This window comes from Anaeromicropila populeti (assembly GCF_900112775.1).
Lineage (GTDB): Bacteria > Bacillota > Clostridia > Lachnospirales > Lachnospiraceae > Anaeromicropila_A > Anaeromicropila_A populeti.
Window position 1 is genome coordinate 296,178 of the sequence record NZ_FOYZ01000003.1, and the last position, 57,671, is coordinate 353,848.

Sequence of the window (57,671 nt, forward strand, 5' to 3'; positions counted from 1 at the left end):
TTGACAGCTTTACTGCTGCCACAATAGCTTCATCCTGAATCGTAACCTGATGATGTACTTCATAGCTTTCTCGTAATCCCTTCAGAATCAATACAGATTCTTCTTCAGAAGGTTCCTCTACCGTAACTGGCTGAAATCTTCGCTCAAGAGCTGGATCCTTTTCAATATACTTTCGATACTCTTCTATAGTAGTCGCACCAATAATCTGAAGTTCTCCCCTTGCTAAAGAAGGTTTTAATATATTAGAAGCATCAATTGCACCTTCCGCTCCACCTGCTCCTATAATCGTATGAATTTCATCAATAAATAACAAGACATTGCCATCGCTCATTACTTCTTGGATTACTTTTTTAATTCTTTCTTCAAATTCACCACGATACTTGGAGCCAGCCACCATTCCAGACAAATCAAGAGTCAGTACACGCTTATCCTTAATGGTATCTGGAATATTTCCTTCTGTAATCTTCTGTGCAAGACCTTCTGCAATTGCCGTCTTACCTACACCTGGTTCACCAATTAAGCATGGATTGTTTTTTGTCCTTCTGCTCAATATCTGAATAACTCTCTGGATTTCACTTTCACGCCCAATGACAGGATCTAATTTTCCTTCTCGTGCATACATGGTTAAATCTCTGCTGTACTGATCAAGGGTCGGAGTTGTACTTTTCCCTTTCGTTTTGTTTTTACTTGCAGAAAATTCATTTTTTGCCGCCCCTACTTCTTGTCCAACTGCGGTTAACAAATCAACAAATAATTTTTGCAGATTGATTCCTAGCGTATTTAATAAGCGGACTGCAATGCAGTCCCCTTCTTTCAGTAAAGCAAGCAATAAATGCTCTGTACCCACTAGATCACTTTTTAATCTTGACGCCTCCCGATAGCTTTGGCCAACAATTCTTTTCACCCTTGGAGTAATATTATCAGCTGAAACCATACCTATTGAAGCATTGGGAGAAATAAATTCTTCAATTAATTTTATTAAACGTGTTTCTTCTACACCGTTTTCATCCAATACCTTTGCTGCAACTCCTGGTGCCTTCACAAGGCCAATTAAAAGATGTTCCGTCCCAATATAATCATGAGAAAGCTCCTGGGCTACTTCTGATGCTTTATTCATTGCAATTTTTGCATTATCTGTAAACTTATCAAACATATTTAACCCTCCTAGTTACCAATTTTTATCTCGACTTAAGTTCTGGCAGATTTTTATTAATATACTCTGCTCGAAGCCTTTCCCTTTGAACACTTCCAATGTTTTTTCCAAATCCATATTGTAAGCCATAAGGCTGAATATTCATCATCATCTGATAAATACTTCTATCCCCTTCCAGTGAAATAATTCCTGTGTCTGCTCCGAACTTTACCTGTGACAGTAATGTCATTGCATCCTTTGTATTAATCTGTCTTGTATATTTTAATACACCATACGAACGATACACCTGATCTTCAATCTCATTATAATTCTTATTCAAAACGTATTCCCTGCGAAGTCTTTCCTGTTTAATCACCTGCATTACAATGTTATTTAAACTCTGAATAATATCGCTTTCATGGGTGCCAAGTGTCTTTTGATTGGAAATCTGAAAAATGTCGGCCTGGCTCTTACTCCCCTCCCCGTACAAACCGCGAAGAGTCACTCCATATTTACTCACTTCACTTGCTAACTTAGTAATCTTACCAGCACCACTTAATGCTGGTAAAAATATCATATAGGATGCTCGCAGTCCTGTTCCTACATTGGTAGGACAAGACGTAAGATATCCATATTTTTCATCAAAAGCAATTTCAAATTTCTCCTGTATCCGATCGTCTATTTCATTTGCCCTTGAAAAAGCCGTCTTCATATTCATACCACCAGTAAATGTCTGAATCCGAAGATGATCCTCCTCATTTATCATAATACCAGCCGATTCATCTTCTGATAGAATCAGACCATTACATTGCTTTTTGTTTACAATCTGCGGACTGAGAATATGACGTTCTACCATGGCAAGTTTATCAATTTCACCAAGTTCATTTAGTTTGCAGGTAAAATAGTTTCCTGACACATCCTTGTAATGTTCCATTCCAGCTTTTACTTCTTCAAACAGCTCATTCGCTCCCTGTTCCGTAAGCCTGACACCAAAAGGATACTTCTTCAGATTTCTAGCCAGACGCACACGGCTTGAAATTACAATATCATCATGTTCACCCTTTTGTTCAAACCATTTAAGCATTACTTGGTTCCTCCTTTTGGCCTGGAGTATGATTTACAACTTCTTCTGCTTCTTTCTTCCTTAATTCTCGTATTAAATCCCTAAGCCTTGCTGCTTCTTCAAACTCTTCCTTTTCAACTGCATCTTGAAGCTTTAAGGACATCTTGTCAATTTCTGTAATTTCACTAATCACCTTTTCTGTTTTACTCATAAAATTCTTTGGAATTTTCCCTATATGCTTATCGCTTCCTTGAATCTGCAACAAACTCTTATCAAATATTTTGCCAAAAGCTTCATAACAGTTGGCACAGCCAAATTTTCCATTTGTCAGAAACTCCTCGTAAGTCATTCCACATTCTTTACATTTTACCGATTCCTGGAGTTTTTTATGCTCTTCCTTATAAACATTGTCTAACAAACCGGATAAGAGATTTCCTAAATTAACTTCTTTGCTCACACCAACTGCTTCTAAGTGAAAGGATGCATACTCAGCAGCACATTCTTCACATAAATACTGTTCCTTTTTTACCCCATTCACTATTTCCGTACAATATATCCTTGCTTCTCGTTTATGGCATTTATCACATAACATAGCAGAACCTCCTTCCCCTGCATGAAATGACAGCTACAAACTGCTGCTATTCTGTTCCACCTTTTCTTTCCTGGCATGAATATTGTTCAAACACCTTATCTACCAATTCATAGACTTCATTTTTTGAAATATTCCGACATACTGCCTTTGCAAGTATCACCTGCATCTCTGACATCAATTCTGTTAATGCATTGTACTTGTCAACTTCAACTGCAATGACTGCCCCTTTTCTGCGATCCAGCTTCAAATAACCTTCCTGCCTCAATATACCATATGCTTTATTCACTGTGTGCATATTAATTCCTATATTATCTGCCAGTTCCCGTACAGAAGGAAGGTTATCCCCCTCTCTGATTTGAGCAGTCGCAATGCCAATAATAATCTGATTACAAAGCTGAATATAAATAGCTTCTTCGCTATTAAAATCTATTGTTACAAGCAATGTCTCCACCTCTGCTTTCGTTACATCTGTTATATTAATAGTATAACAAGAATGCAATTCTGTCAAGTACCAGACGACTTGTAATATTATACATGTTAGTGTATTATTCTTCCTCTTTATAAGTATGCATACTCTTAATAACAAGTGTAATCGTCAGAATAATACAAATAACACCCAGTACCGCTAAAGCAAATACCATCGCTGTCATCCTTTTCTGATACTCACTTTTGGTAATAGAATCCAAACTGTCAGATTCCTGGTTTTCACCAGTTCCGTCGTTTTGTGAATAGCGCTGAATTGTTTTTTCAATCCGATCCATCTGGTAAAATCTTTTTTCTCCAAAATCATTTTCTAAGAATAGCAAAAAGAACTCACTTTCCATATCATTTTTTAGTAAAAATGCCTCTATTTCAATTTCATTGATTGTTACAGATGACTGAACATATCCTGCTGGGATTTCTGTAGAATCATCCAGCTCTGCTAATTTATATTTACTTTGGTTCTGAAGATAAACCGTTCCGTCTAGTTCATATACGACTCCCGATTCATCCTGAGGCAGCTCCACATCCCCCTCTTCACCATTCTCCTCTTCTACGGATAATCTTCTGACTTCAATCTGGTAATCCTGCTTATCTCCCGACGGTGCTGTTACAATAACGTGGACAAAGTTTACTCCTTCTTTTAACTCCTGATTCCCCTGAATTTCTACAACAGCATCCTGGTCTTCTGGTATGGCGGATAGAAATAATCGTTCGCTGGCATTTGGAATTTCAACCTGATATTTGAAACGATCCTTTTGAAATTCTGGCGTTAATGTTCCTGGACTTACTTCTAAGCTGGAAAGTGATGAATTGTCACTTAATTTTTCTGAACTAACAACCGATATGGTAAGGCGGCTTCTTGAAACTGACATTTCATCACCATCTGCATTGTAAACACCAGGTGTATCACTGACTGCAATTTCACAATTGCCTACTTTTATTGCCTTAAACTGAATGGAATACTTCTTGGACTCACTTTGTATGTCAGAGTTCAAATCGGATATTTTAAGCAGTCCGCTTCCTCCACTAACATGGCTTCCTCCTGTTGTAAACTCCAAAATCTCTGGATCATATGATACATATGCTTCAAAATCTCCAATGATGTCACTGGAATCCAAGGAAACAACCACTGATAAGTCGTCACCCTTCTGTACTTCTCTGTTGGCAATAGAAAAAGTAATGGTAGCACTGGATGCCATAACGATTCTACCAGACATCCCTACCCCTGTAACTATAATAAACAGAATACAAGTAACAAAAAACAGATTCTTCCTATTATTATATGAATTATTTTTCTTCTGACACTTCATTTTATCACACCTTTTCTTCCTTATAACGTAAGTCTGGCTGATTTACTTGTTTCACGCATTTTTAATAACATATATCTCATAGGTTCGCTGCTGCCCATTTTCTGCTGTCACAACAACAGGAATGGTATTAACACCTATATTAACTGGATATTCTACATTTCCTACAACCGTTGCTTTACTGCTTACTGCTGATGCCTCTATTGTAACACTTGTAACGCTGCTGTCAACTATAACAGTATAGGAAGTATTTACAGCATCTGACACCTGAAAAGTTGGTGTCATGGTCTGACCTATAACAGAAAGCTTCTTCAGCCAGTTATTCGGATTTAAACCACCTGATGGAACTGGGCATGGTGCAGCAGGCATATTATAGTAAACTGGTATATAAAATACCACAGGAATATCCGTAAAGTTTTTATACGCTGTATAAGTTTTTTGAGCCTCAGCCCTTGCTGCTTCTACATTTGCCATATATTGATGCGAAAATGTACTATAATTTGACAAATTAAATTTTTGCAAATAAACTGTGTCCTGACCTTTATTAATGTAATTATTTCCGATAAACTTTGCTCCTCCTACAATAGAGCGATAAGGACTTGTCCATGGAATCAAAAATAAATCTTTATTTGCTTGCGAATAACTTCCTCCTGTTTTAGCAAAGGATAATCCATTGGCAATGGCTCCACCAGCAACAGTGCTGTGAGTCGCTCCTATATTGTAAAAATTGTAGTACCCTTCATATCCTGCAAACTGTCCTGTTGCAGAAGCACTCAGTCCTGTCGAAGTGGCAACCTCCTGCTTTACCCTTGTTGCCAGATGAAATGGATTCACATTGGAGTACTTTGCCGCTGCAATAAATGTGTCACCATACGTAGTACTTGTCTCAGTTTGTGCCTCATCCAGATACGTATAACTTTTATTCCCCATCACCGTATTGGACAAAATACTTTCCACTCCTGACTTTGTCTGATACTGTTCATTATATGCTAAATGCTCAAATTGAAAAATTCCATCTGTTGTAAGAAAATTTCGAGGATCCATGTAATAAGCAAGACCTTCTTTTGACACAGTAACCCACGTAGAACCATCAAATGGAATAAACGAATCGGTTGACCAGTTATAGGCTCCTGCTTCAATCGATTTCCAGGCAATGGACTTAGCATTGGTAATTAAATTTTTACCAACCACACTTTCTTTCTCTATAACAGTGTTCCAGTCATATCCTGTATGATATGCCTTAAACTGCCATAGTGGGTATTGCTGGTGCAACAGACGCAATTTTGCTTTATAGTCCTCTGGAAACCCTTCACTCATCAGTGCTGCTTCAAACTCTGCGTCCGTCAACGCTGTTGGTACTGGTGTTACTGTTGGCACTGGTGTTATTTCTGGAGTAGGTTCTGGGGTTATCTCTGGTGTTTCTGTTATTTCTGGGGTTGACGTTACCTCAGGAATTTCTGTTATCTCTGGGGTTGGGGTTGCCTCTGGCAATGGGGTAACTGCTGTCTTAGTTGTTAATTGAATAAACTCTCCTGAAACATAACCTTTAAGAGAGGCTGATTCATAGGAAAACTTCACCTGATACCATAAAACAGTATCTACTTTCTTTTCACTTACAATTGTTACCAGTGTCCCTTTTGTTAACTGTACCTTTTGCTCTTTATACTCTAAAATAGGATATGTAGTTCCGGCACCTGTTCTTACATTCAGCCTGGACGCCGCAACTGACCCTGTTTTTGTTGTCTCTGGTATTACAAAGGAAACGGAATCGGCAAGAATATATCCTTTATAAGTTTTTTTCTTATACACAAAGGATATGTAAAACCATTTCTTCTTACTAACAGTGGATTCCTTCAGTACCGTTACCGCTGTACCTTTTTTAAGTGAAACCACCTTCCCGCTTACTTTTTTATAAGTACTTCCTCCAGCCTTTGTTACGATTTTCTGACTTGTCTTTGCACTTACAGCTGCACTTGCCGAAGTTTTTAAGGTCAGCTTCACGTAATTGCTAAGCACATAACCACGATAGCTTTTTTTCAAGTATTTAAATGAAATGTAGTACCACTTTTCACCTGATACCACTTTTTCCTTTAGTACTGTTACCGCTTGGTTTTTACTTAGCTGCACTTTTTTCTCATTAATTATCATCTGAGAGGCTGTACGCCCTGGCTTTGTCCTGACATTCACCTTACTTGCTGTTGACTTGCCAGCTAACTTTAATGTACTTGCCGCATAGGAATCAATCCTTCCTAAATTGTGAACTGAAACAAACAGCACTATAGTTAGCGCAATACAGCTGACGCAAAATAATATTCTATGCTTATTACTTTTCATTCTCATCACTCCTATGTGTTTTTTCTACAGCAGTAGTGTTTTCATCTACAATATTAGTACAAATATATCCCATATATATGGCAGTATTATGTCAGTCCTCAGAAGCTCATCGACAAAAAGCACCTATGAGAAGTTTCCTTCTCACCAGTGCTTTTCTTCTATGCTTCCTACTGGATGCATTCTTATCTACTTGTATTTTACTTACGCTTCATCAATTGCTTTTCCAATATCATTTCTCATATATTTATTAGAAAATTCAATCCAATCCGTTGCCTGATATGCCTTCTTTCTTGCATCTTTTAAATCTTGTCCCAGCGCAGTCACACCTAAAACACGGCCTCCATTTGTCACAATGCCTTCTTCCGCAGCTTTTGTACCTGCATGAAACACAAAGTATTCTTCCTTATCTGAAAAATGTTCAAGCCCTGTAATTACCTTACCCTTTTCATATGCCTCTGGGTATCCTTCTGATGCTAAAACAACACAGACAGCCGCGTTATTGTCAAATTCCAGTTCTAGTTCATTTAACTTTCCATCTACACAGGCTTCCATCACTTCGATAATATCATTTTTCATACGAGGCAGAACAACCTGAGTCTCAGGATCACCAAAACGGGCATTATACTCCAGTACCTTTGGCCCCTGTTCCGTAAGAATCAGACCAACAAACAAAATTCCAGTAAATGCTCTTCCCTCTGCCTTCATGGCGTCCATAGATGCCTGATAAACGTATTTTTCACAAAAACTCTTTACTTCCTCTGTGTAAAAAGGACTTGGTGAAAAAGTTCCCATACCACCTGTGTTTAAGCCCTGGTCTCCGTCTTTTGCTCTTTTATGATCCTGAGCGCTGGTCATTGGCTTCACAGTCGATCCGTCACAGAAACAAAGAACAGACACTTCTCTTCCTGCTAAAAATTCTTCTACGACAATTTTATCACCAGCAGACCCAAATTGCTTGTCCAACATCAAGGTTTTCACACCTTCTATTGCCTCTTCCTTGGTGTTGCAAATCAGAACACCCTTTCCCAAAGCAAGTCCATCTGCCTTTAAAACAATTGGAAAGCTGCTTGTTTCCAGATATTCCACCGCTTTTTCAGCAGACTGAAACGTTTCGTATTGGGCAGTTGGAATATTATATTTTTTCATCAAATCTTTAGAAAATGCCTTAGATCCTTCTATGATTGCTGCATTTTTCCGTGGTCCAAATACCCGCAGCCCCTTTGCTTCAAAAGCATCTACAATACCTGCCACTAATGGATCATCTGGTCCGATAATGGTAAAGTCAATTTTTTCTTTTTCAGCAAATGCTGTCATTTTATCAAATTCCATTACAGAAATGTCAACGCACTCTGCAAGCTCTGCAATTCCTGCATTACCTGGAGCACAATAAATTTTCTCAACTTTTTTGCTTTTTGCAACACTTGCAGCAATGGCATGTTCTCTGCCTCCGCCACCTACAATTAAAACTTTCATCCTGCATCCTCCTACCTTGTAAAGCTATTTTTCCCTAACCAGATGTCCACTTATCACAAGCTTGTCATTTGCAATCAGGTCAATGGCTCTAGGAAGTATTTTCCACTCCGCTTCTTCCATTACCCTTTTTTGTAAAATCTCAGCCGTATCTCCTGCTTTTACCTCTACTGCTTTCTGTAAAATGATTGGTCCTGTATCCGTACCTTCATCAACAAAATGAACGGTTGCACCTGTTACTTTATTACCACGTTCCAGAACTGCTTCGTGTACTTTCAACCCATAAAATCCTGCTCCACAAAAGGATGGAATCAGACTAGGATGAATATTAATAATACGGTTCCTGTAATGCTTCACCACAATCTCTGGCATTATCACTAAATAACCTGCCAATACAATTAAATCAATCTGATAGGATAGTAAGGTATCTAAAAGCTTTTTCCCAAAGTCCTCACGGTCTGAAAAATCCTTTGGTGATATGCAGTGAGCTGGAATTTCTTTATTCGCAGCACGTTCTAACGCATATGCATTCTGCTTATTACTAATTACTACTTCTATCGATGCATTCGTAATACTTCCATTTTCCATGCTGTCTATTATTGCTTGTAAATTCGTTCCTCCACCAGAAACTAAAACTGCTGTCTTAAGCATGCCTTAAGCCTCCTCGATTGTAATTCCTTTTTCGCCTGAAATGATTTCACCTATAATATAAGGAGTTTCACCTGCTGCCTTAATGGTAGCCATTGCAGCATCTACATCTAACGGATCTACCACTACCATCATGCCAATACCCATATTAAAGGTGTTATACATAACATGCTCTGCTACATCTCCATCCTCTTGAAGCATTTTAAAAATTGGAGGTACTGGATAACTTTTTTTACGGAGTACTGCATGAAAACCATCTGACAGCATTCTAGGTACGTTCTCATAAAATCCGCCGCCTGTAATATGACTGCAAGCCTTTACTTTAATGTTGGCAGCTTTAAGATCACTTAATGCTTTTACATAAATTTTCGTAGGAGTCAGCAACGTCTCTCCCAATGTACTTCCAAGTGATTCCACGTAAGTGTTTAGATATTGTTCTTTTATATTAAAAATCTTGCGAACTAAAGAGTATCCGTTACTATGGATTCCAGAAGATGCCATTCCAATAATAACATCATTTTTTCTTAAGTCTTTTCCATTAATTAAATCTTTTTCATCAACAATTCCTACAGCAAAGCCTGCAAGATCGTATTCATCTACTGGATAAAAGCCTGGCATTTCCGCAGTTTCTCCACCTATAAGTGCCGCATTTGCCTGTTTACAGCCTTCTGCTACGCCACTTACGATTTTGGCAATTTTTTCTGGCTCATTTTTTCCACATGCGATATAATCTAAGAAAAATAATGGTTCTCCGCCTGCACAGGCAATATCATTTACGCACATAGCAACACAATCTATTCCAATGGTATCATGTCTGTCTAATTCAAACGCAACCTTTAACTTTGTTCCAACGCCGTCTGTTCCAGAAACCAAGGTTGGCTTTTCCATATTTTTAAAGCTTTCTAAAGAAAATGCTCCCGAAAAACCACCAATATGGGTAAGCACCTCTTTTCGCATCGTACCTTTTATATGTTCTTTCATAAGTTCAACTGATTTATATCCTGCTTCAATATCTACACCAGCATTTTTGTAATCCATTTCCTTTTCCTCCTAAAATCAGATTCACGCTTATTATTTTATTGTATCATACTTGTCTCAATGGTATTGTATCATACTTCAAAAGATTTGTCCTTTTTTTGAAGTTATTTATTTCTTATGGTATCTATTAGAACCATTAATAAATACCATAAGCTTTATAAGTAAGAGTTGATACAGCTGTATTCTTTACTTTATCGAAATGCAAATTCTTTTCTTATATTTGTCATAAAAAACAGATACGGTTAGTGCCAATGTCACTGTACCTAGTACGGTTTCTGCCATTACCAGGCCTCTCACCATGGATTCATTGGGAAGTATGTCGCCATATCCTAATGTGGTTATGGTCACTGCACTAAAATACAAAAAATCAATGACAGGATACTTAAAATTTTCATTTGTCTCATAGTCGTAAATAATATCAATTGCTTTATCAAAATAGTTCACGGCACATGCTACTATAATTTTGCAAAAACCAATTTCCAGATAACCTGCCTTTTCCCATGTCTCTTTTTCAATCCCCAGTTCATCTCCCTTTACGTATACTAGAAAATCCTGCTGCTTCATTACTTCAGTCATTTCAGACACGTTTTCCTCTGACGGTGCCAGTTCAACAAGGCTTAGTTTTAACTTGGTATATTCAGCAGTTCCCATAATGCGGTTTCTGGTTTCTATGATTTCGATCTGACAATAATTATATTTTTCCTGCTTCCACTTTGTTATATAATAGTTTGCCCAGTCAGCACCAAGATTTTCAAGCTTTCCATCAATAAAATTAAAGGTTATATTCATCGGTCCTGAATCCTCAAACTTTAACATGGTAAAGTTTTCATTGTAATGGCGAAACAGTTCTTTTGTAATGTGATTTTCCATAGAAATCCCCAGTTTTCTTTGAAATGCCTCATTTTTGGAATGTAGCAAAATATCTTCTTGAAAAATGAATGCTTCTCCACCTGTGGTATTTGCCCGAATCCAATAAAACAATCCAAATATGAGCCAGATAAAGATATAAAGACAAATACACAGTTTCTCTGCATTTCTTTTTATAAACCGAAGCAGCCCCCTCATTTACTTCCCCCACTTTTCATAGTTCAGATAAAAGTGTGTTCTACACACTCTGCAATTTTTAAGTACTGAAAAAGACAGCCCTAAGGCTGCCCTTGTCATATTACTATTGTATTTACATTTGTTTTAAATATTCTTCATAACCAAGTGTATTTAACTTTTCTGCCTTCTTTACAACGCCTTCTTTTAGGCCCTGGCAGTATGTTTTCACTTTTTCACGCAATTCTTTGTTACCAATAGACAGCATTTGTGCTGCTAATATTCCTGCATTTGCCGCTCCGTCAATGGCTACGGTTGCAACTGGAATTCCAGAAGGCATCTGTACGATTGAGTACAGAGAATCTACTCCGCCTAAAGTTTTTGTATGAATTGGAACGCCGATTACTGGAAGCTTAAATAATGCAGCACACATTCCTGGTAAATGTGCAGCTCCGCCTGCTCCTGCAATAATCACCTCAACGCCTCTTGCTTCAGCACCTGTTGCATATTCTACAAAAATATCTGGCATTCTGTGGGCACTGATTACGGTCATCTCATATTCTATTCCAAATCCTTCAAGTATTTCTGCTGCTTTTTTCATAATTGGAAGGTCTGAATCGCTTCCCATTAAAATTCCTACTTTTGACATTTCAAATCTCCTTCTGTTTCTTATTTTCCTTAGGTTTTACTGCAACTGAATTGAATTAAATGTACTTAACAGCTGTTCCAAATGCCATAATTTCTGCTGCACCTGCTGCTACTGCACTGGAACTGTAGCGTACTGCCACAATAGCATCTGCTCCCACTGCTTCTGCCTGTTTTATCATTCTTTGTGTAGCAAGTTTTCTGGCATTGTCCATCATTTCATTATAGGATGTCAGCTCACCACCCACTAATGTTTTAAAGCTATTCATAATGTCTTTTCCTGCATGAACGGTCTGAATGGAAGAGCCTATTACAACCCCTAACATTTCAAGGTTTTTCCCAGTTATTGTTTCTGTCGTAACTAATACCATATTAAATCCTCCTTGACACTATTTTTTTGCTATTATACCATATGTTTCTTGTTTGTAAAACCTATAAAATGATTTTTTCGGCTTTCCTTTCAGTTTTCCACCAAGTGAAAGGGATTATACATGGGTATATTTCTAAATTCGCTTACTCAATTATTCTCATTTCACTTTAGTCTGTATTATGTCTATACATTCGTCAACATATTCTTTTAATAAATTCAAGTCTCTACAATTTTTCTGTAGAACTGGGTTTTCCCACTGATAATCTTTTATAATACTTACTCTAAAAAACCCTTCTTCATCAAATTCAGGATACCAACCAATATCTATTAGATAATTACTTTCATAAATCACCTGAATTAAGTCTTCTTTTAGCAAATCAGTTTGTTCTTTTAAAGGTATTACTTCATTTATATTAAAGTCAATATATTTTCTATTCACACCTTTCCCAAAATCAATATCTTGAAACAAATAATCTCACCATCCTAAGGCATCTACCACCACTTCAAGTGGTGGTTTGATATTAGCCCTATAAGGGCTGTTTACTTGCGCGCCTAAAAGGCGAGTATCACAAGCACTATTACCGTCTGCCTCTAAAAGAGGCTATTTTCTTGTTTCTTCTGCTTTTGCTTCTTCTTGCTGTTCTTGTATATATTTTTTAATTGCATCTTCAGTGACATTTCCTACTGTAGAAACATAGTATCCTCTTGCCCAAAATGATTTCGTCCATTTGGTTGTTAACTCTGGATGTTTATCAAATATCATTAATGCTGATTTTCCCTTCAAATAACCTACGAAGTCAGAAACACTTTCCTTAGGGGGAATACTTACGCATAAATGTACATGGTCTGAACACACTGCTCCTTCTATTATTTCAATATTCTTATACTCACAAAATCTTTTTATTATTTCCCTTATATCTGCTCTTACTTGCCCAAACAGTACTTTTCTCCTGTATTTCGGAATGAATACTATATGATACTGGCATTTCCATCTAGTGTGTGATAAACTTGAACTGTTCATTAAACCGCCTCCTGTTCTTTTTGATAATGGCTTGCGATACCTTTATCATAATACCACAGGAGGCTTTCTAATGTCCGTAGTTACGCCACCGCTTACTCTATTCGCCCCAGCATAGCTGGGGGATTAGCGTTTTCATTTACCATGCACTTTTTACTACGAAGCAGTGTCTAAGACAAGGTTTATAGGAATTTTCTCAGTATGCAAGACAACTGCACATTTACTTAAGAGTTTCCGAACCCACTCTATATACATAAATATATTCAATTGGTGCCGTCAACTCATCCCATTCTTCATCATAGTCAACATCCTCAAGTTCAAAACACATTCCCTTATCATTCTCTATTTCATAAGTATTATGTTCTTCATTATAATCACCAAATTTCTCCTTTACTTCTTTCAACGTTGATCCTATTCCAATTACATTCTTATATTTTCCTTGAAAGTCCTTGGATACTCCAATTTGATATAATTTTCCATCATTAGTAAACCAAAACTTTGCATTTTCAACTATTATAATTGAAATGAACTCAAATATTTCTTCCTCATATTCTATGCCTATGAGATGTATAAGTTCTTCTTTTGTTATACCAAGACTAATATTTGATATACCAATCCCTGGTATAATCTCACCATTCTTTAACTTCATCATTGCACCTGTTTCCCTCCAGACCTAATAATTATTTGTATCTTTCCTGATTCTACGCCTCTGCTTGAATTCCATGTTGCTTCAAATATTTCAGCAGTATTCTTATTTTTTTCAATAAATTCTCTAGCACCATAATTAGCCTCAGAACCTCCCTTTGCTGCCATCATTTTGTCCCAGTCACACTTTATTTTACCGGTTCCCTTAAATACAACGGATCCTTCATTTGCTATTTCAATAACTCCAGATTCTATCTCTAATATTGTAATTTCCATAGCAGCTACAGTTAGCCAACCGCCTGAACAGACTGTTAATTCATCACCTATGACTCTGCCTAATAATAATTAAATCTTCATCCATTCTTTAAATAAATAATGATTTGCTAGACCGTTACACAAAACTGAACTATAAGATAAGAAATTCTTGTATAAGTTGTTAAAAATTAAAGAAACTTCTTCCTTTCTCATCTTAATATTGTTTGGTTTAGGTATCCAATTAGTTCTACTTATGCATACTAGCCTTACACATTCTACATCATTGACAAATACTATTTCTCTTTCAATTCCCTGTTCATAAAAATCCAATTTAAAGTTGAAATCTTTATTATTAATTCTTCTTATTATTTCAGGTAATTGCTCAATTATGATTGGGAGGTCAAAACGACAATCAACAGTCCACTTATCATCTCCAAATCCCGAAACACAAAATAAGATTTGTTCTGTATTACCCATTATTTTGCATATATCCATTATTACCGACCTCCCATCATCTAGCTCATCATCATAATCTCCAATTCCACAATTATCAATTTTGATAGTATTCAATGGTATTATAGTCTTTATTTCCATATTAAACATGTTTACATTCTCCTTTATAATTAATATCCAATCAATTCTATAGAATTGGAAATGCAGTCTTTATGCCTGTTGCAGATGGTACAACTATCGCCTTAGTAGCAGGTACTATATTACCTGTTGGAGTTATTACCTGTCCCAAGCCCTTTGGTATTGAAACTGTTATTGGTTCCGTTATATTTCCTAGAAATTCAAGAAACTCCGCAGCCCTTTGATTATTGAGCCATTGACCTTGATTATTTCCTGTACTTCTAGATCGATCTATTAAGCTTTTTGTATTTTTTGCTCCAGATCCATGCGTGCTAAAAGTATGACCAAATTGTTTAACACTCTTCCAATTAATCGTACTAGTTCCCTTGGACTTATCCTTAGAACCTCCCTTGGCTGCCATCATTTTGTCCCAGTCACACTTTATTTGACCAGTTCCCTTAAATACAACGGCACCTCCATTTGCTATTTCAATAACACCCGATTCTGTCTCTACTATTGTAATTCCCATAGCAGCTACCGTTAGCCAACCGCCTGAGCAAACTGTTAAAGCATCACCAACTTCAATTGCAGTACATATCTTTTTGTATCCTTTGTAACACTCTTTCGCACCCCATACTATACTTATCGCATCACCAATGACTCTCCCCAAATAATAATCATACTGACTTTCATAAGGATAATTTGAAAGATCAATATCATTGCATAATGAAATAATTTCCATTGTCAGATCAAATGCCAAACCCAAGTCTAATGTCTCATCTAGACATAAAGTTAATCCAACTACAGTATCCAATGTTGAATATCCACTCTTATCAATATACCTCAGTGAATTATTTTCACAATACAGATATCGGTTAAATGTTGTTGGATGTTCCTCAATTCCCTTAAAAACATCCTGGCTGATAAACTTAGCCGTTTCGGAATCATAATATCTTGCTTGGACGTAGTACATGTGGGATGCTACATCGTATTGATAGCCTGCGTAACCGTAAATATTTTTCTGAAAGCTGTTTTCATCACCTTCCGTCACTGGTTTTCCATAGATATCATAATCATAGCTCTCTAATACTGTTTCGTCCTCTCCTGTCAGATTCATTGTACTTCCCAGTTCGTTTTGGAGATAATAGGACTTTACAGCGGAACTGTCTTCCAAATAACTGCCAATGGAATAATCCCAATCCATTGTTTCATTTTCTGTACAATCAACACTAATTGTTCCTAATCCATGTACATAACGGCTTGTCACATTATGTTCACCGTACACCAGCATGACCAAATCAGCAGAACTTGTGCTATCATTTACATATTCATATTCCTTGCTATAGTTTACACCATCAAAAATGGCATTACAAGAATTCTTTAGTGCTTTTTCCTCATCAGAATCTTCCTCATCAATAAGAAATGAATCTGGCTGTTCTGCTTCAGGGAGTTGAATATACATTGCAATTCTTTTGTTATTTCCATCGTACGAATACTCTGTTTCCATACCAAATTGATTTACTGAGGACGACATTCTGTTTTGGCCATTAAAAGTAAATGCAGCAACAGATGAACCATCTTGATAAATCTCAGCAATATTTCCTCGGTTATCATACTCCATTGTAATTGGCTCATTCGCATATTCTTCACGAATATCTGCTGTCTGTCCACTTAATAATATCAGTTGATTCTCCTGGTTATACTCATACTCTAATGAATTCTCAAAGGTTTGCTCATCGTTCCAGTTTTCTTGACGAATACAGTTTTGTAATGTATCGTAGAAATATCTCACAATTCCAGTAGAAGAAACAGCACAAGTTAATTGATTTAATCCATCATATGTATAGCTGGTAACATCAACGGTTGTACTGTCACTCTCGTTTCGAGCAATACTCATTTTATTACCTACATTGTCTAGTGTAAATGCAGATTGATTTAATAATTGGTTGTTATTTGTATAATCCACCAATCCTGTTAAATAGGATAACTTGTTATACGAATACTCCGTCCTGATTCCATTCGGTAATACCTTTTTAATTAAATTTCCAATATTGTCATACTCATAGGTAGTTTCTGCATTATCTGCATCTACTACTGATATAAGTCGATTTCTATTGTCATAGCTATAATTTACCACGCTGCCATCTGGGTAAGTAATCATTTTTTTCTTACCATCTGCTGTCCATTCATAATCAGTTGTCCTATATTGATAATCGGTTACACTTGTAATTCTGTTTAAGCTATCTAGTTCATAACTTGTGATTCCATTCCAGTCTGTCATGGAGGTTATTTGATTCAACTCATTGTACTCATATTGAACTGACTTACCATCACTATATTGCACTGATACCAAATTATCCGCTTCATCATATGAATAATTTATTATATTTCCATCTTCATCTGTTGCAGCTATCAAATTACTATTTCCATCATAGCAATAAAATTTAATTTTTCCTGTAGGACTTTTTTCTTCAACTAAAAGACCTCTGTTATCGTAATTATATTCTGTAATTAATTCTTCTTGTGTAGAAGCATATTTACTTTGGTCATCTGCAAACATCTGGGTAATTGTATTATCAGTAATTGCTTTGAATTGTTGAATCTGCTTAATATTTCCAATTTCATCATACTGATACATCGTTTTATTACCTAGTGGATCAATTACTTTTGATAACTGGTTATTGAAATTGAATTCATAACATGTTATATTCCCATTTTCATCAGTAAATTCACTTACCTTCCCACAAGGAGCATATTTTAAATGTTGCTCACCCTGTTCTGCATTTACTGTCTGAATAAGTCTGTTTCGATTATCATACTCACTGGTAATTATATTTCCATTTCCATCTTGTATGCTAAGCATATTACTATTGCCATCGTAAGTTGCCTCTTCTGTTGTTCCATCTGGATGTATTACTTCTATTATATTTCCTTGAATATTATACTTGTACTGCGTTACATTTCCATTTACATCTGTTTCCTTAATTTTGTTTCCTAACAAATCGTACTCATAGGACTCCACATTATCAGCTTCATCTTTATAGCTTATTAATTGCCCACAAGAATCAAACGTATATTCTTTGGTTGCACCTAGAGGATTTATTTCTTTTATCAGTTTTCCATTATTGTCATATTCATAAGTTGTCGTATTTCCTCTTTCATCTGTTGTTGAAGCCAATTGATTTATGTCATTATAAGTATATGTTTTTCTTATTCTTTTATAAACAACTCTACCATGGAAACGTCAGGTAATACAGCCCCTGACATTCCCATGGTATTTTATTAGACAACATTCTATTAAAAGTAACTTTTTTCTAAATTAAAAATATTTTACATGCACCAACCTAATTTGTCAACAATTTCTCCTACATTTGTCTCTCTTATCCTTTTTCGTAATGGCAATATTCTAGACGGTGAAACAGATAATTCATCAATTCCGATTGACAGGAAAAATTCCGTCATCTCCAGGTCTGCTCCCAGCTCTCCGCAGATTCCAATCCAGATTCCTGCCTTATGAGCATTATCAGCAGTCATTTTAATCATTCTTAGAATGGCTGGATGATGTGGGTCATAAAAATCATCCAGTTTGGGATTTTGCCGATCAATTGCCTCCGTATACTGTGTCAAATCATTTGTTCCAACACTAAAGAAATCCACTTCCTTCGCAAGACAGTCACTAATCATCACCGCTGCCGGAGTCTCAATCATAATGCCCTGTTCCATCTCTTTATCAAAAGGAATGTTCTGGCTGGTCAACTCCTCCTTTACTTCTGCCACAATCTCTTTAATCTGCTTTATTTCATTAAGAGATATAATCATAGGATACATTACAGCGATTTTCCCATAGACACCTGCTCGGAAAATTGCTCTCAGCTGTGTTTTAAAAATGTCCTTCTGCGTAAGACAGATACGGATAGCACGATAGCCCAATGCTGGATTTTCCTCCTGATCCATGTTAAAATATGCAGCCTGCTTATCTGCACCGATATCCAGTGTTCTAATGATAACACGCTTTCCTGCCATCATTTCTGCTGCCATTTTGTATACAGCAAATTGTTCTTCCTCTGTTGGATAGGTGTCCTTTTCCAAATATAAGAATTCACTTCTGAACAAACCAATTCCACCGGCATCATTTTTTAGAACACTACCAATATCACCTACATTTCCAATATTGGCATATACAAGAACCTTCTGTCCATCTAACGTAATATTTTCTTTTCCCTTTAACTCCTCAAGCAGCTTCTGTTTTTCCTGTAAATCCTTTAACTTGCTCTCCATGACAGCTAACAGTTCACTTTCTGGCTCAATAAATATTTTTCCTTCAAATCCATCTACCGCTGCAAGCTTTCCATTCAGTTCCTTATCCAGTGTAATGTTTGTACAAACTATCGCAGGAATGTTCATAGTTTTTGCCAAAATAGCTGTGTGGGAATTTACGGAGCCATTCACTAAAATAAAAGCAAGTACTTTTTCCTTATCAAGCTGAACTGTCTCACTAGGAGCAAGATCATCTGCCAGAATAATCACTGGTTCATCCGATACTCCTGCCATTGTACTGTCCTTCCCTAATAAGATAGAAATAACACGTTCTGAAATATCCTTCACATCAGCAGAGCGTGCCTGCATATATTCATCATCCATAGAAGCAAACATTTTTGCAAAATTATCGCAGGTTTCAGCCACCGCATATTCTGCATTTACCTCTTGTTTCCTAATAATACTTTCGACAGATTCCACATAATCTGTATCCTCCAGCATCATTTGATGAATTTCAAAAATGGCAGCATTTGCTTCTCCAACTTCATTTACAGCTTTTTCATATAAATCTTGAAGCTGCTTTTTTGCTTCTGCCTGTGCATGGTAAAACCTGTCCATCTCCGCATCTGCATCCTGGATTCTAATTCGTTTTACCTGATGCTCCCCCTTTTGGTAGACACTGATTTTTCCAATTGCAATTCCACCAAAGGCACTTTTCCCAACAGCCGTTTTCACAACAATTCCTCCTGTCCTATACTTTTTCCTATTTATTCCTCAACTGGTTTCTTCAATAATCCAAGCATAACAGCCCCTACTACTGTACCAATTACTAATGCCAGCAAATATAATAACGCATTACCTACTACTGGGAATACAAAGATACCACCATGAGGTGCCATCAGTGTACAGCCAAATGCCATTGAAAGCGCTCCTGCTATCGCAGAACCTACAATACAGGATGGTAATACTCTAAGAGGATCTGCTGCTGCAAATGGAATAGCACCTTCTGAAATAAATGCCAGTCCCATTACAAAGTTTGTTGGTCCAGATTTTCTTTCTTCTCTTGTGAACTTGTTTTTAAATAATAATGTTGCCAGAGCAATAATACAAGGAGGCACCATACCACCAACCATAACGGCTGCCATAATTGCGTAATTTCCTGCTGCAATAGAAGCTGTACCAAAGACATAGGCTGCCTTGTTTACTGGTCCACCTAAATCCACAGACATCATTCCACCTAACACCATACCCAAAATAATTTTGCTTGTATTGTTCATTCCTAATAAACCGTTGTTCATCAAAGTGTTTAATGCTCCTACTGGAGGCTCAACAATAAATACCATAACAGTTCCTACTATTAAGATACCAAATAACGGATATAACAATACTGGTTTTAAACCATCTAATGCTTCTGGAAGACCTTCAAATATTTTTCTCAATAATACAATTGTATATCCAGCCAAAAAGCCAGCAACTAAGGCTCCTAAAAACCCAGAACTTCCACTAGCGGCAATAGAACCACCTACAAACCCTAAAGCAAGACCTGGTCTGTCAGCTATACTCAAAGCAATGAAGCCTGCCAAAATAGGAAGCATAAATTTAAATGCAGTACCGCCGATTGTCATAAAAAATGCTGCATATTTGGTGATAGAACCAAAACTTGACCGAACCTCAGGATCCAAGGCGGACATATCAATTAACATACTGTCTATTAAAAATGCAATGGCAATTAAAATTCCTCCGCCTACTACAAAAGGAAGCATATGGGATACACCACTCATTAAATGCTTGTAAATGGAATGACCGACACTTCCACTGCCAGCAGATGCTCCTTCCTCCGAGGAACCAGCCTTCGCAAGATAAACTGGTACATTTCCACTCATTGCCCGTTTCACCAATTCCTCTGCTTTATTGATTCCATCAGAAACCTGACATTCAATCAGTTTCTTTCCGTTAAATCTTCCCATAGGCACCTTTGTATCAGCTGCCACAATAATACAATCTGCTTCAGCAATTTCAGCATCTGTTAAAACATTTTTAGCTCCTCCCGATCCTCTTGTCTCAACCTTTATGCTGCATCCTAATGCGCCAGCCTTTTTCTCTAATGCTTCTGCTGCCATATACGTGTGGGCAATCCCTGTTGGGCAAGCTGTAACAGCCAGGATTTTGCAACTATTCTGATTATTATACGAAATCACTTTACTTTGTCCACCTTCCTCATCAAAGCTGTCGATTATTTTCAAAAACTCATCTACTGATTTTGCATTTCTTAACTTCCTTGTGAAATCATCGTTCATCATTAAAACAGACAATTTACTCAACACGTCAAGATGAACATTATCTTTTGTATTTGGCGCTGCTATCAAAAAGATAATATGAACAGGTTCACCATCCAGCGATTCAAAATCAACACCATTTTTTATAACCATGGCTGCAAGACCTGGTTTTAAAACAGCATCCCCCTTTCCATGAGGAATTGCAATTCCTTCACCAATCCCTGTTGTTCCTTCTTCCTCTCTGGCATAAACCTTTTTACGGTAAGCTTCCTTATCCTTTAGCTTTCCTGATGCTGCCATTAAATCAATTACTTTGTCAAGGGCTTCCTTCTTTGTTGACACCCTTCCATTCAATTCAATGCTTCTTTTGTCCAGCAGATCTGTAATTCTCATAATCAAAACCTCCTCTGTACTATAATGTCTGATAAACTGCCTCGACTTCTGACTTGGTTGCTAATTGTGCTGAAAATGCGCTGGCACTTCCAGCAGAAATTCCCATTTTAAAAGCATGTTGATAATCCCCTTGATCTAAGTAGCCTGTCAAAAAACCTGCTACCATAGAATCTCCTGCACCTACAGAATTTATTACTTTTCCTTTTGGCGCAGGACTTTCATAAACACATCCATCCTCTCCAAGAAAAATTGCACCATCTCCAGCCATTGAAATCAAGACATTTCTTGCACCCATATCCTTCAATTTCTCGCCATAAGCAATGATTTCTTCATTGGTTTTCAACTCCACCCCAAAGATTTCACCTAGCTCATGGTTGTTAGGTTTTATCAGAAATGGCTTTCTATCTAAAACATTCACCAATAAATCTTTGGTAGCATCCACAACTACCATAACCTTTTTATTCGATACCCTTTTCATAATATCTTGATAAATGGAATCTGGAACAGAATTGGGAATGCTTCCTGCCAGAACCAGAATATCTTTGTCTGTTAATTGCTCTAATTTTTCAAACAATTGGTTTAAATGCTTCTCATGAATGATTGGACCCATTCCATTAATCTCTGTCTCACCATCAGATTTTAATTTTATATTAATTCGTGACATTCCTTCTTGAATTTTAATAAAATCCGTTGTGCATCCAGCAGCTTTTACATTTTTTTCTATTTCATCACCTGTGAAGCCTGCAATAAAACCTAATGCTGTGCTGGGAATCCCAAGATTTTTTAAAACAATGGAAACATTAATTCCTTTTCCTCCCGGAAGCATTTGTTCACTGTCTGTTCGATTTGTTGCATTCAACTTTATCTCCTTAACTCCAACAACATAATCCAATGATGGATTAAAAGTTACTGTGTAAATCATTTTGCGTCTACCTCCAGAATATTGGAACAATTTTTATAATTATCATCTTTTACTATTGTTGTAATCACTTTTGCCCTTGTAAAATCTGCAAATGTAATAGGTGAAAGCTGGTTGAATTTTGAAGAATCCCCAAGTATATAGCCATCCTTACACCTTTCTAGCGCTGCCTTCTTCACCATTGCTTCATTTAAATCAGGGGTGGTAAAACCAAACTGCCTGCTGATTCCATTTGTTCCAAAAAAACCTTTTGTAAAATTGTATTTATTCAGATTAAAAACCGCTTCATTTCCTGCAATTGCTTCAGTCGAAGCTTTTACTTCTCCACCAATTATAAAAACCTTGCAGCCAGCTTTTATTAATTTTCCAGCGTTAGAAATGGAATTTGTTACAAATGTTACCGTTGTTTCTGTGATATAAGGAATCATGGCACCAGTTGTAGTGCCTGCATCTAAATATACAAAATCATTTGCTTTAATTAGCTGTGCAGCATATTTCGCAATTTTGTTTTTATCCTCTGCATTCCTGCTTTGTCTGAATTCTACATCATCGTCTTTTGTATTATAGTAAGAACTTAATGCAATTGCCCCGCCATGTACCTTAATTAATTTTCCTTGCAGATGCAGGGCAATCAAATCCCTTCGTATTGTGGAGTCTGATGCTTCAAAAATCTCCATCAATTCCTGTACTGTTACACTTTTCTTTTCTTCTACAATCCTTATAATCTCCTCAAATCTTTGCTCAGCCAGCATAATCTTCACCCCCATGTTATGCTCTTATTATATATTCAAAATCAGTCATAGTCAATCATGTTTCTTCATAAACAGTCATGATTTTTTTGTGCAATTTGCACAAAAATTAACTTTGGAATTAAAAATAAATGCTACCTTTTATAGTAACAATTCTTTACCGTTATATGAATCCGTCATTTTCATTCAAATTCTTTTACATCATACATATAATAATTAATTTTTGAAACTAAGTGTGGTATAATGATTACTACAAACTTTCGCACAGCGAATGAATTAAAGGAGGAATTTCATTATGAAAAATGGGAAACTTTATAGCTTCATTCTTACTTTCCTATTAGTATTTGTAACACTTGATGTTAATATGAGTACTGATCAAAAAATTCAGGCAGCAGAAGAATATGCCGTACGAGATGCATTTTGTTCTCTTTCTAATTCTTCTGTTAATCGTCTTTCATCGGAACATTTCCAGATTATCTGGGGAAATGCAGATGAAACTGGCACTGTTACAAGAGATTTTGTACAAGGAAATTTGGAAAATCTGGAATCTATACGTGCATTTTACATCAATGAACTGAACATGAAAGATATTTGTTATTCTCAGACAAATTCATCACTACAAACAAAATATAAAACAAATGTGTATATTTCCAACACCGGGTTATCGGAAATTGACAGTGACTGGGCTTACATGGGGGTTGACAGCGGCGGATTTGGATTTATTGTTCTTCATCCCGGTGCTATGCGGGTTGATCCACCAAGCTGGGTTGTTCCTCATGAACTTGCACATGTTTTCACCTATCATCAAGGCGGCATTGTTCCATATAAATGGTATGAGGCAGTTGCAAACTGGTTCCGCGATCAATACTTAGGCAGTACCTATTACCGCTATGGGAACACTGTTTATGGACCAACCTCGGATTTTTTCCAACCTTTTATATTAAATGACTACTCTTATTTTCCTCACTTAAACAACTGGTATGATGCCTGGCCTATTTTACTGTACATATATGAGAATCCAGATAATTTAAACGGTCTTGGTCCAAATCTAATGCATAAGTTATTTGAAACCAAAACAGAGGATACTACTTATTTCGCTACAATAGAGCGTCTTTCTGGCGTATCCATTAAAGAGATTCTAGGGAATTTGTCCAGACGACTGGTTACTATGGATTTTCAGCGCCAGAACAGTTATCTGACCTACTATGCAGAAACTCTTTCCAATCAAGAAAATGCTTCAAAAATTTATACTACATTAAACTCCAGCAGTGACGGCTGGCTGACAGTTCCTTCTGATCGTGCTCCACAGCAAGGTGGTTACAATATTGTCCCATTAAATGTCGACCTCTCTGCTAAAAAAGTAATTGTAAATTTTCAAGGTACTACAAGTGCAGCTGGTGCTGACTGGAGAGTTAGTTTAGTTACAAAAACAAATTCTGGTGACACAAGATATTCTACTCTATGGAACTCTGGAGCAAACTCCATTTCCTTACAGGGAGATGAGACAGCTGTCTATTTAGTAGTGACAGCCACTCCTAATACCATGCAAGATTTACCAGTTGAAAGCTTAAGTGATGCAGGAACAAAGTATCCATACAAAATTAAGGTCAGTGTTTCTTATCAAAGTAATACAACTCCTACTCCCGTTGTAACACCGACTCCTGTTGTGACTCCTACTCCTGTTGTGACTCCAACTCCTGTTGTGACTCCTACTCCCGTTGTGACTCCTACTCCACAGGCAACAGCTAATCCTTCTTCACAGCCAGTTGTAACAGTAAACACTAATGCATCGGGAACAGTCCGTCAGGAATACACGATTACAGCTCCTCAAAATGCAAGTATTGATTTATCGAATTTAAAGCTTCGCTACTATTACAGTGCCGACAATATAAAAACCCAGCAGTTCTGGTGTGACAACGCGGCAATTAGTTATACACAGGCACCATGGTACGTTAATTATCCATCGAAAAATGTGACAGCTGACTTCAAAAATGGTTACATTGAGATTAGTTTTTCAGAAGCTCTTGAATTGGACTCTTCTGGTACTTTAAAATTAGCCATTCGATTTAACAATGCAGACTGGTCTAATTATGAAAATTTTCAAGAAGGCGGTCTTGACATCGTTTATAACTAAATTAAAATGGAGGTAATGTAACATAATGAAAAAGCAAGCGGGAATTGGTGCCTTAAAGCTTTCCTTGTTTCTTCAGCCGCGTATCACAGAAGATGGCTTTCTTGAATATTCCAGATTTCTTGATTCTACAATTACCATAGAGCGGCTTACAACTATTATTCAAAAAAATAAACTAGATTATGCAAATATTGAAAACGACAATATTCCTGGACAGCGTTTAAAGCAGCTTTTAGAATTCTGCAATGGCAATCAGACAGCAATTACCTGCCTGGAGCTGGCTTTTCTGGAATATATGGACAGCTCCGTAAACGATATTTTTCATATCATATCACCGAATCAAAAAAAAGGTGTTACTTTGGAAATCGCTGTCCATGCCGCTTATCCTGACAAGGAAATTTTGAATTGCACAGACGAACTGTGGGAAGCTTATCAAATTCTTACATTGATTTTGGAATATGAAGAGGCGGATGATGATTTTATTCATCACCATTTTCATGCAGACACAAGGCTTATTTCTTATTTGAATGGAGAGGATCATTTATCCTTTACCTGTCAGAAGTATATGGAATGTTTTCTTCATGGAAAGGAACTGCCTAGATCTATTTTGTATGAAAAAGAAATCGAGCAGATTTCTCTGGATGCCAGCACATTATTAGATACCACCGATGACAATCCTATTATTCACATTACTGGGAAAGCTTCTTGTGGTAAAAAATTTACTGCAAAACATATTGCAAAGAAAATGAATGTTAATCTGCTATTTTTTGATTTCTCCGCATTTACTGATAGCAATGAAACACTTTGGATTAACAGGCTTGCCCGGGAAGTTTACTTATCAAAAGCAGCCCTTTGCCTGTATCAGATAAGTCCCCCCAATGAAAGAGTGCATCTTATTGTAAAAAAGATAGCCCAAAAGCTTGCCTGCTTTCACCGTCCTCTTTTTGTTCTTTCTGATGAAACCTTGAAAATTGTTCCATTTCTGGACAATATGATATGTGAATTTGAAATCAAAAAGTTGACCCCACTACAAAGCTTTAAAATCTGGAATGAATTTTCTACACTTTACTTGGCAGACAAGAAAATAAACAGCAGTGAATTATCTGTCAAAATGAATATACCAATTGGGTACATAGAGAAAATTGTCAAGATTCTTTCTTACTCCAGAGAAGAAACACTAGACGAAGGATCTATTTCAAAAATCTGCTACCGCGTCCTAGATGATGGCCGTTACACCGATATTAAGCCTGTCAGCGCAGAATATACGTGGGATGATTTAAAACTTCGTTCTCAAGAAAAAAATATTCTATTGGATATTTTCCATCAGGTTAAATACAAATTAAAGGTATTTGAAGAATTTGGACTTTCCAGGCACTATCCATATGGAAAATGCGTTTCCGCATTGTTCTCAGGACCACCAGGTACTGGAAAAACAATGGCGGTTCATGTACTTTCTAATATGCTTAAGCTGGAGCTTTATAAGGTTGACCTGTCAAAAGTTATTGATAAATATATCGGAGAAACCGAAAAGAGACTGGAAGAAATTTTTATGAAAGCAGAACAAAGTAATATGATCCTATTTTTTGACGAAGCTGATGCCATTTTCGGAAAGAGAAATGAGGTTACAGATTCCAAAGATCGTTATGCCAATACGCAGGTATCATATATTCTTCAAAGAATTGAAGAATTTGACGGAATTGTAATACTTGCAACAAACTACAGAAGCAATATCGACGCAGCATTTATGCGCCGTATCCGGTACGAGATAAAATTTACAATGCCGTCTGCTGAAATCCGCAGGGAAATCTGGGAATCTTTATTTCTTCCTGAAATTCCTGTTCACTTTATTGATTTTGAATACCTTGCAGAGCAATTTGAATTTTCTGGTGCTTTAATTAAAAATGTTTTCTTAAATGCTGTTTTTAAAGCTGTTTCAGAAAATAAACCATTGGATATGACTCATATTTTGCAAAGCATTGTGAATGAATATGAAAAAATGGGTAAAATGATTGTTTCAGAAGATTTTGGTTCATACTCTCATTTAATCTGGAGAAGCTGACAAAATAGGGTGCTGCCAAATAGGTGATTACTCACTTATTTAGGCAGCACCCTGAAATACATTGGGCTGATTCAGCTTTACAAAAGGATTTCTTTTTTCATTTGAATAGATAACCGAATTATCCGACTTCTTTTTTTGAAGAGCTGGATTTTTGAATTTGTTCAAAAACAAATTCTCCCTCATGTTGTTTCTCCCTATTTTCACAATTTATGCTTATAAATACTCTAGCAATGCCTTCTCATTTAAAACCTTCACGCTCTTTCCCTTTATTTCAATAATGCCATCTTCCTTCATTTTCATAAGTTCGCGGGAAAGAGAGGGCCTTGCCACACCCAAATAATCTGCCATTTCCTCTCTAGTCATAGACAAATTGATATTGTTATTTTCCGCAAAGGATTCACTTAAAAATCTAGCAATCTTCTCTCTTAATGTACCGCAAGACATTAGTTGCAGTTTTCTGTTCAGCATATATGCCTTATCAGCCATAATGGAAATCAGATTATATATTAATTTTTCATGATGCCTGCAATTATTGGAACAAGACCGATAAAAAAAGTGTTTGGGGATCTGCAATACTCTTGCATACTCGGACACTACACCATACACCTCATAGTGCTTGTGCTCCATAAAAAGATATACTTCTCCAAAAATATCTCCCTTACGCTGAATCTGTGTCATAATATTCCGCTTTCCGAAATTTGTATCTTGGCAAATCGTTACACTGCCTTCCAGCAAAACAAATAATCTTTCTGGTGCGTCAAATTGATGAAAAACTATTTCATCCGAACAATAGGTCTTTATCATTGCTCCACTGCACTTTAAGCATTTTTCAATTTCTTCTTCCGTCATACTGCAAAACAAGCGTGATTCCTTCATATTTTCCAATATTTTTCATCCTCCCTGCATAACGCTGCCCTAATACGTCTTACCTTAAGCCATCAAGGGGCTTATTCAGTTCATCTGTTCCTTCTAAAACAAACCGGCCATTTTCAATAATGACCATTTTATCTCCTGCTTTTGTATATACTGCAATTTCCCCTAATTCATCATATGGAATGGTTATGTCCGTATGACAATTAAAATATGCCTTTTCAATATCTGTTTTTCTCTGACTGGAGCATTCATTTTCTCGCGCAACAATCTCTTTCCCATCCGGATTATACACCTTATGATCCTCACTCATTTTATAGCAGGTGTCCCCTACGGCAAAATGTGGTCCTGTTTTTTCTGCTATCAAAATAGGCAGCAGATGGAAAATCTGAAATCTGTGTCCCATGGCGTATGCTGTTGTGTTGGTTCCGATTGCAAATTCTCCAATGGGAAGACTCTTATGCTGGCATAACAGGTTTTCTTCTAAAAACTTCAAATTTTTCTTTTTCTCAGGGAAATTAGAACAGTTATACTCCACAATCATACCATCACGAAAAACCAGATATAAACCTTTATAGTCTAGATCATTCAGATAAACCCTGTTCACATGTAAAACTCCTTCTGTTCCTGTCAGCTTAGGAGACGTAAATACCTCTCCCACTGGAATGTTAACATCTGCCAGACAGTTTTCAAAGTTGGTTTCCTTTTCTGGATTTTCTAATTCATGAAGCATAATTTTTATATCGGTCAAGTTATTATCTCTTCCCTTTACATGGACATATTCTCCTTTGTCCAGACAATCAATCAGCTTTTGTTGAATAGAACGGTACAAATCAATATCCAGTGTATTTACCTTTACTGTCTCGTCAAAAATCTCTTGAAAATCAGCCCCTATTTCCGGAATTGGACACGCCATTATGGTAAAACTTGTCTCTTCCATTTTTACATACTCGTTTAAAATCAAGCTGGCTTCTCGTTCATAATAAACGGTCAGTTTCTGCTGCTTTTCGGAAAGGGTAATTGCATTTTCTTTATCTTCCGCTAAAAAAGGATGTTCTCCGAAGATTTCTAAAACTGCTGGTCCAGCATATTGGGATGCCAATTCCTTATAATGCTCAAATCCCTGTCGGTATGTTGCCAGCTTCCGCTCCACAAATCCCTTATCAAAATATAAACCGTTATCAAACCTGTGATCATATTCGTATTGCCTGTTTGCCGAAGTGGCACAATAACCTATTTTTAAATTTCTTTTTTTATGAATACTGCTGACTGCCTCGTAATAAATGGCAGGTTTTAATCCCATTGCTTCAAACTGTTTTACTGCTTCTCGGATTATCCTTTCAAACCCAATGTTATAGCGGATATTTACGACCGACTTTTTAGACAAATCAATCTTATTATTTATAAATCCTACCCGGTAGCCTTCTGTAAAAGTGCGTGCCAGCTTTATAACCGCTTCTTCTTCCAAGCCATTCAAATACTCTGCAATCTGTATCTCATTTTTAGAGATATAGCTTCCAAACCGATATAAATATCTTAAATCCGTCAAATCACTGTTCATAATAATTTCTGTTGCAAAGGAAAGCTTAGGATCCACCATTTCCCGAACCCGGTAATCCATTCTAATGTCACAGTAATCACTGGCATAATAATAAAGTGCCTCCTTTGCCTGTTTATATGCCGTTTCCTCATCCTCTCTGTAGTATCCGTAGATTTCAAGAAACAACTCCATTCCAATTGTAATATCAAACAGCCTTTGTGCAAAAGCATAATGAATCAGCCCCTGTAATTCTGTAAATAGGAAGCATAATAGCTTACCATCCTTTTTTCCAAGTATTGATGCCGCATAATCGGGATTTAAATAACTATATTCATAGCTGACTCCCTCTATTCCATCACCCGTCATATAAGCATACAAGGTTTTATTCCATTTTTCCAGTTCTTCCATTGAAAGGGATTTTATCTCACCCGAGTTTACCAATTTGTAAACTTCCTTTATATTCTTTAGGAAACCTGCCACAATCAAAAAATAACCGCAATATACCGCGTCTTGTTTCTCCTCCTGCCAGCCATCCAAAAAAGTCTCCAGCAATTCTTCTATTCTATCCATTCCCAGTTCATAACGCTCACGAACTGCCTCATTATCTTCCATAATTTCCTCTAAGTATCCCAATTCCAACTTCCTTTCTCTTCTACTTTATTGTCTGTCTTCTATCAGCTTTCCTGCTTTCACACTTGGTTCAATAAAATGTTCCAATGCATAATCCCACAAATCTTCAGAGCCTTCTTTCGTTGAACTATTCCGTTTTATCACCTGAGAAATTTTTATTTCATGTTCTTCCCATGCCTTTCCATTGGATGCATGATTTAGCATGGTAGGCTGTATTTTATCCAATGCTAACGCAAACTTCGCCTCATTTGTCTCTGCACGCTCAAATTCCTCCCACAATTCTCTCATATATACCGCTTGATCCTTAGGAAGAAGATTAAAAATCCGGTTGGCAGCTTTCACCTCTCGCTCTCTTTTTGTCTGATTTCCTGCATCATCATATGCGTAGGTATCTCCTGCGTCAATTTCAATTAAATCATGGATCAATACCATACACATTGTTCTGTATGGATCAATCGGTTCATTGGCATGTTCCTGCAAAAGCATGCACATTAATGCCAAGTGCCATGAATGTTCCGCATCATTTTCCTTTCTGCTGGAATCTGATAAATAAGTTTGTCGTCCAATTTTTTTCAATTGATCCATCTCTTCTATAAAATGCATTTGCTGTTCTAGTCTGCTCAATTTCACATCTCCCTCATCTTCTTTTATTCTATGTAAATTCTAGTCCAACTCTTTCCAACTTGTCAAGCCTTCAATTTGTTAACTGATACACTTTGACATGAAAAAAGGTACAAAAAGCTTGAAAGGATTTATCTTTCCGCATTTTTGTACCTCTTGGTCTATTTCTTCTAGTATTTCATTGGTATCATATCCATATAATCCTTCACTGATGCACCTTCCAAAAATAGATTAATAATTTGCCGTCCTAATGGACTAAGTTCATCCGTATTATATTTCTCCAGCTCCTGCTTAAAAAAGTCTGTTAAAATTTTTGCTCCAGCATCATAGCCTTCTTTTCCTACTTCCTGCTGAGTCTCTGGTTTTAAAAATGCCCTTCTGATGTACTGGCCATCAATTTTTAATGATTCCAAACCAAATCCCAGCAACGGACAACGCGCTTCTACCAGATGCTCTGGTTTGAATCTGGCACTGCCCCGGCGTGCAATATATTCCCTGGCAATCCATTGTGGCATAAAGCTGACCTCATAGGCTCCAATATGCTGATTTGGGATTAATACATATCTTGTTCCCGTAGAACTTGCAATCTGCTCCAGGAGAAGATTGGCCTGAGTAACCATTTTTCCTGTGGCAAATGGCCAATAAGAGCCAACTCCTTCACTGGTCATTTCCAACGAATCAATAATACTTGGATTGTTAAATCCTCTCGGAGCCACCAGACGCCACAACCATGCCAAGGCTGGCGGCAGCACGTGGAAAATCCCCAGAATACCATAAGATGGATTTTCCTTTGTACAGGCAGGAGTCCGCACGCCAAAACTTCTTACGTCTACTTCTACTGGGCTGTCAATGGCTTTTGGAACTAGTTTTCTTGGTAAAATAACTCTTGGATTTGGACAAGGCTTTCCACTCTCATCTAATGTGTGTTCCCACACCAGACAGGTTGCTCCTGGCACACCCTGAATATTTAAAAATACTAGTGGTTCTTCTGGCTGTGTCAGTATTTTTTCATACTGTGGAGAGGAACCATAGCTTTTAATATTGTCCAAGCGTAAAAACCACGCTGATTCTGCATCCTTAACAACCAGCTTCTTACTGTCATTCTGCATAGCCGGATGGCATAATGCCATATCATCGGTTACAGGTAAAAGCTCACAGGTTTCATTTAGTACCAGATAATTTTTTTCATCAGTTATAATATTCCTGCCTAATACAACTCTTCCTTCGGATTCCTTATGAATATCTTCAATCATTTCACTTTTTCCGCCTCCCGAAGCTCCTTCGTGCATGATTACGATTTCATTGTCGTAAGGTGTAATCACCTTTACTGTAGACGCATGTGCTGTTATCCAGCCTTCCTCTTCTCCTATGTTAAGCAAAACTCCGTAAATACCTTTTTTGGCACTTGGTCCTGGATAAAGGTTATAGGAAAATACCTCATGCAGCTCATCCAGGCGGTTATGGATAACAATCTGTTTTCCATCAAAATGGGTGTGTCTGAATGGTGGTGCCAAATACACAATTGCTCTTGGACGAAAATCAGAATCCAACTCATCTATATTTAAAAAACCTTGTAAATCCGCAAGTCCAGCCGCAAAAAAGCCCGCATTGGCTGGTGCAATTAAAATAGAGTCATATCCGTATTCTAACCCACCGGACTTAAATGGAAAACAAATCAATTCTTGTTCTTTTAGCCAATCAAAGGTATCTTTTCGTAGTAATTCAAAATCACTGCTATAAACATCTTCATATTTAGGCTTATCGGTATCCTTCTTATCTGCAACCAATAAACAGTCTGGATCACGTCTTCGCATATAATCATCCAGATAATTTACCACAACGCCATTTTTACATTTTGTAACGGTTGCCTCTAATACCGTTCCTTTTCCTTCCACTTCATATTCCACAGGAAACAATGTATTTTCCCCATTTCCCATAGCAAGCCTCAACAGCTCTTCTCTTGTCTTTGGTATGGTAACTCCTTTGGAATGAGTGACAATATCAAGTACATATTCTGGTAAATTCATTTTATTTGCATTTTCTTCCATCTTCTTTTCCTCCAATTCACATACTATTAGTGTATCTAAAACTAGTCTAAGTATTACACAGATTCTATTTTTTATTTACCAAGAAATCGCACTGTATTTCCTGGTAAATAACAAAGTGTGGGTTCCACACACTCTCGCGATTTTAATCAACTATAAGGAACACACACTTTGCCGCAACCTGTGGGTGTGGCTGTCCTTTAGCCACAATATTCCTTACCCACACGTGTGCATCATCCTGCACCCTGTTTTTTAGGGTGCTTTTTTATGTGATAGGAAATGCAAAGCAATTTCCTATCACATAAAAAAGCCAATACCCACCTGAATCATGGATATTGGCTTACTTACAACTTAGATTATCTCTATTTTGTCTTGTCTTCCAATCTTATTTTACTTTACATATCTCTTCTAAATTTTTATCAACTGTTATTACAATAATCTTTTCACCAGTTTTTGTACTGACATCTGAGTGAGTGCTGATTATGGCTACATCTATCACTTCTTTGATCAATGTCTCCAAATATCCTCTTCCACCTTCAAATAATGATGTCCTTACTTTTTTATATAATTCTACACCTTGTGCATTATCCGTTAACTTTTGTTCGGAAAGGCTTAGAAAACCTGTTAATCTAACTACCAACATATCATTAATAATATATGTTTTTATAGTCTTTGGTCCTCTCCCCATATATTCTATCTCAAACTTACTGACTATCTCACTAATTTTGGCTTCCAACTGCCCCTTTGTCATAAATACACCACCTATTTCGTACGATGATATCATAAAATGCATGGCATGTCAATCATTTTCTTGGAGAGGCTTTTTCCCTCGTATGCAGTCGTTCTTCCTGTGTAATCCTTCTACGAGTGCAATAGAAATGTCATATTTTTTATTAAAGTATCATGGTAATATGTTATAATATCTGCTGATGACTATACATATACTGAAAAAAGTAACGCAATTCGATCGTTAGTTAACGTAAATACTACATTATCAAAAATTCTAACTAATACCAGTGAAGTATCTTTACTATCAGCTGAATTTGGAACTTCAAGTAAAGAAGCATTATCTCAATATACGGGAGATATTGGCGTTAGTTAGTTGCACGATTTAGGTAATTCACCATTGACATTAAGTGAGTGTATTGTTGGATCTTATACGCTTGAATTTGATTAACTTACATATGCACAAGCAGCAACAATTTTGGCAGCAAAATCAAGTTATAGCATTTATAGTTCTATAGTTGCAGCAACATCGACAACTGTACTTTCAGCAATTGTATGTGAAGCATTGGTCATATCAGCAACAATTCCCGCTGCATGTATAGGAATGTTGTTTGCTTAGGATGGGAGAGGAAAAATGGGACAATTATATTGTATTTAAATTATCTTTAATATAAAATCTTAAAGCTGATGTTCTGCAACAAATACCTGTTAGCTGAACATCAGCTTTTTTACAAATTCAAAAAGAAATTATTAATTTAAAAATATTCTTATATGTAATATAATAAAATAAAACTAGAAATACAACAAATGAAAGTAACATATGTAATACATATGAACTTTTCTTATGAATAATTTTATGTTTACTAATTCGAGCACACATACTACTAATTATTAATAACATTATGAAAATACAACAATATCTTGTTAGGTTAGATTCTAAATGTAAACAAAAAAACGCCAGAGTAAACCAAATACATGCATTCTCTATTATCAACCAAAATGAGCAAATTAAAGACTTTAGTTTGGGAATCAATATAAATATCCTCCTTTTAATATTATTATTTACATTATATTATAGCTATCTTCTCAATAAATCAATACAAATTTTCCATATTATAATATTTTTTCCTATAATTTATTTTTTGTTTTTTAAATCCATAGTTCCCATTACTATTCTTTTCATTATCTCAAACTTCCTACATAGATTTTAACTATATACTTTGAGGATTAATATCTGACAGTTATTCAGTTATCGAAGTTCGGATGTCATGCTACTTAATGTTTTGGTTTTACCTCATGTCTTTACTTTAATGCACAGCATTTCAGCAATTTTTCAACTACTTTACAAAAAATTATTTATTATTTAAAAAGTAATTCCATTTATACTAAAAAATATGCGTTGCTCATGGTATCCACAGCAACGCATATTTCCCAAACTACTAACAGGTTATATATCCATTCACTAATGGCCCAACCCCTCAAACTTACAAAAATTTATTTCTCATTAATATAATTCATCAAACCACCTGAAGAAATAATTTTCTGCATGAACTCTGGAAAAGGCTGTCCTTGAAACTGTGTTCCCTTTGTCCGATTGTAAATCATACCAGAATCAAAGTCTATCTCCACCTGGTCGCCAGCATCAATTCCTTCTGCCGCCTCTTTACACTCAATAATAGGAAGTCCAATATTAATCGCGTTACGATAAAAAATTCTGGCGAAGGTTTCTGCGATTACACAACTAACACCTGCACACTTGATAGCAAGCGGTGCATGCTCTCTAGACGAGCCACAGCCAAAGTTTTTCGCTGCCACAATAATATCTCCTGCTTTTACATTTTTCGCAAAATCCCCGTCAATATCTTCCATACAATGCTTTGCCAATTCAAATCCATCGGATGAATTCAAATATCTTGCTGGAATAATTACATCCGTATCTACATTATCACCATATTTAAAAACTGTACCATTTGCTTTCATTTCAAATCCTCCTAGTTTTCAGATCTTATGTTCTATTCACATTCCTATAAACCTAATTCCTCTGGCTCCGATATCTTACCTGTAATTGCACTAGCCGCAGCAACTGCCGGGCTTGCCAGATACACTTCCGACTCCACATGTCCCATTCTTCCTACAAAGTTACGGTTTGTTGTAGAAACTGCCCGCTCCCCTGCTGCCAGAATGCCCATATGACCTCCTAAACAAGGTCCGCAGGTAGGTGTACTTACAACTGCACCAGCTTTTATAAATGTCTGGATTAATCCTTCTTCAATCGCCTGCAAATAAATTGCCTGGGTAGCTGGGAAAACAATCGCACGCATTCCCTTTGCCACATGTCTTCCTTCCAGAACCTTAGCCGCAATTCTCAAATCGTCGATTCTTCCATTGGTACAAGAACCAATTACAACCTGATCAATTTTTACATCACCAGATTCCTTCACTGTCTTTGTATTTTCTGGTAAATGAGGAAATGCCACTGTAGGCTCTAACGTACTCAAATCAATCGTAAAAACCTCATCATACTCCGCATCCTCATCTGCCTCGTATACCGTATAGCTTTTTTTAGAATGTTCCTTTATATACGCAATTGTCAAATCATCTACTGGAAAAATCCCATTCTTAGCACCTGCTTCAATTGCCATGTTTGCAATGGTAAAACGGTCATCCATTGTAAGATTTCCAATGCCGTCTCCTACAAATTCCATAGATTTATACAATGCTCCATCTACGCCAATCATTCCAATAATATGCAAAATAACATCCTTACCACTTACCCATTTATTCATTTTTCCAGTTAAAACAAATTTCATTGCGGAAGGCACCTTAAACCAGGCTTTTCCTGTAATCATACCAGCTCCCATATCAGTACTTCCAACACCTGTTGAAAATGCTCCCAATGCTCCATAGGTACAAGTATGAGAATCTGCACCAATACAAGTTTCCCCTGCAACAATCAGTCCTTTTTCTGGTAACAAAGCATGTTCAATTCCCATTTCTCCCACTTCAAAGTAATTCGTTATTTCCTGAGCCATGGCATAATCCCTGACACATTTACAATGCTCTGCCGATTTAATATCTTTATTTGGAGTAAAATGATCCGGAACAAGTGCTATTTTGTCCTTATCAAATACTGTTTTTTTATTTAACTTCTCAACCTCATGTATCGCAACCGGACCTGTAATATCATTGGCAAGTACCAAATCCAAATCCGCCTCAATTAATTGTCCTGCAACAACCTTCTCAAGCCCCGCATGTGCTGCTAAGATTTTCTGCGTCATCGTCATACCCATAATTTTTTCCTCCATTTTGCTTACTATGTTCTTGCATTTTTCATTTCTATAGTATAACATAAAAATTATTATAAATAAAATATATATTATCTATACTTAATATAACTACAATTCATATTACGGAGAGATGAAATGAATACAAATTTAAGCCTGTACCGGATTTTTTGTTCTGTTGCAGAACATAAAAACATTTCAAAAGCTGCCAGCGAGCTGTACATCAGCCAGCCTGCCATTAGTAAGGCAATACAAAAATTAGAACAGAATCTGGGAGTTACTTTATTCCATAGAAATTCAAGGGGCGTATTATTAACTGCTGAAGGAGAACTGCTTTATCAGCAAGTATTGTTTGCTTTTCAGGCATTGCAGAAGGGAGAAGAGGATTTAAAGAAAATACATGAGCTTGGAATTGGACAGCTTCGCATCGGCGTAAGCACCTCGTTGTGCAAATACCTGCTGCTTCCCTATTTAAAAAGCTTTCTGGAGCGATACCCACATGTCAAAATTACCATTGACTGCCAGTCCAGCCTTCATACCATTAAGCTGTTAGAGGAACGAAAAATAGATATTGGACTAGTTGGGAAACCAAAACATCTTAGACAATTAACTTTTCAGCCAGTTGCCCAGTTAACCGATGTATTTGTGGCAACCCAGACATATCTGGATAATTTAAAGGTTCGCAGCATGGATACAAAAACAGACTTTATTAAACAGGGAAATGTAATGCTTTTAGATGGAGAAAACCTTACCCGCCAATATATAAACGAATATTTGCAGGCAAATAAAATAGAGCCAAACCAAGTGCTTGAAGTGAACAATATGGATTTATTAATTGATTTTGCCAAAATTGGAATTGGTATTGCCTGTGTCATAAAGGAATTTGTTCAGGCAGAACTGGACACTGGGCTATTAACCGAACTAAAGCTAAACAGCCTCATTCCCAAACGGGAGGTAGGATTTGCCTATGATGCTTCTTCCTTTATGACTCAAACTATGAAATGGTTTCTAGACCATGTTAATGAACACCAGTAATACAGTTTTTATTTGGTTCCAGTAGAGCCAAACCCACCTTCACCACGAACCGTATCCTGAAGTTCCTCCGTCTCTATGAACTGAGCAGTGAGAAATGGAGCAATGACCATCTGGGCAATCCTCTCCCCATGCTCCACTTCCTGGGCACTGATTCCATGGTTATGAAGAGCCACCATAATTTCTCCACGGTAATCTGCATCCACAACCCCAACCTTATTGGCTGGCGCCAGACCTTTCTTAGAAGCAAGTCCACTTCTGGCATAAATAAATCCAGCATAGCCAACTGGAATCTCCATGGCAAGCCCTGTTTGAATCAAAACCGTCTCACCTGGTTGTATCACTGCTGTTTTTTCTATACAGGCATATAAATCTGCTCCTGCTGCAAACTCACTTCCATAGGTTGGAATCATTGCCTTTTCATTTAATTTCTTAATTCTGACTTCTTGTAACATTCTTTTGTCTCCTTCTGATTATTCTTCCCATAAAATAATTCTGCCAGCCTTTAAACTTTCTGGCACCCTGATAATTCTTTGATTGGAAGAACCTCTAAACCTTAAATTTAGATTTTTCAGCTCTTCTATAAATTTTCCATCTACTAATACATCAAGACAGGAAAGCATTTCTGTTGTTTCCTGCCATTTTAAACACATATCCTTCAAAATATCCTGTTCAAAATCATAGCCTGTATAGCACCAAATACTTTTTTCTGGAAATCTCTTTCTTACCTCCTGCAAGAGAGGAAGCAGCCCCTTCTGGTTTACATATTCAAATGGCTCTCCTCCCAATACAGTTAAGCCCTTCACAAAATCTTTTGACAAATACTCCAGCACCTGCTCCTGTGTTTCCTTTGTAAATACCTCCCCATAGTGAAAGTCCCAGGTCATCTGGTTAAAGCACCCTTTACAATGATGGGTACAGCCACTGACAAACAAGGAAACACGAACTCCTGGTCCATTAGCAACATCTATTCTTTTGATATCTGCATAATTCATCGGTACACCTGCTTCTCATATCCTGATACTTTATTTTTTCAGGATTTGTTTATTTTCATACATAATTTTATCTGCTCTTGCCATAGTTGCATGCAAATCAATATCCAGCATCTTATTGAATTTTGCATATCCCTGTGCAATCTGCATTTTACTATAATCATACGGTCCCTTTAAGCTTTGCAGCCGTTCCGTAATTTCTTCTGCCAGCTTTCTGTAATTTTCCTCTGGACAATCCTTTAGTAAAACACAAAACTCATCCCCGCCAATCCGGTAACAATTTCCCAATTCTCCAATAGTGTCCTGCAAAATTTCACTGCACAAAATAATATAGTAATCTCCCACACTATGCCCGAATTCATCATTAAAATACTTCAGATTATTCAAATCATACATGCCGATTCCATAATGAACATACTCTTTTTCCTCTAGTTTATCCAGCAGATTCATATAAGCCGCCCTGTTTTCCATTCCTGTCAGCGCATCATGGTAAGCAACAATCTTAATCTCTTCTGCCTCATGTCCTGCTTTAATCAGCTGGAGTGAATTCCTTATGCTTAGGCTTCCCAGAATCATAACATAAATCAGAACCGTAAGCCTGCTGAGGGAAATCGTTTTTGTTCCTGCGTTCTGATAATAATTTATAATATCCATTACCATAGATACCAACATAAACAGCACTACAATAATATTAATCCCTGCCATTTTCCGTTCCTTCGCATTACCAGATTTTAAAATTTTAATAATTTCAAATAATGACACAACTATAGTCGCAATGAAAGTAAAATGAATTAATACAATTGTATGTTTAAAGTCTTCCACATAAAATGCCTTTAGCATAATGATGAAAAATCCGATTGCCAGATTTAACTTTCCGATATAGTCCAGCAAACATTGATTTTTCATATGATACGTCAGCTTTACAAAACGATAATATGGATAAGGTATTACTATTAAAACTAAGTAGGCTAGTTGACTAATTGCATAGTGATGTCCTATAAAGATAGGCATAATGTTGGTTTCTACCATGGACCACACAGCCAGTTCAATCGATAAAACACCCATACATAAAAAATTTTCTGTTAATTTAAATTTGTTCCGGCAGAATAACCAGATAAAACAGATTTCTATACCTATGATCAGCATTATAATAGAAATCGATACGTCACCTGACTTTTCTAGCATAATTTTTCTAACTACCTGAATTTTTTCACCAAGCACAAACTTTGGAAGGATTCCAGAATTTGCTTTATAATTAGACATCAGAGAAATCTCTATCTTTTGTCCAGCGTATTCATCAGAAAGCTGTACAAAATGCCATCCGCTTCCTGGTGTTAAATTCCTGCTATCATCTGCTATCCCAAAATAATAGATAACCTTTTGATTTATTTTTACTTCCACAATCTGATGTGTCGTTAAGAAGGCAAGCACATTGTTATTATCCAGATTCTCCGGCAGTGTATTACCAATGATAATCGCTTTCCCTGAATCAGCCGGTACCCTGTCTGGCAGCTTTGAAATTTCTATTTCTCCTTTTTCATCTAGTATTTTCCATCCTGTTGTATAGTCCTGAATTGTATTATTGTGTTCTCTCTGGATTTCTGTATTGTTTTCTAAAAACATACTTCCCAATAAGACTATTGCTGTAAAAATCAACATAAAATAAAAATATAACGGTTTTTTCATGTCTCAACTCCTTACTGTGTAAAAAGCCCAATCCCAAGTATTTATTTTAACACCTATTGTTCTGTTGGTAAACTATATTTCTTATAATTTATATATTCTTAAGGTCTGATCATTAAATATGTAATTGCTTTCATACTATTCTTTTTTACATTTTTTTATTCTAATAAAATCCATTTTTTTACTTGTAAATTTTTTTAAATTCCTCTTGCTTTTTCTTTATTTGTCTGTTATAATAAATATTGTATTTTGGATGTTTGTTTTGATTCACATATTTTTGTAAGTCATTAACACGTTTGATGTCTTACAAAAATATGTGATTTTTATTTACACCCCAAAATATAAATAATTATTATCAGGAGGTATCTTTATGAACAAAGGTACAGTAAAATGGTTTAACGAACAAAAAGGTTTTGGATTTATCACAGACGACAATAACGGAGAAGATGTATTTGTACATTTTTCAGGTATTGTAGCTAATGGCTTCAAGTCATTACAGGACGGACAAAAAGTAAGTTTTGAATTAACTCGTGGTGATCGCGGAATGCAAGCGGTTAACGTTAGCGTTTTATAGTAAATATTTTTTGACTTTCTTACAAGAGGCAGCCACACTAACGTGTGACTGCCTCTTGTTTTCTTCTCTTCTCTTATTTTAATTTACCATTTCATATAATAAGTTGTAATCGTCTTGATTAATTGCCCCATCCCGATTCATATCAGCCCGGACATTATAATAGCCAAATTGATAATACCTTGCATATGCCTGTACTTCATTACCCATACAGTTGATGTCCATTGAATCCAACACACCGTCCATATTCAAATCGCCTATGATGGCATCGCAAACTGGCAGATTATCAATATATTCTGACTTGTCTACACCAAAACTATAATTTGTACTAACCAGGCAGGAGCTACATATTCCTGTGTATGCGGGATGAATGGGTGCATACTCCGCAGCCGTCCGCAAGAAATATGTTTTCCCTGCCATCTCCGTATCATTGTCATCCCACGTAGCATCAATGAGAAGCCATACGTCATTTAGTTTTAAAACATCCCATGCATGATTATAGTTCAGTACAGCGCAATTAGGAATACCTATTTTATCCAGTAACAAAGACATTGCGAGTGCGTACCCTTCGCATACTGTCTGGTTCCCTAGAAATAAAGAACTCATACAATGATTTTCTGGTGCATACATATCCGCAGAATCATAGGTTACTTTATTGGTAGCATAGTTATATAACGCATAAATTTTCTGATAGTCACTCATACCAGCCTCAATGTAAGTATCTACTGCATATTGTATTTCCTGCTCCACTAAAGAAATAGAAAACGGCTGTGTATTAAAGGCGGCCAGATTATCTTGAAATACCGTTTTCAAAGGAGAATTCCAGTTCACGTAATCTGCCCTTGTGGTGATCGAATTTAGTGACGTCAAATTACATCCTGTAAATGCAAAAATGTCAATATCAGTAATATTGGCTGACAAATTAATGTTTTGCAGATTAACTGCGTTTAAAAATGCATTGCATTCTATAGTAGTAACACTATTTGGAATCGTAAAATCAGTATCTGCTTTTTTAGGCGGATACCATGCTAGTTTTGTTTTATCGGCATTATAGAGAATACCAGATTCACTGGAGAAATTAGCATTACCCTGCTCCACTTCAATTGTCGTCAGATTGGGAAACATTCTTTGAGAAAAGATACATGTCTGGTCACCTTCTTCACCAGTATAGATAGCTGGAATTACTAATGTTTGTATATTGGGACAGATTTCTAAAGCATCATCATCACATTTTATAAATGAATCAGGAAATTCCATTGTTTGGGCAGGATTCTTCTGTGGAAAACGCAGCAATATTGTCTGAGCTTTATTATATAAAATACCATTAATGTCACAATAATTTGTATTAGTTTCACTCACCTCAATAGCCTCTAGATTGGGCATCTGCATAAATGATCCATCAGCAATAAACGTAATATTATCACCTATGTTGATTTTAGTAACAGTAGTATTTTTTAATAATGCAAACTTAGTAACTTTTGAAATATTATATGTAACACCATTTGATGTGAGCTGTTCTGGTAAAGTTACTTCTGTTTCACTTCCTGTATAAATATATAACTCACCGTCCGTACTGAATTTCCATTTTCCATCCTCTGAAACGATAATGGTTGCCGCAAAAACCTTATCTGCATAATTGTAAAAGCGGAGCAAGCTTGTATTATTTAAGCAGCCTGCAACGACAAGTACTATGGCAGAAAATAGAACAAATCTGAATTTTTTACTTAAAACTTTCATTTTTTTATCTCCTTTATCTCTCTTTTGTTCTTATATTGCAATATAATTAGATACAATACTCTATAACGTAAATAAAATCAATACATTTTATAAATTTGTTCACATCTTATAAAAAATGTAATATAACGCACAATTTTATTAATATTTTTTACAACTTCATAATATCAACTTTAAACAAGAAATAATTGTTTACTGTTACCTCCCTCTGGGTTCTTAAATACTCCATAATCAACTCTGACATTTCCACATTGATTTCCTTCCTTACCCTGCATGTCCGGTATCCGTCATAGCCGCCTGCTCCGCTGGCGCGATAGCTGTTCATACAAACTTGATAAAACGCATTTTCCTCCACTGCTTTCCCCTCATATAGAATTTCAGTAACCCGCTGCCCCACTGGCCGGTTTACCTGAATTACATATTGAATACCTGCAAAATAGTCGTAATTATAATGCTCCTTTTTAGGATTTAAAAAGGATTGAGAAATACAAATTCCATTCTCATCCACTGAAAAATACTCTGCGGTTCTTTCTAACCCTTCCTTCAATAACTTTCCACTTACTTCCAGTACAACAAGCGTATTAGAGTAGGGATAGTTGGTCATAACCTCCCGCACACTTACTTTCTCACAAAATCCAGCTATTTCATTTGCAAGACTTGTACAAGAAATTTGTGCGCCGGAATAATAAAGCTGAATTTGGTTAATAAAATCAGCTATCTCTGATCCATACAGTGCCATATCCAATTTATCTCTAGGAACCAGTTTCTTATTCAGACTGCCAATTGGATTATCCAGCCATATCTGAACCTGTTCTTCTGTTTTTCTCACTATATCTGGAACTACTGCTATACACTTACTCCCAGCTTTCCGGATTTCAGACTGAATCCGCTTACCTTGTTCATCTACCTGAACTTCCATATATAAGTAGTTTGCAGCCTTATCTGGAAGCTGAACCACATAGGTTCCATGTATTATTTCTCCTTCAATGGTCATATGCTGATGTGCAGACAGCAATATATCAAAATCCAGTTCCTCACAGATTTTCCATCCTATATTCTCCTTGGTTTTTGACACTAGTTCACCTGTTTTTAAATTCCGTTCAAAACCTCCATGATATAGACAAATGGTAATATCCGCTTCTTTGCGTACTTGTTCTAGTGCCTTTCTGGCTGCATCCAACGGTTCTGTAATCTGAATACCCTTTAGATTTTCTTCTTTTTCCCAGATGGCTACAAACTCTGTAACAATTCCAATAATTCCTACACGCAGGCCATTTTTCATTTTGTGGACTACATATGGATGACCAATACTTCCTGTTCCAGATTCTTTCACGTTTTCACAAACGCAAACAGCCTTTAACGAATTTATATACTCATTTAAATAGTCCATTCCATAATTAAAGTCATGATTGCCAATTGTTACAAAGTCATAACCCAAAGTATTTACAAGCTCTGCAATTGGCTTACTGGAATGTAAGACCTTTTGACAATAAAAAGTGAAGGGGGAGCCCTGTAACATGTCTCCTCCATCTATAACCAGTGTATTACCATCCTTTTCAAAATTGGCACCACAGTGCATTAAACCTATATCTTGCTTTTCCGTTCTAGTGTAATCAGTTGGAAATAAAAAACCATGCACATCAGAGGTATAGAATAACTTTAATTTTTTTTCTTTCAATTCCTTTTCATCCTCTCGCCAGTCTTACCCTTATTTTTGTAGAAAAAAATTCAATGATTAATATACAAATTATCAATCCTGTTAAAATAGCACCCACTTCATTCCAGCGATAAGAACTCATGGCAAAAATCAGCGGTGCCCCAATTCCTCCTGCTCCCACCAAACCCAGTATTGTTGCATCACGAAGATTCATATCAAACCGGTAAATAACCGTTGAAATGAAATCTGGTGATAGCTGTGGAATGATTCCATATCTTATTTTTTGAAATGTATTGCAGCCACTGGCATCAAGCGATTCAATTATCCTGACATCCAGATCCTCAATCGTCTCAATAAACATTTTAGACAACATTCCTATGGAACATACAGACATAGTTAAAACACCAGCAAATGCACCGGGCCCTGTAACGCGTATAAACATAAGACCATAAATGAAAGCCGGAATGGTGCGGATCGCCATGATTACCCAGCGAACCGCCAGTGCAATTGGTTTTGGCACGATATTCACCGCAGAAAAAAAAGAAAGGGGAACTGCCAGAACGGCTCCCACAATGGTTCCTAAAAACGCTATACATATGGTTTCCAAAACTAAATAGGAAATTCCTGTTTTTGTAAAATTAAAGAGCAGCCGCCGATCAGGATGAAAAATCCCTGATATAATATTTTTTGCAATATCTAGTCCATTGTCTGATACTCTGTTTATCTGAAAGGTAGAAGAAGACCATCCTAGTAAGATTGCCAACAGGAAGGTAACTCCCACCTTGTAAAACCAGCTTGATTTTTCCTGCTCCAATTGTTGTTTTATAGCTTCACTCATCTTATTATCCTCTCTATGTCAGTTTTTTACGAATATAATAGCTGATTCCTTCTATTAAAAACACTGCCATAAAAAGAACTAGTAAAATCATTCCTACGCTGTCATATTCACGCCATCCAATTTTTTCATTTAGAATCAGCCCTAATCCACCTGCTCCTACATAGCCAAGAATAGACGCATAACGTACATTTCCCTCCAGACAAAATAAACAAGTAGAACAATAGGCGGGCAGTACAAAAGGCACAACTGCTGTGAGAAAGGAATAGAACCGGTTTGCTCCCATCGCCTCCATTGCCTCAAAAGCGCCCATATCAACGGTTTCTATCTGCTCATATAATTGTTTTCCTACATAGGCAAATGTAAATATGGAAATAGCCGCCATTCCTGCCATTGTTCCCAATCCAAATATGTACGTGGCTATTAATGCTGTAATTAAAGTCGGCAATGTACGAATAAGGCTTAAAAACAGCCGTACAGTCATTAAAATCCATTTATTTTTCACTATATTGCCTGCTGCAATAATGGAAAAAGGGATTGCCAAAATACTTCCCAGGAAGGAACCTAGCAAGGACATTTTTATAGTATCCAAAAGGGGCTGTATTATTTGAGAAACATAAGCTGTTCTAGGGGGAATCATCTGATTCAGTATCACAAAAAACTCATTTCCCCGATTCATTAATGTAGAAATACGAAAACCTGTAATATGAATAGATAGTATCATCATGAACAGCAGCCCTGTAAGAATCAAAGGAATTCTTGTAAAACGTTCCTCCACTGTTTTCCCACTGGAAAGAACCATCTGTTTTGGTGGAAACACCTTATCATACAGCCTCATATAATTCCTCCACACCTTCTGGCATTTCTTCCCCGTAAATGCCTGCCAAAACAGCTTTATCCACAGAAGAAGCCTTCCCATCAAATACAATTTTACCAGAGCGAATCCCTATGATTCGCTCTGCATATGCTAATGCTAATTCAACGTGATGAATATTTAGTAGAATTGTAATATTCAGTTCCTTGTTTATTTTTGCAAAATCCCCCATAACCTGCCTTGCTGTTACAGGATCTAATGCTGCTACTGGCTCATCTGCCAGAATAATTTCCGGGTGCTGTGCCAATGTCCTTGCCAAAGCAACCCTTTGCTGCTGTCCTCCTGAAAGCTGGTCGGCGCGCATATACGCCTTTTCTAAGATTCCAACCTTATCTAACGCTTCCAGTGCATCTATTTTCTCTTCCTTAGTAAAAATTCCAGGAACAACTCTCCAGAACGGCATTGCTGGAACCTTTGACATTAATACATTTTTTATAACGGTTGTTCTTCCAACCAAATGGAAGGATTGAAAAATCATTCCGATCCCTCTTCTAAAGCTTCTCAGCTTCTTTCCATTTAACGATGCTACATCTGTTCCATTTACCTGCAATGTTCCTGCTGTTATTTCGTGCATACGGTTGATAGAACGCAGTAAGGTTGATTTACCAGCACCAGATAATCCGATGATTGCAACAAATTCCCCCTGCCCGATGTGCAAAGTCACATCATCCAAGCCCTTTACTCCATTACTATATTCCTTTGATACATGGCTAAATTCAATCATCTATTAACTCCTGTTATTGTGCATTTAGTGTCTGAATTAACTTTTGAGCCGCACGTTCCTGATCATAATCAGATTCTTTTGCTGGCTGATAGCCTTCATGACTATAAATGGAAATGACTTCTTTTCCTGCGTCAGTACCTGCAATTTGAATAAATGCATTTTGAATTGCTTCCTTTAGATCATCATTCATATTTTCAGATGACTTGCTGACACATACTGTATCATTATAAATAGCAGGGGTCACACCAATTACATTGGTTTCTTCCCATATAGAAGCAGTTCTTCCGTACTCACTGCCCCACTTTTCTGTATAATCTCTTCTTGCATCTGCATAAGTCAGCATAATATCAACTTGACCTGAAGCTAAACGCGCCATGGCACTTCCATAAGAATCGGATTGTACTGCAAGAGTCAAATCCGTAATACTATGTCCATACTTTTCTTGAAGCCAAAGTGCTGGATAAATGTATCCTGCTGGAGAAGAGGATGACATAATACTCCAGCTGGCACTATTCAAATCCTCCCAAGTCAGTTCTTCCCCTGCATTTACCTTTGCCGCCAGCTCCTGTCCCTTTTCAGATGGTCCTGCAATAATAAGTGACCGATAAGAAACTGCCTGCTGATCCGATGCCTCTGTAGCGGTACCATCGTTCCAGTCTTTTGGAACTTCTGAATCTTTGTTAAGGCCAGATCTGGTTGCTGTTAAAATTACTTCTGCGCCATCGTCATACAATACATAGGTACCTCCTGGAATCAGTCCAATATCTGCTGTTCCTGCTGAAAGGGCTTCCCCTACTGCTTCATAACTTGTTCCAACGCTGATTTCCACCTGGCCAATTTCAAATCCCTGATCTTCCAGCTGCTGCTTTAATAAATCTTTTAGTGGCTCCGTAGCGGTAATTATTTCCTCTGGCTCTCTGGACGGAACAAAATATACACTTAGTTTTTCAATACTTTTATCCTCTTTATCTGACTTACATCCTGTAAATGCTGTCACACATAGTAACAGAATGAATACCACTGTCCATTTTCTCATGCTCATACCTCATTATTTTTTAGTCATTTCAAACTCACTTTTAGTTATCCTATGGTAATTGTATCAGTAAACACATTTGTGCTGCCTTTCTTCAATCTCATATTGGCAGTACCTGATACCCCGGACTTAATCTTAAATACCAGTGACTTAGTGGCATTGCCGCTGCTGTCTGTGGTAATTGAAAAAGTACTGCTGTATCCATATGTAGACGGCCATCTACCATTTACCTCTTTAAACATGCCAACTTGTGTTCCACCAGTTGTATAAGCTCCTACTTTATAATTTGTATACGTTGTATTAGGAGTTAAATTTGAAAAATAAATGGTCAAAGGCAGTTCCTGCCCTGCTATAATCTGTGTTGGAACACCAAAAGAATACGTTGTGTCTCCTACCGTTCCTGTTCCTCCTCCAGAAGTAGTTGTATAACCATAGGAGCCTGCTGCAAAGGTTGTGGTATCATACCATTTGTAGCTTGCTGATGGAGATGCCCATGGTTCTGTTGCTGGTTCTGTTGATAGAGAAGGTGTTTCAAAGCTGTATAAAGCAGTTGCTGTATCTAAGGAAATGCTGGTTTGTGAAAAGCTGGTATAGCTTTCCTTTTCTGCCAGCCAGTCTGTTAATTGCAGCAATAAGGCAGCATCGTCATCTTCCTCATATCCATCATAGGTTGTTTTTGTTCCGCCTGTTTCTTCTTTTTTGTACTTAGGTGTTGCATCTTCAACTGCGGAAGAATCTCCGATAAATGCAGCTTTTCCAAGACCTTTTTTGGCAATTGCCACATAAGCGCCCTCAGCTACACCACCATTATTATATACGCCCTGATCCACTGCGCTGGACCATTTATTGCTCGTAGTCAGGTTATTTGGCAGATATACGATACCTTTTGCAACAGCAGGATTTATAATAGCAATTGTGGAACCTGCATGCATGGCAACCGTATCAATATTTTGTGTAATGCCAAAACACTGGCTGGAAGCAACAATATTGGTGGCATCAATATTACCCAGAGCATTATATCGGAATCGAACACCAAAATTAGCAGCTAACCAGTCACTACTTACAACACCTGACATAGCCGCTGACGCTGCCTCAGCAGTACTCATTCCTTGTGTCGGATTAGAGTAAGCACCTCTTCTGTAACCGTTAAATACTTCTGAAGCATCCCATCTATTTTTATTACGGTCTGCGTTATAATGATCGGAAATAAAAAAGACACTTCCTCCATTTTCAACATACTGTAATATAGCTGCCTGCTCAGTAGCCTTAAATGGTATGTTAGCTTCTGGAATTACAAAAACATCATAGCCAGACAAATCAGAGTACGTAATGGCACTATTTTTTCGTAATTCCTTTATGTAATAGCCTTCATTTGCCAATCCATTGGCATAATCTGAAAATGCACCATCTATTACCCAGTCAGCTGCCCCAGCAGTCTGAGCATGTGTATTATCAAACAGTATTTTCAATCCATTTGCTGATGCTGGCTGTATCTCTGGCGCGGCATCAGCATAATTTTCCGCTTTTACCTGTACAAAATAATCCTGTGAACAAACTCCAAATGTAAAAACTAATAGCATGGCAATAAAAATCCTTTTGAAATGATTTCTTTTTTTCATTCATTTTCCTCCATTTATTTTGATTTTTTTCACTACCATGCGTAATTATATCATATAATTGTAAATTAAATAGTATTTTTTGGTAAAACCTAAGTAAATAATGTTTATCTTACTTATCACTTTATTAATTAAACTGATAAAACTATTTTTTCTATTTGTCATGCTTCCCTGACACAATTACGGCCACTTTCTTTTGCTTCATATAGCGCATAATCAATGCGGTCATAAAGAAGCCGATAAGTTTCACCTTTTTTTCTTTCCCCAGCACCAAAACTTGCTGTAACCGTTCCCACCAGAGGATGTTCTGCTATCTCAATGGCATTTCGTACCTTTTCCGCCGCGAAGGATGCTCCGTGGAGATTGGTATGTGGCATCAAGACGATAAACTCCTCTCCGCCAAGCCGGATTAAATAATCTGACATTCTTATATTTTCACTAATAATATCTGCTACCTTCTTCAAAACACTGTCACCTGTAGGATGTCCCCATTTATCATTAATTTGTTTAAAATTATCTAAATCCACAATAAACGCAGAAAACGGTATATTGTAGCGTTCAGAACGTTCTATTTCCTCATGAATAATCATGTCTAAAAAATGTCTGTTATAAAGACCAGTAAGTTCATCAGTAAAAGCCATATTTTTCATGGACTCCTCTGCTTTCTTTTGCATGGTAATATCAAACATATTAAGCAAAAAAGTCTGGATACCCCGATACTCTCCTTTTACAACAGATAACAACACGATTGAATAGTTCTCATATCTATCTTGTACTTCAACTTCCATCTCCACTATTTTTTCATCCTTCTGTATTTGCTCTAACACTGCTTCTAAATTAATAGAAAGCCATTTGATATGCCGCTTTAGATTAACTGCTGAATCCCTTGTATCCATTGAAATAAACTGTTCTGCATCCTTGCTCATAAAAATAACATCTGTCTCTTTATTAACAAGGTAGATTGCCCCATGCATGGTTCGGAAAAGACGAATTAGATTTTCATTACTTTCATTCATATCCATAAATGCTCTTTTTAATGTTTTTTCAGCAGGATAGAACACAAAAACGGCAATGAAAGCAATCAGAATAATCATTATTGCAAATAGAAAATGCTCTGTCTGTTGTATCGCTTTTATTTTTATTCGGTTTTCCTCATCATACTGATAAATAATGTCATTCATCCTATTTAAAAATTCACCTTCATTGTTATGAATGATAAGAATTTTTTCTAACAACTGATAACGATCGTATTCACCTGATTTAAATAAATATAGAATATCCTTAGAGGCTCTTAGTATTTTATCAAAAAACTGTCCTGATTCCATAAGCATACTCTCAATTTTCGCACTATGAATTCCAATAAGCTGCCTCTTTTTTTCTCCATCTAGTAAATTATTCTGATACATTTCCCACTTCTCAACTGAGTTTTCCAACTCGGTCAGATAAGATTCAATTGCTTTTTTGTCATCACTCTGATACAACATCAGTACGTCCTTTGATATTTTCTGACTTAACATCCTCTGACTTCCAGCTACGTTCATTGCTCTTGACATCTTTTCCATCTGACTAATCTGAAGCTGGATGATGGCTTGTTTGGATGTAAATAGAATAAATATGGAGAGGGCAGACAAAATGTACCTTTTTCTCATTTTTCGATATATTTTTTGATAGTTCATTTTATCTTCATCCAAACGAAACACCTCTTTCTTAACAGGTATTTTCTATGTAGTGTACCCATTTTCTTCTTTTCCCATGTAAATCTGATAAAAGTTATCCTTCTAAAAAATCCATTTTTAAAATATCAAATGAATTGTATACATCAATGATTCCATATCCCCAATCCTTATTAGGATAGGATAAATATGGTACTCTTTTTGCACCTCTGATTAAATAATTTTTGATATCCAGCGAATCTAAATACGGCTGGTTTCCCTTCACTGCACTCCACTCTAAAATTAAAGCAATAATGCCTGCTGTATGTGCTGCCGCAACACCAGTTCCTGAATAACTTACAAACTCCTGGTTCTGATTGGGTGCAATATAATTGACTCCTGGTGCTGCCAGATCTGGTTTTACTATATTATTTTTGGTATATCCGCGGCTTGCCTTTATATACAAACTATTGTCAGTGGTATTATATGCTGTAATAGTAATAGGTATGGTAGCTGAACCAGGGCTTAGTACCGTTGTATATACATCAGGACTAGAAAAGTACGTGTTATCTGATATCATATTTCCCATTGGCAGCCATATATGAAATCCTGAAGATAAATCAATTTCACTATATACTTTAAATATCCATTTCCCAGGTGTCATCTGAAAGAAACGCAGTAAAATTAATTGCTCTCCCGTTCTCGATTCAGCCATCAGACTGTCAACATAAATAATTGTGCTTTCAAATACAAATTTGATTTCCCTACTTTCCCTAAGGTAGGATAAAGTCTTTGGTATATATTCTCCACTTGGTGACGTAATATCTACAGAATAAATACCTGGTGCATTCCCCCATAATTCCATTGTAAACTCTTTATCCTCTTCTCCAACTTGCAGCTCTACTAATTGATATTCTTGATTTGCCTGAATTGTATTATAATAATGCCTGTTGCTGATTCCTTCATTTCCCATAGAAGTTACCAGTATTATATTTGGTACATCTCCAAGAATGGACATCATGGTAGCCAAATAGGAACGTCCGTCATGTGATCCCTGGGAGGTTCCGCATCCAATGCATATCACAATGGGTCTTCTTAATTCTACTGCTTGATTTATGCAATATTGTATTCCCCACATAATATGATTTTCCTGAAAACAATCCACTTTGGATGGTACTCCATAAAACCTGCGTAAATACTCCTTTGCTCTTCTTAATTTTACAATAACTAAATCAGCCTCTGGTGCCACTCCTCTAAAATCCTGTTTAATATTTGCATTTCCTGCTGCTACGGCTGCCATCATTGTTCCATGGCCATTCTCATCTTTGGACGGCACACTTTGAAACGAATCTTCTGAAGCAAGGGCTTGATTTATCTGTTCCGCATCATACTCTGTTCCAAATGGTAATTCGTCTGAAACCACACCTGTTTCCATTTCCTGATCCCATATGGACAAAATTTTAGTAGAACCATCTGCTTTTATAAAAACCGGATTTGTATAGTCAATCCCTGTATCTACAATTCCAACCAAAACACCATTTCCAAACATATTTAGACTTGGAATATTTCTTAATCGATTAATACCAGATGCTTCTACATCTCTTTCACTAGTTAATCCATATAACTTAGGAATCGCCGCATAACCATATTTACTAACCATATCCATTGAAAGCTGAGATACTGGCATATGCACTACAGCAAATGCTTCGTTTATATATTGAATCTCTTTCCCCTCATATCTATTTAGAAATTCTGGCCGATTTTGATAAAATACAATTAAATCTCCTTCTTCTTCCTTGTGCAAAGGCTGATTTGTTATGTCCATCCGCTTCCTCCTCACATGATTTATCCTATCCCTTCGTTCGCAGACTATCAAATACATTATAAATGTCAAGAATTCCATATCCCCACTCTCGATTTGGATATTCCACACCTTTTAATCTTCTTGCCCCTCTTATCAATAAAATCCTCATATCAACAGTACTCATATTGGGCAGATTTCCCTGTACAATTCCCCATTCTAAAAGCATAGCTGCAACTCCAGCCGTATAGGCGGAGGAAATGCTGGTTCCACTATACGGAGTAAAGGAATGCTCCAGCGTTGGCCCTATAACATTAACGCCTGGTGCTGCCAGCTGTGGGTTGATATCTCCAGCCCGGGTATATCCCTTGCTTGCTTCTTTGAATAAGCTGTCATCGGTATAATCATAAGCTGTTGCCACAATTGCTGTTGGATTAGTGCTAAGACTTAATACTGTCATATAAGGATCTGGCTGAATGAAAAAAATATTATCTGATACAAAGCCCTCCATGGGAAGCCAAATATGAAAGCCATATTTTATATCCCCTACTTCATAAACATTGATTTTCCAAATACCTGGATCGGGATCTTTAAAACGAAACATAATAAATGGATCGGAACTCTGCGATTCCATAAATTGATAATCTAAGTATATGACGGTTTTCTCAAAAATGAAGCTGATTTCTCTAAATTCATTTATGCTGTATATCAGTCTTGGAACATATTCACCTGAAGGTGAAATGATATCAACAGAATATATATTTGGCCGCTTTCCCCATAACTGCATAGTAAAGCTGTGGGCATTTTCTCCTACATTTAATTCCACTATGTTGCTTCTCGTTTTTGCATCGGGCATTCCGAAATAATGTCTTCTGGCTATTCCTTCATTGCCCGCTGGAAGAGTACAGGCTATTCCTGGTGTTGCTGCAATTAAAGAAAGATAGGTGCTTAAATCACCTCTTCCATCATGAGGTCCTTCAAAGCTGCTGATGGCAATGCCGATTGTCATTGGACGTGATAGTTTTGCAGCAACAGCCAATAAATATTCCAATGCAAATGAAAAATCATTTTCCTGATATACAACCGCATCTTCTAAGATAAAATAAAATTCTTTAAAATATTTTTTTGCAGTCTTCAGCTTTACTACTACAAACTCCGCCTGTGACGCAATTCCGTAAAAATCTTTTTCAGGAACCTCGTTCCCTCCAGCAATGCCGGCAATCATCGTTCCATGACCGTTTTCATCTCTGGTTGGTACAATATCAAATGGATTTTCACTTTGTAATGCTAAATTTATTTGTTCTCTTGTATATTCCGTTCCATACAAAAATCCTTCTGGCTGGTTTTCACTTTGGATAGTCTGATCCCAAATTGAAACAATTCTTGTAGTTCCATCAGGATATTGGAAAATAGGATTTGTATAATCAATTCCTGTATCCAGTATGCCGATTAAAACCCCTTCTCCCCGAAGATTCAATGCAGGAATCCCCCGTAATTTCGTAATACCAGATGCCTCAAGGCTTTCTTTTCCCACTAATCCAAGATACCCTGGAAATAACCCATATCCTAGTCTGCTGATGGTCTGGTTTGTAATATAGGAAACGGGAATATTCAACAATGAAATAATATAATTAATGGGAGTCACAATTGCATCTGGAAATATCTGAAGCATATCTTCTATATCATTCTTTGGAATTAATAAATCAGCGTACTCTTCACTAATAATTGGATTCACAATATCTGACATGCTATTTTCCTTTTATATTCTTTGCTAATTATAGTATATGATCATTATTGTCAGATTACACAAAAAGGGAACTTTCGTCCCCTTTTTGTATTACACATCATTTTGTTTGATTGACTGGTGCTTTGCATTTTTATTCTTATTCTGATTTTCTCTTGTTAATGGTGTCTGACCATTGCACTTTTCCATTCGTACTTCCTTTTTATCTGGCTGACTGTCTTTCGGCATAAACGACCTCCTATTTTTGAATTTAATTAGAGTTTACCTTAAATTCTAGTTACAGCAATTACTATTTCCCAATCGTTTATATTTATCCTGTAAACTTTTCAAATGCTTTTATATTTTTATCCAAATCAGGAACCAGTACACTCATTCCTTGCTGGGTTTCCAGTGTATAGGTTTCTATAACAGGAATGGATGCTGTGCTGGCAGTCACCGTATCATTGCATACCGTCCTTAAATATGTGAGTAATTCCGTATAACTTAAATCAGTGGTAACTTCTGACTGAATCGTTAAAAATAGAGAGCCAATTTTCATAATATCTTGTTTTTTATATTCTTTCATTATCGCTGAAAGAAGTTTTCGTAATCGTGCAGTTCGTCCAAACTCACCATTTTCACCATTTTCATCAGATACCTGACGCACTCTGACATAGCCAAGTGCCTGACTTCCGTTTAGTCTTTGCCTTCCTTTCAGGACATTACGACATTCTTTTTTTGAAATATAATTTGTTTGATTCAGGTATTCGGCTTCTTTCTCTGATAATTCCAGTTCTACTCCTCCAATAGCATCTATGATAGTTTCAAATGCTTTCATATTAACAGAAATAGTATGGTCAATGGAAAACTGAAAATTAGTTTCAATAGTATCTTCTACCAGTTGAATTCCGCCCAAGGAATATACGGCACTCAACTTATTTTCACCTATTTCTGGAACCGATAGGTACATATCACGAAGAAAGGATGTTAAAACCACTTTTTTAGAAACTGGATTGATGCTGACAATTAAAATGCTATCAGCTCTTACATTTGTATCGTCATTTGTTCCATCCAATCCAACCACTAAAATATGACTTGCTTTTTCTAATAAATCCTGACTTTCATTTTTCTCTGTTTCAGTTATACTTTCTTCTATTCCCACTTCTTCTACCTCCACACCTATGGTTTCTGCCTTGCTTACCTTAGATGGAAGGAAAGATCCAGTTATATTAGATATAAGAAAAATTACGCAAATAACGCCTATAATAATACTAGTACCTCTTTTCGTTGGTTTTATATTCATAATCTGATAAACTCTCTTTTTTACCTGCTTCTTTTTCTCGCTGAAACCTGTTGTAAGAAGTATATTATCCCCGTAAGTACCTGACATGATTTGCAGTAATGTCAGACTATATTCTTCCCTATACTGCAAATTCCTTTCCTTAACCACCTTTTCATCACAATACAATTCAATGTCTGAATAAGCAGTTCTTGCCATGTAATGTACCAATGGATTAAACCAGTGAAATCCTGTTGCACACAGTAATAAAAGCTTATAATATAAATCGTGGTTTTTATAATGAACCAGTTCATGTTTTAAAATAAAGCTATACTGTTCTAAAGTAAATTCTTTTGTAGGAAGCACAATGACAGGGTTTCTAAATCCTGTTAACATTGGTGAATGAATTAAGGGACAGGTCACAAGTCTGATTTCTTCTTTAATATCCATTTCAGTGCAAAGTTCTTGTAGTACATTGTGTATTTCGCTGTTTCTTACAGAGTGGCACCATTTGCTTATCTTTTTTTGAAAGCTCATGTATGCCATAATATGATATAACATAACTAGAAACACACCAATCATCCAGATTAAAGATGCCCCTTTTATAATACTCTCAAATGAAACCCAAGGCATATGGTGGTTACCTGATTCTTTTATTTGTGTACTGCTGTCTGTCTCCTTTTCTGTTAATAAAAAATCCGTATGATCACTCTGTACACTCTTTGCTTCTTCCTGATTATTTTTTGACAAGATCGTTTGCTTATTTTTGTCTGTTTCATTAATATTTTGATTAGTTACCACTACAGCTGCTCTTTCCTTGTTTTCTACAAATGGCAGCTTTACTAATTGAACATTTAGTGGCAGCAAAAGTCGTATAGCAATCAGAAACCAGACAATATAGTTCCAGTGCCTAGAATATTTCTTACAAAATATTTTATCCAGTAATACTGCCATACAAATGAGAAAAGAGCAGCCAGCAGATATAACAAGAACTGTTAGAAAGAAATCAATCATTTTTTTCACCTCTCTTGGCATCTGTTATGATTTGAATAATATCATCCATGTCTTCCTTTGAAATTGCCTGATCCTGTACAAGTGAAGCAATTAATTTTTTGTAAGAATTGCTGTAAAATTGCTCTAAAAAGGTTTTTGTTTCTTTTGCCAGATACTCTTCTTCCTCAATCAAAGGAATATAATACTTGAATCTTCCTCTTTTTTCAATTCCAATAAATCCACGTTCCTCCAGACGAGTCAGCAGCACCTGTATCGTTGATCGGGTCCAGTCCTTTTGCTCAGATACTAATTCTACCACTTTTCCTGTTCCAACAGGTGTTTCTGCTTCCCATATTATTTT

51 protein-coding genes (2 of these 51 cut by a window edge) are annotated in these 57,671 nt (G+C 36.7%); 5 read left to right on the forward strand and 46 right to left on the reverse strand.

Annotated elements, in window-relative coordinates; genetic code table 11:
• The 22 genes from BM305_RS05430 to BM305_RS05535 form a co-directional block, all read right to left on the reverse strand.
• Positions 1 to 1,153, reverse strand: the start of a protein-coding gene (locus BM305_RS05430) for an ATP-dependent Clp protease ATP-binding subunit (RefSeq protein WP_092559681.1). 1,292 nt of this gene lie to the left of the window's left edge; the window shows 1,153 of its 2,445 coding nt (coding positions 1-1,153); it begins with the start codon at positions 1,151 to 1,153; the stop codon falls past the left edge of the window.
• A 25-nt stretch (positions 1,154 to 1,178) separates the two neighbouring features.
• Positions 1,179 to 2,216, reverse strand: coding sequence for a protein arginine kinase (locus BM305_RS05435; RefSeq protein ID WP_092559682.1), 1,038 nt, complete (start codon positions 2,214 to 2,216; stop codon positions 1,179 to 1,181).
• On the reverse strand, positions 2,209 to 2,787 hold the full coding sequence (locus BM305_RS05440) for a UvrB/UvrC motif-containing protein (protein WP_092559683.1): 579 nt from the start codon (positions 2,785 to 2,787) through the stop codon (positions 2,209 to 2,211). The genes BM305_RS05435 and BM305_RS05440 overlap by 8 nt, the downstream gene beginning before the upstream one ends.
• Before the next feature lie 46 nt (positions 2,788 to 2,833).
• Positions 2,834 to 3,229, reverse strand: coding sequence for a GntR family transcriptional regulator (locus tag BM305_RS05445; protein ID WP_092559684.1), 396 nt, complete (start codon positions 3,227 to 3,229; stop codon positions 2,834 to 2,836).
• 103 nt (positions 3,230 to 3,332) lie between these two features.
• On the reverse strand, positions 3,333 to 4,580 hold the full coding sequence (locus tag BM305_RS05450; protein ID WP_092559685.1) for a cohesin domain-containing protein: 1,248 nt from the start codon (positions 4,578 to 4,580) through the stop codon (positions 3,333 to 3,335).
• 51 nt (positions 4,581 to 4,631) lie between these two features.
• Positions 4,632 to 6,911, reverse strand: coding sequence for a cadherin-like beta sandwich domain-containing protein (locus BM305_RS05455; RefSeq protein ID WP_092559686.1), 2,280 nt, complete (start codon positions 6,909 to 6,911; stop codon positions 4,632 to 4,634).
• Positions 6,912 to 7,112: 201 nt separating this feature from the next.
• Positions 7,113 to 8,384 carry a phosphoribosylamine--glycine ligase gene (gene purD / locus BM305_RS05460; RefSeq protein WP_092559687.1) on the reverse strand — a complete coding sequence of 424 codons (1,272 nt, stop codon included), beginning with the start codon at positions 8,382 to 8,384 and terminating at the stop codon, positions 7,113 to 7,115.
• Between the two features lie 24 nt (positions 8,385 to 8,408).
• Entirely contained in the window at positions 8,409 to 9,032 is a 624-nt protein-coding gene (gene purN / locus BM305_RS05465; protein WP_092559688.1) for a phosphoribosylglycinamide formyltransferase, read from the reverse strand.
• Between the two features lie 3 nt (positions 9,033 to 9,035).
• On the reverse strand, positions 9,036 to 10,067 hold the full coding sequence (gene purM, locus BM305_RS05470) for a phosphoribosylformylglycinamidine cyclo-ligase (RefSeq protein ID WP_092559689.1): 1,032 nt from the start codon (positions 10,065 to 10,067) through the stop codon (positions 9,036 to 9,038).
• Between the two features lie 186 nt (positions 10,068 to 10,253).
• Positions 10,254 to 11,132: a potassium channel family protein gene (locus tag BM305_RS05475; protein ID WP_092559690.1), complete on the reverse strand. Its 879-nt coding sequence runs from the start codon at positions 11,130 to 11,132 to the stop codon at positions 10,254 to 10,256.
• Positions 11,133 to 11,244: 112 nt separating this feature from the next.
• On the reverse strand, positions 11,245 to 11,757 hold the full coding sequence (gene purE / locus BM305_RS05480) for a 5-(carboxyamino)imidazole ribonucleotide mutase (protein ID WP_092559691.1): 513 nt from the start codon (positions 11,755 to 11,757) through the stop codon (positions 11,245 to 11,247).
• A gap of 55 nt (positions 11,758 to 11,812) precedes the next feature.
• Positions 11,813 to 12,124, reverse strand: a complete 312-nt coding sequence (locus BM305_RS05485) for a YbjQ family protein (protein WP_092559692.1) — start codon at positions 12,122 to 12,124, stop codon at positions 11,813 to 11,815.
• A 156-nt stretch (positions 12,125 to 12,280) separates the two neighbouring features.
• Positions 12,281 to 12,592: a hypothetical protein gene (locus BM305_RS05490; RefSeq protein ID WP_092559693.1), complete on the reverse strand. Its 312-nt coding sequence runs from the start codon at positions 12,590 to 12,592 to the stop codon at positions 12,281 to 12,283.
• 132 nt (positions 12,593 to 12,724) lie between these two features.
• Positions 12,725 to 13,144 (reverse strand): IS200/IS605 family transposase, encoded by a 420-nt coding sequence (tnpA, locus tag BM305_RS05495; RefSeq protein WP_092559694.1) that lies wholly within the window; start codon positions 13,142 to 13,144, stop codon positions 12,725 to 12,727.
• 217 nt (positions 13,145 to 13,361) lie between these two features.
• On the reverse strand, positions 13,362 to 13,793 hold the full coding sequence (locus tag BM305_RS05500) for a hypothetical protein (protein WP_092559695.1): 432 nt from the start codon (positions 13,791 to 13,793) through the stop codon (positions 13,362 to 13,364).
• A complete protein-coding gene (locus BM305_RS05505) occupies positions 13,790 to 14,062 on the reverse strand; it encodes a hypothetical protein (RefSeq protein ID WP_092559696.1) in 273 nt (90 codons plus the stop codon). Before BM305_RS05505 ends, BM305_RS05500 begins: the two co-directional genes overlap by 4 nt.
• Before the next feature lie 69 nt (positions 14,063 to 14,131).
• Entirely contained in the window at positions 14,132 to 14,644 is a 513-nt protein-coding gene (locus BM305_RS05510; RefSeq protein WP_092559697.1) for a hypothetical protein, read from the reverse strand.
• Between the two features lie 37 nt (positions 14,645 to 14,681).
• A complete protein-coding gene (locus BM305_RS05515) occupies positions 14,682 to 17,789 on the reverse strand; it encodes an RHS repeat-associated core domain-containing protein (protein WP_092559698.1) in 3,108 nt (1,035 codons plus the stop codon).
• A 152-nt stretch (positions 17,790 to 17,941) separates the two neighbouring features.
• On the reverse strand, positions 17,942 to 19,603 hold the full coding sequence (gene ptsP, locus BM305_RS05520) for a phosphoenolpyruvate--protein phosphotransferase (protein WP_092559699.1): 1,662 nt from the start codon (positions 19,601 to 19,603) through the stop codon (positions 17,942 to 17,944).
• Between the two features lie 32 nt (positions 19,604 to 19,635).
• The gene (locus tag BM305_RS05525; protein ID WP_092559700.1) at positions 19,636 to 21,537 is read right to left on the reverse strand and encodes a PTS fructose transporter subunit IIABC; all 1,902 of its coding nucleotides are present in this window, start codon (positions 21,535 to 21,537) and stop codon (positions 19,636 to 19,638) included.
• A gap of 19 nt (positions 21,538 to 21,556) precedes the next feature.
• Positions 21,557 to 22,459, reverse strand: coding sequence for a 1-phosphofructokinase (pfkB, locus tag BM305_RS05530; protein WP_092559701.1), 903 nt, complete (start codon positions 22,457 to 22,459; stop codon positions 21,557 to 21,559).
• Positions 22,456 to 23,208, reverse strand: a complete 753-nt coding sequence (locus BM305_RS05535; protein ID WP_092559702.1) for a DeoR/GlpR family DNA-binding transcription regulator — start codon at positions 23,206 to 23,208, stop codon at positions 22,456 to 22,458. Before BM305_RS05535 ends, pfkB begins: the two co-directional genes overlap by 4 nt.
• Before the next feature lie 292 nt (positions 23,209 to 23,500).
• Between BM305_RS05535 and BM305_RS05540 the strand changes: the two genes are divergently transcribed.
• Both BM305_RS05540 and BM305_RS05545 read left to right on the forward strand, forming a co-directional pair.
• Complete coding sequence (locus tag BM305_RS05540; RefSeq protein ID WP_092559703.1) at positions 23,501 to 25,339, forward strand: DUF6055 domain-containing protein; 1,839 nt, start codon at positions 23,501 to 23,503, stop codon at positions 25,337 to 25,339.
• A gap of 25 nt (positions 25,340 to 25,364) precedes the next feature.
• Positions 25,365 to 27,395 carry an ATP-binding protein gene (locus BM305_RS05545; RefSeq protein ID WP_092559704.1) on the forward strand — a complete coding sequence of 677 codons (2,031 nt, stop codon included), beginning with the start codon at positions 25,365 to 25,367 and terminating at the stop codon, positions 27,393 to 27,395.
• Positions 27,396 to 27,434: 39 nt separating this feature from the next.
• Here the strand turns inward: BM305_RS05545 and BM305_RS19595 are convergent, their stop codons facing one another.
• From BM305_RS19595 to BM305_RS05570, 6 genes are all read right to left on the reverse strand, one after another.
• Positions 27,435 to 27,560 carry a hypothetical protein gene (locus tag BM305_RS19595; protein ID WP_272481943.1) on the reverse strand — a complete coding sequence of 42 codons (126 nt, stop codon included), beginning with the start codon at positions 27,558 to 27,560 and terminating at the stop codon, positions 27,435 to 27,437.
• A 48-nt stretch (positions 27,561 to 27,608) separates the two neighbouring features.
• Complete coding sequence (locus tag BM305_RS05550) at positions 27,609 to 28,271, reverse strand: Crp/Fnr family transcriptional regulator (RefSeq protein ID WP_242940472.1); 663 nt, start codon at positions 28,269 to 28,271, stop codon at positions 27,609 to 27,611.
• Positions 28,272 to 28,320: 49 nt separating this feature from the next.
• On the reverse strand, positions 28,321 to 30,438 hold the full coding sequence (locus BM305_RS05555; protein ID WP_330393426.1) for an aminopeptidase: 2,118 nt from the start codon (positions 30,436 to 30,438) through the stop codon (positions 28,321 to 28,323).
• A gap of 24 nt (positions 30,439 to 30,462) precedes the next feature.
• A complete protein-coding gene (locus BM305_RS05560; RefSeq protein ID WP_092559706.1) occupies positions 30,463 to 31,059 on the reverse strand; it encodes an HD domain-containing protein in 597 nt (198 codons plus the stop codon).
• Positions 31,060 to 31,226: 167 nt separating this feature from the next.
• Positions 31,227 to 33,104: a DUF4914 family protein gene (locus BM305_RS05565; protein ID WP_092559707.1), complete on the reverse strand. Its 1,878-nt coding sequence runs from the start codon at positions 33,102 to 33,104 to the stop codon at positions 31,227 to 31,229.
• Positions 33,105 to 33,486: 382 nt separating this feature from the next.
• Entirely contained in the window at positions 33,487 to 33,852 is a 366-nt protein-coding gene (locus tag BM305_RS05570) for a Na-translocating system protein MpsC family protein (RefSeq protein WP_092559708.1), read from the reverse strand.
• Between the two features lie 453 nt (positions 33,853 to 34,305).
• Between BM305_RS05570 and BM305_RS18900 the strand changes: the two genes are divergently transcribed.
• Positions 34,306 to 34,446, forward strand: coding sequence for a hypothetical protein (locus BM305_RS18900; protein WP_177214563.1), 141 nt, complete (start codon positions 34,306 to 34,308; stop codon positions 34,444 to 34,446).
• Positions 34,447 to 35,321: 875 nt separating this feature from the next.
• Here BM305_RS18900 and leuD read toward each other — a convergent pair.
• Positions 35,322 to 35,807 (reverse strand): 3-isopropylmalate dehydratase small subunit, encoded by a 486-nt coding sequence (leuD, locus tag BM305_RS05575; protein WP_092559709.1) that lies wholly within the window; start codon positions 35,805 to 35,807, stop codon positions 35,322 to 35,324.
• Between the two features lie 44 nt (positions 35,808 to 35,851).
• Positions 35,852 to 37,117 carry a 3-isopropylmalate dehydratase large subunit gene (leuC, locus tag BM305_RS05580; protein WP_092559710.1) on the reverse strand — a complete coding sequence of 422 codons (1,266 nt, stop codon included), beginning with the start codon at positions 37,115 to 37,117 and terminating at the stop codon, positions 35,852 to 35,854.
• Between the two features lie 132 nt (positions 37,118 to 37,249).
• Here leuC and BM305_RS05585 point away from each other — a divergent pair, with 132 nt between their 5' ends.
• Positions 37,250 to 38,146 (forward strand): LysR family transcriptional regulator, encoded by an 897-nt coding sequence (locus BM305_RS05585; protein WP_092559711.1) that lies wholly within the window; start codon positions 37,250 to 37,252, stop codon positions 38,144 to 38,146.
• Between the two features lie 8 nt (positions 38,147 to 38,154).
• Here BM305_RS05585 and dut read toward each other — a convergent pair whose 3' ends face one another.
• The 3 genes from dut to BM305_RS05600 are packed head-to-tail and all read right to left on the reverse strand — an operon-like array spanning position 38,155 to position 40,821.
• Entirely contained in the window at positions 38,155 to 38,598 is a 444-nt protein-coding gene (dut, locus tag BM305_RS05590) for a dUTP diphosphatase (protein WP_092559712.1), read from the reverse strand.
• An 18-nt stretch (positions 38,599 to 38,616) separates the two neighbouring features.
• Positions 38,617 to 39,138, reverse strand: coding sequence for an anaerobic ribonucleoside-triphosphate reductase activating protein (gene nrdG / locus BM305_RS05595; protein WP_092559713.1), 522 nt, complete (start codon positions 39,136 to 39,138; stop codon positions 38,617 to 38,619).
• A 30-nt stretch (positions 39,139 to 39,168) separates the two neighbouring features.
• Entirely contained in the window at positions 39,169 to 40,821 is a 1,653-nt protein-coding gene (locus tag BM305_RS05600) for a GGDEF domain-containing protein (protein WP_092559714.1), read from the reverse strand.
• A 367-nt stretch (positions 40,822 to 41,188) separates the two neighbouring features.
• Here BM305_RS05600 and BM305_RS05605 point away from each other — a divergent pair, with 367 nt between their 5' ends.
• Positions 41,189 to 41,392, forward strand: coding sequence for a cold-shock protein (locus BM305_RS05605; RefSeq protein ID WP_092559715.1), 204 nt, complete (start codon positions 41,189 to 41,191; stop codon positions 41,390 to 41,392).
• 78 nt (positions 41,393 to 41,470) lie between these two features.
• Here BM305_RS05605 and BM305_RS05610 read toward each other — a convergent pair whose 3' ends face one another.
• The 13 genes from BM305_RS05610 to BM305_RS05665 form a co-directional block, all read right to left on the reverse strand.
• The gene (locus BM305_RS05610; RefSeq protein WP_092559716.1) at positions 41,471 to 43,126 is read right to left on the reverse strand and encodes a leucine-rich repeat protein; all 1,656 of its coding nucleotides are present in this window, start codon (positions 43,124 to 43,126) and stop codon (positions 41,471 to 41,473) included.
• Positions 43,127 to 43,274: 148 nt separating this feature from the next.
• On the reverse strand, positions 43,275 to 44,801 hold the full coding sequence (locus BM305_RS05615) for a bifunctional metallophosphatase/5'-nucleotidase (protein WP_092559717.1): 1,527 nt from the start codon (positions 44,799 to 44,801) through the stop codon (positions 43,275 to 43,277).
• A gap of 7 nt (positions 44,802 to 44,808) precedes the next feature.
• Positions 44,809 to 45,618 carry a phosphonate ABC transporter, permease protein PhnE gene (gene phnE / locus BM305_RS05620; protein WP_092559718.1) on the reverse strand — a complete coding sequence of 270 codons (810 nt, stop codon included), beginning with the start codon at positions 45,616 to 45,618 and terminating at the stop codon, positions 44,809 to 44,811.
• A 13-nt stretch (positions 45,619 to 45,631) separates the two neighbouring features.
• Entirely contained in the window at positions 45,632 to 46,453 is an 822-nt protein-coding gene (phnE, locus tag BM305_RS05625) for a phosphonate ABC transporter, permease protein PhnE (protein ID WP_092559719.1), read from the reverse strand.
• The gene (gene phnC, locus BM305_RS05630; RefSeq protein ID WP_092559720.1) at positions 46,440 to 47,213 is read right to left on the reverse strand and encodes a phosphonate ABC transporter ATP-binding protein; all 774 of its coding nucleotides are present in this window, start codon (positions 47,211 to 47,213) and stop codon (positions 46,440 to 46,442) included. Before phnC ends, phnE (BM305_RS05625) begins: the two co-directional genes overlap by 14 nt.
• 13 nt (positions 47,214 to 47,226) lie before the next feature.
• A complete protein-coding gene (locus BM305_RS05635; RefSeq protein WP_092559721.1) occupies positions 47,227 to 48,249 on the reverse strand; it encodes a phosphate/phosphite/phosphonate ABC transporter substrate-binding protein in 1,023 nt (340 codons plus the stop codon).
• Positions 48,250 to 48,293: 44 nt separating this feature from the next.
• Complete coding sequence (locus BM305_RS05640) at positions 48,294 to 49,865, reverse strand: DNA-binding protein (RefSeq protein ID WP_092559722.1); 1,572 nt, start codon at positions 49,863 to 49,865, stop codon at positions 48,294 to 48,296.
• 158 nt (positions 49,866 to 50,023) lie between these two features.
• Positions 50,024 to 51,553 carry a diguanylate cyclase gene (locus tag BM305_RS05645; RefSeq protein WP_092559723.1) on the reverse strand — a complete coding sequence of 510 codons (1,530 nt, stop codon included), beginning with the start codon at positions 51,551 to 51,553 and terminating at the stop codon, positions 50,024 to 50,026.
• A 79-nt stretch (positions 51,554 to 51,632) separates the two neighbouring features.
• Positions 51,633 to 53,339: a S8 family peptidase gene (locus BM305_RS05650; RefSeq protein WP_177214564.1), complete on the reverse strand. Its 1,707-nt coding sequence runs from the start codon at positions 53,337 to 53,339 to the stop codon at positions 51,633 to 51,635.
• Between the two features lie 25 nt (positions 53,340 to 53,364).
• On the reverse strand, positions 53,365 to 55,062 hold the full coding sequence (locus tag BM305_RS05655) for a S8 family peptidase (RefSeq protein ID WP_092559725.1): 1,698 nt from the start codon (positions 55,060 to 55,062) through the stop codon (positions 53,365 to 53,367).
• Between the two features lie 90 nt (positions 55,063 to 55,152).
• Positions 55,153 to 55,287: a hypothetical protein gene (locus BM305_RS19600; RefSeq protein ID WP_272481944.1), complete on the reverse strand. Its 135-nt coding sequence runs from the start codon at positions 55,285 to 55,287 to the stop codon at positions 55,153 to 55,155.
• A gap of 82 nt (positions 55,288 to 55,369) precedes the next feature.
• Positions 55,370 to 57,352, reverse strand: a complete 1,983-nt coding sequence (locus BM305_RS05660) for a M56 family metallopeptidase (RefSeq protein ID WP_092559726.1) — start codon at positions 57,350 to 57,352, stop codon at positions 55,370 to 55,372.
• A protein-coding gene (locus BM305_RS05665; RefSeq protein WP_092559727.1) for a BlaI/MecI/CopY family transcriptional regulator crosses the window boundary here: on the reverse strand, positions 57,324 to 57,671 show its 3' portion. 54 nt of this gene lie beyond the right edge of the window; 348 of the gene's 402 nt are visible here — the last part of the coding sequence; the start codon falls outside the window, past its right edge; it ends in the stop codon at positions 57,324 to 57,326. The genes BM305_RS05660 and BM305_RS05665 overlap by 29 nt, the downstream gene beginning before the upstream one ends.

What these genes read in the sequence shown, in the direction of transcription:
- BM305_RS05435 (WP_092559682.1), bottom strand. Translation starts at nt 2,216, where the DNA reads ATGCTTAAATGGTTTGAACAAAAGGGTGAACATGATGATATTGTAATT.
- BM305_RS05440 (WP_092559683.1), bottom strand. Translation starts at nt 2,787, where the DNA reads ATGTTATGTGATAAATGCCATAAACGAGAAGCAAGGATATATTGTACG.
- BM305_RS05450 (WP_092559685.1), bottom strand. Translation starts at nt 4,580, where the DNA reads ATGAAGTGTCAGAAGAAAAATAATTCATATAATAATAGGAAGAATCTG.
- BM305_RS05455 (WP_092559686.1), bottom strand. Translation starts at nt 6,911, where the DNA reads ATGAAAAGTAATAAGCATAGAATATTATTTTGCGTCAGCTGTATTGCG.
- purD (WP_092559687.1), bottom strand. Translation starts at nt 8,384, where the DNA reads ATGAAAGTTTTAATTGTAGGTGGCGGAGGCAGAGAACATGCCATTGCT.
- purN (WP_092559688.1), bottom strand. Translation starts at nt 9,032, where the DNA reads ATGCTTAAGACAGCAGTTTTAGTTTCTGGTGGAGGAACGAATTTACAA.
- purM (WP_092559689.1), bottom strand. Translation starts at nt 10,067, where the DNA reads ATGGATTACAAAAATGCTGGTGTAGATATTGAAGCAGGATATAAATCA.
- BM305_RS05475 (WP_092559690.1), bottom strand. Translation starts at nt 11,132, where the DNA reads ATGAGGGGGCTGCTTCGGTTTATAAAAAGAAATGCAGAGAAACTGTGT.
- purE (WP_092559691.1), bottom strand. Translation starts at nt 11,757, where the DNA reads ATGTCAAAAGTAGGAATTTTAATGGGAAGCGATTCAGACCTTCCAATT.
- BM305_RS05485 (WP_092559692.1), bottom strand. Translation starts at nt 12,124, where the DNA reads ATGGTATTAGTTACGACAGAAACAATAACTGGGAAAAACCTTGAAATG.
- tnpA (WP_092559694.1), bottom strand. Translation starts at nt 13,144, where the DNA reads ATGAACAGTTCAAGTTTATCACACACTAGATGGAAATGCCAGTATCAT.
- BM305_RS05500 (WP_092559695.1), bottom strand. Translation starts at nt 13,793, where the DNA reads ATGATGAAGTTAAAGAATGGTGAGATTATACCAGGGATTGGTATATCA.
- BM305_RS05505 (WP_092559696.1), bottom strand. Translation starts at nt 14,062, where the DNA reads ATGGAAATTACAATATTAGAGATAGAATCTGGAGTTATTGAAATAGCA.
- BM305_RS05510 (WP_092559697.1), bottom strand. Translation starts at nt 14,644, where the DNA reads ATGTTTAATATGGAAATAAAGACTATAATACCATTGAATACTATCAAA.
- BM305_RS05525 (WP_092559700.1), bottom strand. Translation starts at nt 21,537, where the DNA reads ATGAGAATTACAGATCTGCTGGACAAAAGAAGCATTGAATTGAATGGA.
- pfkB (WP_092559701.1), bottom strand. Translation starts at nt 22,459, where the DNA reads ATGATTTACACAGTAACTTTTAATCCATCATTGGATTATGTTGTTGGA.
- BM305_RS05535 (WP_092559702.1), bottom strand. Translation starts at nt 23,208, where the DNA reads ATGCTGGCTGAGCAAAGATTTGAGGAGATTATAAGGATTGTAGAAGAA.
- BM305_RS05540 (WP_092559703.1), top strand. Translation starts at nt 23,501, where the DNA reads ATGAAAAATGGGAAACTTTATAGCTTCATTCTTACTTTCCTATTAGTA.
- BM305_RS05545 (WP_092559704.1), top strand. Translation starts at nt 25,365, where the DNA reads ATGAAAAAGCAAGCGGGAATTGGTGCCTTAAAGCTTTCCTTGTTTCTT.
- BM305_RS05550 (WP_242940472.1), bottom strand. Translation starts at nt 28,271, where the DNA reads ATGAAGGAATCACGCTTGTTTTGCAGTATGACGGAAGAAGAAATTGAA.
- BM305_RS05565 (WP_092559707.1), bottom strand. Translation starts at nt 33,104, where the DNA reads ATGGAAGAAAATGCAAATAAAATGAATTTACCAGAATATGTACTTGAT.
- BM305_RS05570 (WP_092559708.1), bottom strand. Translation starts at nt 33,852, where the DNA reads ATGACAAAGGGGCAGTTGGAAGCCAAAATTAGTGAGATAGTCAGTAAG.
- leuD (WP_092559709.1), bottom strand. Translation starts at nt 35,807, where the DNA reads ATGAAAGCAAATGGTACAGTTTTTAAATATGGTGATAATGTAGATACG.
- leuC (WP_092559710.1), bottom strand. Translation starts at nt 37,117, where the DNA reads ATGGGTATGACGATGACGCAGAAAATCTTAGCAGCACATGCGGGGCTT.
- BM305_RS05585 (WP_092559711.1), top strand. Translation starts at nt 37,250, where the DNA reads ATGAATACAAATTTAAGCCTGTACCGGATTTTTTGTTCTGTTGCAGAA.
- dut (WP_092559712.1), bottom strand. Translation starts at nt 38,598, where the DNA reads ATGTTACAAGAAGTCAGAATTAAGAAATTAAATGAAAAGGCAATGATT.
- nrdG (WP_092559713.1), bottom strand. Translation starts at nt 39,138, where the DNA reads ATGAATTATGCAGATATCAAAAGAATAGATGTTGCTAATGGACCAGGA.
- BM305_RS05600 (WP_092559714.1), bottom strand. Translation starts at nt 40,821, where the DNA reads ATGAAAAAACCGTTATATTTTTATTTTATGTTGATTTTTACAGCAATA.
- BM305_RS05605 (WP_092559715.1), top strand. Translation starts at nt 41,189, where the DNA reads ATGAACAAAGGTACAGTAAAATGGTTTAACGAACAAAAAGGTTTTGGA.
- BM305_RS05610 (WP_092559716.1), bottom strand. Translation starts at nt 43,126, where the DNA reads ATGAAAGTTTTAAGTAAAAAATTCAGATTTGTTCTATTTTCTGCCATA.
- phnE (WP_092559718.1), bottom strand. Translation starts at nt 45,618, where the DNA reads ATGAGTGAAGCTATAAAACAACAATTGGAGCAGGAAAAATCAAGCTGG.
- phnE (WP_092559719.1), bottom strand. Translation starts at nt 46,453, where the DNA reads ATGAGGCTGTATGATAAGGTGTTTCCACCAAAACAGATGGTTCTTTCC.
- phnC (WP_092559720.1), bottom strand. Translation starts at nt 47,213, where the DNA reads ATGATTGAATTTAGCCATGTATCAAAGGAATATAGTAATGGAGTAAAG.
- BM305_RS05635 (WP_092559721.1), bottom strand. Translation starts at nt 48,249, where the DNA reads ATGAGAAAATGGACAGTGGTATTCATTCTGTTACTATGTGTGACAGCA.
- BM305_RS05640 (WP_092559722.1), bottom strand. Translation starts at nt 49,865, where the DNA reads ATGAAAAAAAGAAATCATTTCAAAAGGATTTTTATTGCCATGCTATTA.
- BM305_RS05650 (WP_177214564.1), bottom strand. Translation starts at nt 53,339, where the DNA reads ATGGACATAACAAATCAGCCTTTGCACAAGGAAGAAGAAGGAGATTTA.
- BM305_RS05655 (WP_092559725.1), bottom strand. Translation starts at nt 55,062, where the DNA reads ATGTCAGATATTGTGAATCCAATTATTAGTGAAGAGTACGCTGATTTA.
- BM305_RS19600 (WP_272481944.1), bottom strand. Translation starts at nt 55,287, where the DNA reads ATGCCGAAAGACAGTCAGCCAGATAAAAAGGAAGTACGAATGGAAAAG.
- BM305_RS05660 (WP_092559726.1), bottom strand. Translation starts at nt 57,352, where the DNA reads ATGCCAAGAGAGGTGAAAAAAATGATTGATTTCTTTCTAACAGTTCTT.